Raw genomic sequence first — 57,671 nt, 5'->3', positions numbered from 1 at the left:
CTGGTCTTCGACACCTGCCGTGGCGATATCTGCCCCGCGCTCAAAGGCTGGAGCAACGCCACGCAAAAGACCGCCGTCGACGGTATCGCGCTCGAATACGGCTTCTTTGAGCCCAGCTTTAAGGCCGAGGACTCGGCATGCTTCAACCCCTTTGCGCCCGAGGCCACGGCCATGCCCCAAAAGGCACCGCTCGTGGTGTATCTGCACGGCGCCGGCGAGGGCAAGGGCGCCACGCAGGGCGAAGGCGCCACGCGCGCCTATATCGGCAACCGCGTGACGGCCATCAGCCAGGCGCAGATCCAGCGCTACTTTGGCGGCTTTGCCTGGGTGCTCGTGCCGCAGTCGCCCACGTTTTGGATGGACAACGGCGTCGAGCAGCTTGGTCACTCCAACCAGAGCATCTACTCCCCCGTGCTCAAGGCACTTATCGATGAGTTTGTCGCCGAGCATGCCGACCGCATCGACACCGACCGCATCGTGGTCGCCGGTCTTTCCAACGGCGGCTTTATGACCCTGCGCCTGTGCGCCGACTACCCCGATTTCTTCGCCGCGGGCCTTCCCTGCTGCGCCCCGTGGTACAACGCCACGGACGAGGACGTAGCCGCGCTCGCCAAGACGCCGCTGTGGTTTACGCACTCCAAGGGCGACGAGCTCGTGCACCCGCAACAGACCGTGCTGCCGCTGTTCGCGCGCCTGCGCGATGCCGGCGCCAACGTGCATCTCACCTACTTTAGCCATGTCGAGGACCTGACCGGCGTGTATCGCGAGGCCGACGGCTCGGCCAAGAAGACGTTCAACCACGGCGTGTGGATCCACCAATTCAACGACCTGTGTTATCAAGACTTCGACGGGGGCAACGTACTCATCGACGGCGAGCCGGTGGGCTGCTGGGAGTGGTCGGCCAGGGTCGACCGCTAAGCCCTCCCATCGCGGGGACCGGGGTTTAGTCTTGCAAACGTCCTCGGGCATGCATGGGCTGGCGCTTTGCGCTTCGCGCTGCGCCTGCCCATGCCCCCTGCGGAATGTTTGCAAGACTAAACCCCGGTCTCCGCTGCGTTGACGTTGCTGTGACCCTGGCCGGCCGCTTCTAGCGGGCCGCCGGGTCGGTGGCGATGGGGGTATGGGTCCCGTCTTGCCTTGCGCGTAACTGGCTGAATTGATTTTGATTGGAGCTGTTCCTATGTCCCAGAAGTTGACTCGGGTGATTGTTACCACTGATATGGAAGTCGATGATATGAACTCGCTTGTTCATTTGGCTCTGTATCTCAACTTGCTTGATGTTCAGGCTGTGGTGTATACGGCTTCGCAGTATCACTTTCTTGGGGATGGGGTTCATACGCTCGGCGAGGTGAATTCGCATTGGCGGACCAAAGGGCGGCGCTCTTATGAGTGGGCTGTTGTGCCTCATGAGCCCGATCCGCTAGCCGGCGAGCTTCGTGAGTATCGGCCGTTTCCCGAGCATTGGATTGAGAGTCTCTGGAGTAATGAATATGCCCAGGCTTGGCCGCAGTTGCAAGCAAATGCGGCCGCTGCCGGTGAGCCGCCGTTTCCCACGCCCGCCCAGATGATCGAGCGCACCTTTGTGGGAAATGTTGCCTTTGAAGGTGATGTGACTGAGGAAACTGAGGGGTCTCGCGTAATTGCGCAGGCGATTCTGGATGATGATCCGCGTACGTTATGGTTGCTCAGCTGGGGTGGTATGAATACGATCGTTCGCGCCCTCATGAGTATTGCCGAGCGCTATCGCGCCACGCCCGAGTGGCCCGCCGTGCAGCAGCAGGTCTATCAGAAGGTGCGCGTGATGGGCGTTGCCGATGGCGTGGGACAGGACAACTCGTGGCTCGACCATGGGCGCGAGCTCTTTCCCGAGCTCATCTTTTGGCGTACGCCCTATATGTATGGCAACTATTTCGACGCCAAAACAGCTCAGCCCGATACGCTGCCGCTGTTTAAGGCTCCCTGGCCCGAGCAGAATCTCACGCAGGGCAACGGCCCCCTCATGGCACGCTATATGCTCTATGGCGATGGTAAGGTCTACGAAAACGAACCCGAGCGCTTTCAGTTTGGCAAGCATGCCCGCCTGGATTGGGGCCTGGAAGGCATGCCCGCGGTGCAGTTTGAGCGCGGCGACTTTATGGCCGAAGGCGACAGCATGACCTATATTCCACTGCTGCCGTTTGGCCTGCGCGGCATCGACGACCGCGACTTCGATACGCTGCTGGGCCGCATGTTTCTTGATGGACACCCCGATGCGAGTGCGCCCGCCGGTTTTGCCTCCATCGGCACGCCCGCAGACGACAATCTCAATCCCTATCTGCGTGCCTATCAGGAAAACTTTGCCGCCCGCGCGCAATGGTGCGCCCATGATCCGGCCATCTGCTCGCATCCGGCACATGTTGTCGAGGTCACGGCCGACCGTAGCGCCGCAGCCGGCGAGCGCGTCGCCCTTGCGGCAACCATCGTCGACCCCGACGACAAGGGCTTCGATGCACATTGGGATGTGGCCGTAGACCCATCGAGCTATGCAGGCGTCCAGGATCTGTCGATGTGGCAAGAATGCACGGTGGACACCGCTTTCATCGTGCCCGCCGACGCGCAGCCCGGTGACCGCTTCGTACTCACGCTTACCGTGCAGACGCGCGCCGAGCGCCCCTGCACCCGCTACGCCCAGATCGCCGTGACCGTGGCATAGCAAGAACGGCGCCCACATTCGGCAGCCGCCGCATTCGACAAAGAGTGTCCCCAATGAGTAGGAAAAATGAGCCATGTGTCCCAGTTGTGGAGACTCGTTGAGCCGTCTGGGTATCGTGAAAGGCTGCGCACTCCCCCATCATCAAAAGTGACACACGCTACCAGTTGATGGGAGGCAGCCATGGGCTTCTTTGACAAGATGTTCGAGAAGAAAGAGTGCGCGATTTGCGGTACCGAGCTGGGACTTCTAGGTAAGACAAAAATCACTGAAGGCTACCTGTGCAAAGAGTGCGCCGGCAAGCTCTCCCCCTACTTTCACGGCTATCGCTCCAGCACCGCGGACGATATCCGCGAGCAGCTCGCCTACCGCGAGGCCAATGCCGAGCGCCTGGCGTCGTTCAACCCCACGCGCACGCTTTCTGCCGGGCGCACCAACATCATGCTCGACGAGGACGCGGGCCTGCTGATCATTACCTCGCAGAGCCGCTGGCGCGACGCCAATCCCGACATCATCGAGTTCTCGCAGGTACTCGGCTGCGATATGGATATCGACGAGCATCGCACCGAAATCTATCGCGAGACCAAGGACGGCGAGCGCGAGAGCTACAACCCGCCGCGCTACGACCTGGATTACGACTTTAATCTGACCATCCACGTCAACACGCCGTACTTTACCGAGATCAACCTGCGCGTGAACGACTCCACCATCGATCAGCGCGGCTCCATCGAATACCGCGAGGCCAAGCGCCAGGCAACCGAGGTCCGCGACGCGCTGGTGCAGCTGCGCCAGGAGACGCGCGACAGCGTCGCGGCCGCCAAGGCCCCCAAGACCGCGGTGACCTGCCCCTTCTGCGGAGCCACCACCATTCCCGATGCCAGTGGGCGCTGCGAATACTGCGGCGGCGCCATCGGCGCATAGCCTCCGGCACGGAAAGGACCGATCATGGCCTTCGAGAGCGTTAACTATCAGTGCCCTGCCTGCGGTGGTCCCCTGCATTTTGCCAGCGCCGAGCAAAAGCTTGTCTGCGACTACTGTGACTCACGCTTTGAAGTCGAAGAAGTCGAGGCCCTCTATCGCGAGCGCCAGGACAAGGCAGATGCCAAAGCCGATGCCGCAGCCGCAGCTCCCAAACCTGCTGCCGACGATGCCGTGCAGGAGCTCGCCCAAAACGCCGGCTACATCTGCTCGTCGTGCGGCGCCGAGCTCGTGTCCGACGGCACCGTCGCCGTCACCACCTGCCCGTACTGCGGCAACTCCGCCGTGGCGCCCGGCCAGCTCTCTGGCGACTTCTCGCCCGACCTGGTGATTCCGTTTAAGCTCGGGCGCGACGACGTCACGGCCGCACTCAAGGAACACTACAAGGGCAAGATCTTGCTGCCCAAGAGCTTTGTCACCGGCAACCACATCGACGAGGTCCAAGGTGTCTACGTGCCGTTTTGGCTCTACGGCGCCCGCGTGGACGGCGAAGTGTACTTTGACGCGACCAACGAGACCGTGACCGAGGAATCCGACCGCACCGTCACGACCACCGACCACTACGATGCCTATCGCAAGGGCAATATCTCGTTTAAGCGCGTGCCCGTCGACGGATCGTCCAAGATGCCCGACGGCCACATGGACGCCATCGAGCCGTTTGACTACGACGCGCTGCGTCCGTTCTCGGTCGCATATATGCCCGGCTACATCGCCAACCGTTACGACGAGGACTGCGAGACCTGCAAGGCGCGCGCCGAGCGCCGTATGGAAGAAAGCACGATCTCGGCCCTGCGCGAGACTGTCGTCGACGAATACGACGATGCCACGGTCGAAAGCAAGCAGCTCGACTACACCTGGGAAGACAGCGACTACGCCCTGTTCCCCGTCTGGATGCTCTCCACCTCGTGGAACGGCAAGAGCTACCTGTTTGCCATGAACGGCCAGACCGGCCGCTTGGTCGGCGAGCTCCCCTGCTCCAAGCCCAAGCTCGCTATTGCCTCGGTGCTGTTCTTTGTGATCGGATTTATCCTCTCCCAGATTCTCTTTATGGGTGAGAACGCCTTCGATCCGGATTACCTCGCCTTTGATATCGAGGGCATCCTCATCAACATCGTCGCGCCGCTGATCATCGTGATTATCGGAGACGTGCTACTGGTAGGCCAGCTCAAGACGGCCAACGAGGCCACCCACGCCGACGAGTACTGCGGCGAGCTCGACCTGACCGAGAAGCACGACACCTTCAACCACACCGAGACCACCGTTGTCATGAAAGACGACAAGGACGACTAAGCAATCCGACCAATACCACCCGGCCTTTGACGAGAAAGGAAGATCACCATGGGACTCTTGAAAGCTGGATTGGGAGCTGCCGGCGGCGTCATGGCCGACCAGTGGAAGGAATTTATCTACTGCGAATCGATGCCTGCTGACGTCTTGGCCTGCAAGGGCAGCAAACGCACCGGTGGCCGCAGCTCCAACACGCGCGGCGAGGACAACGTCATCTCCAACGGCTCGGTCATCGCCGTCAACGACGGCCAGGGCATGCTCGTGGTGCAAAACGGCAAGATCATCGAAGTCGCGCTGGAGCCCGGTGAGTTCGTCTTCGATACCGGCAGCGAGCCGAGCGTCTTTAGCGGCAACCTGGGCGATTCCATCAAGGAGACCTTCGCCAATATCGGCAGCCGCTTTACCTTTGGCGGCGACGCGGGCAAGGACCAGCGTGTCTACTTCATCAACACCAAGGAGATCATCGGCAACAAGTACGGCACCGCCTCGCCTGTGCCCTTCCGCGTGGTCGATAACAACATTGGCCTGGACGTCGACATCTCCGTGCGTTGCAACGGCGAGTATTCGTACCGCATCACCAACCCGCTGCTGTTCTACACCAACGTATGCGGCAACGTGACCGATAGCTACACGCGCGACAAGATCGACAGCCAGCTTAAGTCCGAGCTTCTCACCGCCCTGCAGCCCGCCTTCGCCAAGATCTCGGAGATGGGCATCCGCTACAGCGCCATCCCCGGCCACACCACCGAGCTCGCTCGTGCGCTCAACGAGGTCCTCTCTGCCGACTGGCGCGACCTGCGTGGTGTCGAGATCGTGAGCTTTGGCGTCAACTCCATCGCAGCCTCGCAAGAAGACGAGCAGATGATCAAGGACCTGCAGAAGGCCGCCGTCATGCGCGATCCCACTATGGCGGCAGCCAACATTGCCAGCGCCCAGAGCGACGCAATGCGCGCGGCAGCCGCCAATCCCAACGGCGCGATGGCAGGCTTTATGGGCATGGGCATGGCAGGTGGCATGGGCGGCATGAACGCCAGCCAGCTGTTCGCCGCCGGCCAGGCACAGCAGCAGGCCGTCCCGCAGCCGGCTCCGGCACCCGCTCCCGCACCGGCTCCTGCCGCTGCTCCCGCGGCCGGCACATGGACCTGCAGCTGCGGCGCCACCAACACCGGCAAGTTCTGCTCCGAGTGTGGCAGTCCCGCACCCGCCCCGGCACCGGCCAAGTGGTTCTGCCCCAACTGCGGCAGCGAAAACGGCGGCAAGTTCTGCAGCAACTGCGGAACGCCCAGGCCCTAGCCCCTCTATCTGGTAATTGGCGGGGGATCCGCCACCCCCGCATTTGCTTCTATGGGTTTCGTTCGATAAAGGAGGACACCATGAAGACAACGTTCAAAAAGTCCGTACTCGCATTTCTGACATGCGTCCTTGCGCTCGCCTTTGCCCTGACGGGCTGCAGCGGCGGCGGCAAAGACCCCAAGGCCAACTTCGTCGGCAGCTGGGAACTCTCGGGTGGAACCATGGAGGGCGAAGAGCTGACCGATGAGTACATGAAGATGCTCGAGGATTGGGGTGTGCACTGCGTCCTGATTCTCGATGAGGACGGTACAGGTGCCCTCGACCTGTTCCTTGAAGTCGTCGACCTTAAATGGGAGGCAAAAGACGCCACCACCGTAACCATCACCGCCGAAGACGAGTCGCATGACATGAAGCTCAAGGACGGCAAGCTCATCCTCGAAGAGGATGACGGCAATCTTGTCTTTACCAAGTCCGACAAGGACCTGTCCGGCACGGTGAAGAAGGATCGCGAGGCGGCCGAGAAGGAAGAAGAGATCGACGAGGCCGTCGAAGACGACGACGTCCAGAAGATTGAAATCTCCCCCGCCGTCACCGTTGCCGATGACGACCTGTGCACCATTACCATCACCGAGAAGTTCAAGGACGAGTGGGGCGACATCGGTTTTGTCGTCAACATCACCAACAAGAGCGACAAGGACCTGACCTTCTACGCCCCCAGCGGCAAGACCAACGTCAACGGCACCATGAAGGAACCCTGGTTCTCGGCTCACCTGATGCCCGGCACCAACGCCACTGAGGAATTCACGTTCTCGAACGGCACGCTCGATAGCCTTGACGACCTGGTCAACACGACCATCGGCATCGACGCCTACCTGACCGATTCCTACGAGGACGTCGCCTCCTACAGCGCAACCATCGCGTAGCGGTAGACCACGACAGCCGCGGATTGGCGGACACATCCGCGCACACCAGACGGGGCCGCAGGAGATGATCCTGCGGCCCCGTCGCTTTTATGCCGATGCGCAACGAGCGCTAGCGCTCTATGTTGGGAACGATGCTGCCCTCGGTCACCGCATGTACGGCCAGACGCATGATGTTGTCGTAGCCGGTCTTGCTCAGGATCTCCGAGATGCGGCGCTTGATGGTGCCCTCGCTCATAAACAGCTCGGCCGCAATCTCGCGGCGGCTTTTACCCTCGCAGGCAAGGCGCAAGATCGACAGCTCGACATCGTCGAGGGCCGCCGTGCCCGAGAAGATGCTCTCGGGCGGCTTGGGAAACGTGCAGTAACCCGCCAGCGTGGAGCGCATCACGGCGAACAGCTCGTCGATACCGACGTTCTTGTACACAAAGCTATCGACGCCCGCCTCGCGGGCCTGATCGACAAAGGTGATCTCGGGCATGCCTGTCATGATAATGATGCGACACTCGGGCAGCTGCTCCTTGATGCGTGCCGCCGCCACGATGCCGTTTGAATCGTGCTCGGTGCACACGTCCATCAGTATCATGTCCGGGCGCTCCTTGAGCGCGACACCCAAGGCCTCGGAGGCATCGGCGATCGCGGCAACGACGGTCATATCGGGCTGGTCGCCAACGGAGCGCGCCAGGCTCTCGCGCAGGATGGCCTGATCTTCGACAATTAACACGCGGATCATGAGTTTCTCCTTTGGGACGTGTCGCTAGCGTTAAGCGGAATGGATACCGTAAGCGTAAAGGGCGGGGTGGCGTGGACCTCTAGGCTGCCACCCAGATCTTGCGCGACATGCCTCATACCTGGGATACCCGTTCCCTCGCGATACGATACGGGGGCCGGGGACCCGTCGTTAGAAATCGTCATGTGCGCGACGGCGTCAGCATCCGTCCTCTCCTGCCACAAGCGCACATGGACCCGATGCGCCTGCGCATGCTTGGTGGCGTTGGTCGAGGCCTCGCGGATAATCTGCAAAAAGGCAGCGGCGACACGTGCGTCCTCAGGCAGCGCACCCTCAACATCGATCTGCACGCTCACCAGGCCAAAAGCATGGACGATATCGCCCAGTTGCTCTGCCGGTTCGGTGTCGCCCCCGCTGCGCAGATCGGCAGCGATTGAGCGCAGCAGCGGGTCGATCTGCTCGAGCGACTCGTCGTCCAAGCGCCCCTCCTCCAAATAGCGATGAAGGATTGATAGGCGCTGGCCGATCACATCGTGAACGCGGGTGCGCATGCGCAGATAGGCCGCATTGTCGGCAACTTTTTTGACTTCTTCGATCTGGGCCTGGAGCTCTTGGCCCGCAAGCTCAAGCAGGTGATTGGCCTGCGCCAGGCGGTCATGCGCATGCGCATACTCTGTCACGTCCAGACCGATTATGCGCTCGAACGAACGGCCCGAGACCATAACGTCATCGCACACAAACAGGCGAATCTCGGCGGGAGAAACCTCGACCACCGCACGCGCCTCACCAAAGCGGTCCAGGTTGATCCGCACGCGGTTCTTACCGCCTTCGGGCATTTGCATGCTGAGCTTGCGCAGGTCGTTCCATGTACCGCTCATATCGCCTAGGTCGGTGGGCATATGAAGCTCCGCCAGGTTTTTGCGCATGCAGCGGTTCATGAGCAGTGGACGGCCCCTCGAGTCCAGATACAGGATGCCCACGGGAATCACGTTGATGGTTTCAATCGTCGAGAACGCGGTGATATCCTCTTGGCGGTTACGGACGTCCATCAAGAGCGCCGCGACGGAACGGAACAGGAAGAACGCTCCCTCTGCGATAAGGACAACGGCCCACACCGAGCCCATGGCAAAAACCACCGGCGGTGTCACGGCGCCAACAAGCAGCAGCTCGGCCAGCATGACAGGGCGACGATAGCGCACCATAAGGACCACGCCATAGGCAAAGATCGCGGCATTGAGCCACAGCACTCCGCCCATTGCCCTGGCGCAAACGTCAAGCGACGCCACCAGATACGAGCCAGACGACGCGAATAAGATGAGCGCCGAAATCATCAGGTGAAGCACCAGGCTCGTCTCGTAGGCGCAAATCACCTTACGGTTATAGGACGAGCGGCGCGATGCGATGAGCGGGACGTGGATCATCTGCAGACACGCAGCCAGGGCAAAGACAACATCGAGCGCAACGATTTGGGGAAGGATGAACGAAATCTGCATCGTCACTCACCCGCCCTCGGCATCAAGACGATCATGCGCAGCTGGCCGGGCTCGCCCTCAAGGCGGTATGCCACGTTGCGCCCTTGCAGAGCGCTTTCGAGCTCTTGCGCAGCGGGCGTCTGCGAAAGATCTTCATCATCGTTGGAAAAAAGCGTGGCGCGCAGCTCGACACTGCACCGGTCATGGTCGCCCAAGTGATACATAAGCGCCGGATGGTCGGTGGTGTAGGCAAAAAACGCAAAGTCATACACGCAGTCGTACAGGGCGCTTACCGTACTGGCGTGCATCGGGCGCCGTATGGCGATAATCGAGGCGCAATCGACATCGATGGTGCGTAGGTCACTTGCAAGCTCGTTGGCGATGAGCTGAATGCGGTCGCGGTCAAAACCGCTCTCCCCGTGCTGTGCCAACGTGAGCGACCCCTTGCGTTTGCAATAGGCGACGAGCATCTTGGCGCGCTGCAGCATGCGGTAACGCTCGTGCGAAGATGCCTCATCGGTCAACGGCGGCAGCGAGCTCAGCAGGTCGTACATCCCTTCGAGCGCACGGGCAAGCGCTTGGTCCACGTCTTGGACCAGTAAGGTCTCGGCCTCTTGGTCTGCCAAATGTGTCTTAAGGTCGTAGTCGGCGGCAAGCAGCTCATTTTGGCGTTGCAGCTCCATGCGACGATGCGCCAGTTCGCGATTGAGTTCGTTGAGCTCCGAGACGTCCTGGGCAAGGAGAGCCGATCCACCCAGCAGCGGAAAGGCGCGATACATTACATCGGGATCGGACGCCACGGCAAAGGCGTGAGCGTGCCCGTGCTCTTGGACCCGCAACTCCTCACGCACGCCTACCGGCATTGGCTTTGACACCGGCGTGACATAGACTTCCTGCAGGTCACGCGTTAGAACTTTGAGGTCAAGCGGCAAGGTGCCGAAAATACCGGCGATATCGTGGTACGACGGGATGACACCGCAATCGAGACAGATTTCCATCGCCACCACGCACAGGACGCAGTAGACAAGTGAAAAATTAAGCCTCCATGCCCAGGGCACACGCAGCGCATATGAAATGGCAAAGAACGCGCCGCCCAATAGGACAAGCGCGGCCGTGCCCGAGAAACGCTGAATACGAAAAGACGAGGACCGTCCTACCAAGATAAAAAAGGCAACGAAGTTAAAGGCTGTCCATACCAGAACGGTACCGTAGCCCCAACCATATGTGTAATCGTTGCTCCAGGTTCCACTCGATCGATCGAAATGGAAGACCTGCTGATGAACATCGTTAGTAAGCACAAAGCCGATAAGCAGGACAGCCATGACCCACAAAACGGTGCGGTACCGACGCCCCATACGATGCTGTTCCAAACCCGCGAGGCGCAGACCGCACAGCTGGTAGACCAGCGGAATGAGCGTCATGGGCACGTAGTACAGGTACCACAGCACGGTGGCATAGAACGGCGTGAACGACTTATATTTGAGGATGACCTCGATCATCCACAGGGCACAAATGGCGGCGATGGCAACAAGGCGGCGGCGCAAGACGTAGTCCAAGCAGCGTAGGTACGCCAACACACCCCAGATTGAAAATGCAATTGCGGCGACAAGCAGCGGGAGAGAGCTCGAGTGGACGAGCGCATCCACGACCTCTTCGGACACCTCGCTATAGGCGGGCACGGTGTTGGAAAGCTTGGGGTCGGAGACGAACAGTGCCGGCAAGACTGCCAAAAGCATAAGGAACAGCGCGGTAATGGCGCCGGCGATAACAAAGACGCGGTGGCGATACACGCCATGCGATATGCCAACAAGGAATCGCGGCATGGCGAAGAGCCTGCCGCCCCTGGGATCCGCCACGGGTGCGGATCGGGCGGCCGCGTGGCCGATATGTCGCTCGCAGGTACCCATAGTGCTTTTAGTGTACCGACAGGCGGGCCCAAAAAGCGGGCCACATGTCCCAAAATCCGCCGACGGCGAGGGACGTCGCCAGCGACTAGTCGTTTAAGAACGTCCCCAATGACTAAGACAAAACGAGCGAGGATTTTTGGACGCCCAAATGGCGAGAGTGGATAATCTCCCACTTTGAGCCCACAAACAGGCTAAAAACGGGAGATTATCCACTCTCATTCTGCGGGCGCTCATTTAAGTACGTCCCCAATGAGTGCTTTCACTTCTTTTAACAAAACGCCCGGCGGGCATTAACTGCTCGCCGGGCGTTTTGGTTAGGAGGCTATGGTTGTTGGGAAGCCTTAGGCCAGGTCCTCGCCGTTCGTCTCGATGACGTGTTTGTACCAGTCGAAGCTCTTCTTTTTGGAACGCTTGAGGGTGCCGTTGCCCGCATCATCGCGGTCGACATAGATAAAGCCGTAGCGCTTGGACATCTCGCCCGTGCCGGCAGACACCAGGTCGATTGGGCCCCAGGTGGTGTAGCCCAGCAGGTCAACGCCGTCCTCGGTCACCGCATCGCGCATCGCGGCGATATGCTGGCGCAGGTAGTCGATACGGTAGTCGTCGTTGATGGAGCCATCCTCCTCGACAACATCCTTGGCGCCCAGGCCGTTCTCGACCACAAACAGCGGCTTCTGATAACGGTCGTACAGGTCGTTGAGGGTGATGCGGAAGCCCAGCGGATCGATGGCCCAGCCCCACTGGCTCTCCTGCAGGTAGGGGTTCTTGGCGCCGGCGAAGGCGTTGCCCTGGGTGCGCTCGACATCGGGGTTATCGGCACCGGCGGAGCAACGGGTGCTGTAATAGCTAAAGCTGATGAAGTCGACGGTGTTGGCGGCCAGGATCTCGCGGTCCTCATCCGTCATGCCCACATCGATGCCCAAACGCTCGAGCTTCTTGACGGCATAGGCCGGGTAGTAGCCGCGGCTCTGAACGTCGACGAAGAAATAGTTGCTCTGGTTGTCAATCTGCGCTTGGCGCACATCGCCCGGACGGCAGCTGTAGGGGTAGTAGCTACCTGCGGCAAGCATGCAACCGATCTTGACCTCAGGGTCGATCTCGTGAGCGATCTTGGTTGCCCAAGCGCTGGCGACGAGCTCGTTGTGGGCGGCCAGGTACTCGACGGCCTCCTTGTTCTCGCCCTCCTCAAAGACCAGACCGGCACCCATAAACGGCAGGTGCAAGATCATATTGATCTCGTTGAAGGTAAGCCAGTACTTCACCAGACCCTTGTAGCGGGTGAAGATCGTGGTCGCGAGGTTCTTGTAGAAGTCGATGAGCTTGCGGTTGCGCCAGCCGCCGTACTCCTTGATGAGGTGAATCGGGCAGTCGAAGTGCGTGATGGTCACGAGCGGCTCAATGCCGTGCGCCTGACACTCGCGGAACACGTCCTCGTAGAAGGCCAAGCCGGCCTCGTTGGGCTCAGTCTCGTCACCGTTGGGGAAGATGCGGGTCCACGCCAGGCTCATGCGGAAGGTCTTAAAGCCCATCTCGGCAAAGAGGGCGATGTCCTCCTTGTAATGGTGATAGAAATCGATGCCAGTCTGCGCGGGGTAGTAATAGCCGTCCTCGAAGTCGAGCATCTTGCGCTGGCCGGAGACCACCGCATAGCGCTCGGGGCCGTGCGGTGCCACATCCACGTTGGCTAGGCCGCGGCCATCCACGTCGTAAGCGCCCTCGCACTGGTTGGCAGCCGTCGCGCCGCCCCACAGGAAGTCTTTACGGAAAGCCATGCATCAATCCTTTCGCACGCTGTTGTCATAGGCTCAGTATCCCTGCAAACAACGCGTCGCTCAACGGCAACGGCGCAGGCCGACACTTCTTTTCGCACACGGCGGCCCGGCAGCCGCCCCTGCCTGACACTTTCTGATACCGCCGCCCCAAACCACCACAAAGGGGACAGGCACCTTTGTGGTGGTTTGGGGACGGTTTGTCTCGATCTGTAACAGGTAGGCAGCCAAAACCGGGCTTGGTGTTACAGATCGAGATTTTCGGGCAGCCCCCCGCAGTTTGTCTAAATCTGTAACAGGTAGAGACGATTTAGCCCGCTAGATGTTACAAATCGAGACGGAAGATGCTAGTCACAGGCGATGTCGAGGTTCTTGCCGACGAGGCCCACGTAGCCGCCCTCGGCAGCCTTGGGACTATCTGCGTGGCAGAGAACCCACTTGTCGGCCTTCCAGTAGCAGTAGCTGTCACCGGCGGCAGGCATGTCGGCTGCGGCCTCGGGGCGCGGGCCATTGGTGCCCGCCGGCAGCGCCACCATCACCTGGAAGCCGCCGTCGTCGACCATGCAGGGCGTGTAGTGGAGCGTGGTGTTGAAGACTTCGACGACCGTACCCGCCGGCACGCGGAACGCCTTGACGCACGCGGTGTCGAGCTTGCCGCCCTCAATCTCCCAGCGATGCGCCACGAGCAGGATAAAGTCGCGGGCGCCCAGGTTAAACTCGCTGGCGCGGTGATACTCCAGGCAGTTGAGGCGTGTGTTGTGCCCGTTGCACCAGCCGAGCTGGAAGGAGCGGCCGCCAAACATGAGAAAGCCCAGTTTATCGGCACCCTTGACGCTCTCGAGCTCCGGCGCGCTTGCTACGTACTTGCTGCCTTCGGGGATGGGCGTGGCAGAGAGCGCCTCGAGCACGAGCAACGTGAGCTCGGACGGAACGTCATCCCAAACGTTGCCATAGGATTTGAACTCGGGATCGTTGACAGAATAGATGTGCATGTTCGCTCCTGTTCGTAAATGTGACTATATGAACATTCTAGAACAAACATGAGCGATTTTGAACGCTCGTCCCGACCACTCAACAAAAAGGCGCCCCCGCATAAGCGAAGGCGCCCAATGCGCGCGCTTTGGGCGATAAAGCCCTTACGCCTGCTGATAATGCAGGTGCTTCTCATCGATATCGGCCAGGTCGCGGTCGAGATAGCGACGCGCGAGCCAGTTTGCCATGGGGAGGTTCTGGTCCAGATAGTTACCGCACTCCTCGGGAGCGGCACCGGGGACATCGCCCTCAAAGCCGGCGACAAACTCGAACAGCTCACGCATGAGCGGCAGGATCTCCTCGCTCGTCACCTCGCCAAACACGACGAGGTAAAAGCCCGTGCGGCAGCCCATGGGACCAAAGTAGACAATGCGGCTCGACCACTCGGCATGGTTGCGAAGGAACGTCGCGCCCAGGTGCTCGATGGTGTGGCACTCGGCCGTGTTCATGACCGGCTCCTTGTTGGGCGTGGTCAGGCGCAGATCAAAGGTGGTGACGGCGGCGCCGGTCGCCGGATCGCGGTCGATGCGGCTCACATACACGCCGGGCTCGAGCAGCAGATGGTCAACGGAAAAACTCGCGATACGCTCCATGGCAGTTCCTCTCGGTAGTCAATTTAGGACGGGGCTCTTTTAGCTGGTTCGAATGATCGCACCAATCATACCAGTCAAAAAAGCCCCGTCCCAAATGAGCTACCCGGGAATAGCCTGCGGGCGCCGCGCAGCCGCCTAGGCAGTGTAGGCGATGGTCGCGTCGACGGCGTGACGCCAGCCGGCGATCTTTTTGGCTCGCTCGTCGGCAGGCATGGCAGGCTCCACGATGCCGCGGGCGCCGTAGACGTCAACGACATCGCGCGTGTACATGCCCAGCGCAATGCCGCAGGCCCAAGCCGCACCCAGACCGCTCATCTCGTCGTTGCTCGCAATGCGGATGGGCGAGCCGACCAGGTCGCTCTCAAACTGCATCAGGTACGCGTCGCGCGTGGGACCGCCGTCAACACGAAGCTCGGCCAGTGCCGCGCCCGAATCCTCGACCATCGCATCGATCACGTCGAAGATCTGATAGGCGATCGACTCGTCGGCGGCCTTTACGAACTCCGCACGGCCCGTGGTGCGCGTCATGCCAAAGACGCAGCCCTCGGCATCGCTCGCCCAGTGCGGCGCGCCCAGGCCAGTGAACGCCGGCACAAAGTAGACGCGGCTCGCCGGATTGGCGGCGTAGCACAGGTCGGTGACTTCCTCGGGATTGTTGATGAGCTCCAGGTCGTCGCGCAGCCACGTCTTGACGGCGCCGGCGTAGCTCACGTTGCCCTCGAGAACATACTCGGTCACACCGTCCATACGCCACGCAAGCGAGCTCGAAAGCCCGTGCGAGCTGGCGACAAACTCGTCGCCGACGTTCATCATGACCGAGCTGCCGGTGCCATAGGTCGCCTTGGCCATGCCGCGGCTATGGCAGCCCTGGGCAAACAAGGCGGCATGGCTGTCGCCGAGCACGCCGTGGATGGGCACGGGCGCCGGCAAAAAGCCGCCCAGGTCCGTTGTACCGAACAGGCCATCGGAATCGGTCACCTGCGGCAGGCACGCCGGATTGACACCAAAGGCCTCGCACACCGGCTCGCTCCAGCAGCCACGGCGCAGGTCAAAAAGCTGCGTGCGGCTGGCATTGGACCAGTCGCAGCGGAACTCCGCGCCGCCCGTGAGCGTCCAGACCACCCAGGCATCGATGGTGCCCAGGCACAGCTCGCCCGCCGCCGCGGCCTCGGCAGCCGCGGGAACGTTCGCGAGGATCCAGGCCATCTTGCCCGCCGGATAGTAGGGCGAGAGCACCAGACCCGTCGTGTCACGCACCAGCTCGGCCACGCCTTCGCGCGCAGCCAGCTCGTCGCACAGCTCGCGGGCGCGGGCGCACTGCCACACCACGGCATCGCACAGCGGCTCGCCCGTCGTGCGGCTCCAGGCAACGGTGGTCTCGCGCTGGTTGGAAATGCCAACGCCGGCGATGTCTGCCGGATCGACCCCGGTCTCCTCCACCACGGTGCGTGCCACAGCCAGCACGTTGGCGGCGATCTCGGCCGGGTCGTGGCTCACCCAGCCGGCCTCGTTGACAATCTGGCGATGTGAGCGGTCGGCGCGATGGATCAGATGGCCGCCCTCGTCCACCAGCAGCGCCTTAGTACCCTGTGTGGACTGATCGATTCCGATGATGTATTTGCTCATGTACTCTCCTGTCTCCCCCGTCGATTCAAAACTAAAACCCGACGGACAAGGAGCGAGTGGCCGACCGGCTCATGAGAGCGCAGCCGGCCTGCTCAGAATTCAACCTAAAAGGATTGGTGCAAACCTGTCCCCGATGCACCAATTACTCTGCGGGAAGGACCTCGGCGACCGTCTTGGCGATTCCCTCGCCCGTCAGGCCGTAGTGCGCGAAGACCTCGGGGCTCGTGCCGGTGATGACCGGCGCATCGGGCAGGGAGAGGCACTTGACCGGACGCGGGCAGTGCTCACCCACGACCTGCGCGACCATGGAACCCAGGCCGCCGAAGGGACTGTGCTCCTCGACGGTCACGACGGCGCGCGTGGCACCGGCGGCCTCGATCACGGCCTCGGCATCGAGCGGTTTGACGCAGTACATATCGAGCACCGTCGCCGAGATGCCCTGCTCGGCCAGCAGATCGGCGGCGTCCACGGCGTGGCGGACCATCTCACCGGTAGCGACGATCGTCACATCGGTGCCGCGGCGCACCCAGGTGGCGCGATCCATCTGGAACGGGCACTCGTCCTCAGTGTACACGTCCTCCACCGGGTTGCGGCCCACGCGGATGTAGGCCGGCTTGTTGTCGGCGACCAGGGCACGCACGAGCTCGGCGGTCTGGAAGCGATCGCTCGGCAGATACACGCGCATGTTGGGAATCGCGCTCATGGCGGCGATATCCTGCACGGAGTGATGGCTCATGCCAAGAGCGCCGTAGGACACGCCACCCGAGATGCCGATGAGCTTGACGTTGGTGTTGGAGTACGAAACGTCGACCTTGCACTGCTCATACGAGCGCGTGGTCACAAAGGACGCCGGCGAGGCGGCCCAGGCCTTCTTGCCGCACGAGGCCATACCGGCGGCGATACTCACCAGGTCCTGCTCGGCGATGCCGACCTCAATAGACTGCTGGGGATACTGATCGAAGAACGGCGTGAGCGATGCGGAGCCGCGGGAGTCGGAGCACAGGACGACGATGTCTTTATCGGTTGCGGCGGCCTCGAGCAGCGCGTCGCAGATAGCCTTGCGGTTGGCGATCTTGTTAGCCATTGATAGCCTCCTTATGGGCAGCGAAATCGGCGATGATCTGGGCATATTCCTCATCGTTGGGCAGGTGATGATGCCAGGCGGCCTTGTCCTCCATAACGGGCGAGCCATAGCCCTTCACCGTGTTGAGGATGATGACCGTGGGCTTACCCTTGGTCTCGGCGGCCAGCGTCAGCGCGGCGTCGATGGCCTGAATGTCGTTGCCCGGAATGGAGAGCACGTTCCAACCGAAGGCGGCCCAGCGCTCCTCCTGCGAGTCCTGCTTCATGACGTCCTCGGTGCTGCCGCTGATCTGCAGGCGGTTGCGGTCCACGAGCGCGCACAGGTTATCGAGCTGGTAGTTGCCGCCGCTCATGGCGCCCTCCCAAACCGAGCCCTCGGCAAGCTCGCCGTCGCCCATGATGGTGTAGACGCGGTAGTCGCGGCCGTCCATCTTGCCGGCAAGCGCCATGCCGACGGCCACGGGCAGACCATGGCCCAGCGAACCGGAGTTCATCTCGATGCCCTTGAGCTTGTTGTTGGGGTGGCCGATGTAGGGGCTGCCGAACTTGGAGAAACGGGCCTTGACGTCGTCGAGGTCCAGATAGCCCTCGTGGCAGAGTACCGCGTAGTAGGCCTCCATGGCATGGCCCTTGGAGAGCACGAAGCGATCGCGGTTGGGATCGTCGACGGTCTCGGGCGAAATGTTGAGGTGGTTGGCGTAGAGCGTCATGAGGGCGTCGATCACCGACATGTCGCCGCCGATGTGGCCGCCGGCGCCGGCCATGATGATATCGACGCAATCGCGGCGAAGGTCCCAACGCAGGGATTCAAGCTCTTCGATAGTTGCCATTTCTACTCTCCTCGCAGGTAAGCTTTGACGTCTTCTTCGATGGGGTCGTACAGGTCGGGGACAATGCCGATGTACTTGCACGCCTCGTAGAGCACCGGCACCACGTTGGCGTGAATGGCGACGCAGTGGTGGATGTAGGGACCCTCAACGATCTTGGCCTCGAGGCGCTTGAGGTTTTCGACCTCGACCCACAGGTAGGTGCCCATGCCGGCCGGGCCGTCGATGCCGCGGGCGTTGCCCAGCAGCAGCGAGTACTCGCCGTTGTCGCCGTCAAAGCGGGCAAGGGTGAGGTCGCCGTGCTTGGCCTCGGCCGTCAGCGCGCCGGGGTGATCGAAGGCCAGCGGGTAGGTGAGCTTGGGCTTGACGGCCGCGCAGCTGCAGGGCCAGGGGCCGCAGTGCTGCAACAGCTCGCCGTTCTCGTTATCGGGATGGCGCACGGTCCAGTCGGCGAACATGCCGCGGTGACGGCCCAGGTCGGCGGCCTCGACCATCAGCGCGGTGATGGCACCATGGATGTCGGTCTCGCATACGATGGGGATACCCATCTCGTTGAGGATGGCATTGGCGGCGCAGGGCATAATGCCCAACTCGTCCTGCAGAGCGTTCCAGCACTGAATGGCGCCGGCGTTGCAGCCGTACTTCTTTACCAGGCGCTTCATGGCGATGGCAAGACCGGCGACCGCGGGGACCTTGTCCTCGGGGATGCAGATCTCAAAGCTGTCGGCAATGTGGGCGAGCATAGCTGCCATGGCTTGCTCGTCTGCCTGGGCGTCGCGCACGGCCTGGACAAGCTCGGTCATGGGGATGGGCGAAAGCTGGATGTTGAACTTCTCGAGCAGCTCGCCCTCGTTGCACATGGTCGACCAGAAGTCGAACGGGCGGGTGGCCATCTGCAGGATGCGGGTGTGCTTGAAGGTCTTGACCACGTTGCACACGGCCAAGAAGTCCCAAACGCCACGCTCGAACTCGGGATCGGTCAGGCGGCAGTTGGTCATGTAGGTGAAGGGAACCTGAAAGCGGCGCAGGACCTTGCCGGTCGCGAACAGACCGCACTGGCTGTCGCGCAGACGGGTGCCGTCGGGCTCGGGGCGCTCGTCGCGCGGGCCCCACAGCAGCACGGGCAAGCCGAGCTCGCGGGCAAGGCGGGCGCAGACATACTCGGTACCAAAGTTGGCGTGGCAGAGCATGATGCCGTCGACGCCCTCGGCGCGGAACTTCTCGACGATAGGCGCGATATGGCTGTCGTCGAACAGCAGGCCCTCGTCGTTGATGTCGTCGATATCCACGATCTCGACGCCGATCTCGCGCAGGCGATCAGCCGTAAGGCCGCGATACTTGATCGCGTCCGGCGCGCTAAAGATACTGCGGCGCGTGGGCACAAAGCCAAGCTTGATCTTATCCATGTACGTCCTCCCCTAGTCACATGTTCAGTAAACAGACGCATGTTTCGTTTTGTTCTGTTTACTAAATGTTTTACTCTTCTGTTTAGAAGTTTAGCGCGAAATACCCGTAGGCGGTAGAGAAATCAGCCTAAACGGTATGTAAACGAACTGAACATACAAGGGAAACAAAAAGAGGACCCCGAAGGATCCTCTTCTGAATGACGCTATGTTTACTGCCCTAGTGTGCTTTGGCACGCCGCAGACGATGCCGCCTTCGCCTAGATTTCGCGCACGCTCTGGCGCTCGACAAAATAGGTCGACACGGCGGTCTTGCAGGTGTAGCTCTTGGGGTTGCGGATGTTGCCCACCAGGCGGCGCACCGCGATCTCACCCACCTCGTGCTTGGGAACATGCACCGTGGTGAGCGGCGGGTTGGAGAAGGCGCCCAGAGATAGGTCGTCAAAGCCGATGATCGAGACATCCTCGGGCACGCGAATGCCGTGCTCGTTGAACGCGCGCATGGCACCCACGGCGAGCACGTCGTTCTCGGCAAAGAAAGCCGTCGGCAGGTCGTCGTGCGAGGCATTGTCGAGCCACGCGCCCATGTCGCGATAAGCGCCCTCGAGCGTGGTGCCCAGCGTGACGCGCCATGCCGGGTTTGCCTCGAGGTCCGCATCCTCAAGCGCTTGGCGATAGCCGCGCTCGCGGTCCTTAAAGTTGCGGATACGAAGGTCGCCCGCCAGATAGCCGATTTGCTTGTGACCTTTCTCGATAAGGTAGTCCACGGCACGCAGCACCGAATCGGTATTGGCAATGACCACGGCATCGAAGTACTGGCGGTCGCTCCAGCCATCGAGCACAATCAGGTGGGCGGCGGCGTTAGCGAACAGGGCGTAGTCTTCCTCGCCCAGTTCGGTACCCATCAGCACGATGGCGGCGGACGGGTCGGCGATCAGGCCCTCGACCTGCGGGCGCACGGCGTCCAGGTCGCTAAAGTCGAGCGAGACAAAGCTCGTGCTCATGCCGTGGCGACGCGCCTGGCGCTCCACGCCCTCGATGACTGCGGGATGAAAGGTGCTCTCGTCCAGGATGGCGCCTGTCTTGCGCGCGAGCACAAACTGAATGCTCTCGAGCTGCGTCGACTGCTGATAACCGAGCGATTGCGCGCACTCCAGGATGACCTTGGCGGTTTCCTCGCTCACGCTGCGCTTGCGGTTGAGCGCGTTGGACACGGTTGCGGGCGAAAAACCGGTGATGCGGCTGATCTCGCGGACACTTGCTTTGGCCATTGTTCCCCCTAGTAACGGTCGCGGTCGAGCATCGTGGCCTGACCGCCCCGTGACTCGACAACTAAACGACCGCAAATTCAATCTAAACAGAATAGTAAATGTTTAATAGCTAGTTTAGCCTGTTGTCAAGCGAAGCGGCGCGACTATTCCCCCAACGGGCGTATTTGTCCATCTTAACGTTATTACGCAAGGTCTTCGCCATTGCTTGCTATTACGCGTCGGTACCATTCGAAGCTTTTCTTTTTACGTCTCTCAAACGAGCCCGCACCGCTATCGTCTCGATCGACATAGATAAACCCGTAGCGCTTACGCATCTGTCCTGTGGCGACCGAAACCAAATCGATCGGGCCCCAACAGGTATATCCCATGAGTTCCACCCCGTCGAGCTCGACGGTCTCCCTCATCGCCTCGATGTGGGCCCGCAGGTATTCAACTCGATAGTCGTCTTCTATTTCACCCGAATCTTCCGGCACATCAGGAGCACCCAAACCGTTTTCGACGATGAACAGCGGCTTTTGATAGCGATCCCAGATTTCATTCATGGTGACGCGCAGCCCTTTGGGGTCGATAAACCTCCCCCAAGGCTCCTGTTTTAGATACGGATTAGGCGCCGAGCGAAGAAGGTTCGAATCGAACTGACCTTCCGCATGCGCTTTTGCGACGCGCGTCGAGTAATACGAAAACGAGACGAAATCGACCAGGTTTGCAGCCAGTACTTCGCGGTCATCATCCCGATAGGGCACCTCAAAACCATGGCGGGCGTATTCCTTGAGAACATAGCTCGGGTACGCACCGCGCACCTGGACGTCGGTAAACATGTAATGGCTGCGATTCTCAGCCTGCGCAGCCAGCACATCGTCCGGATCACATGTAGCCGGATAGAAGACACCTGCGTTGAGCATGCAACCGATCTTCGCCCCAGGGCACAGTTCATGACACGCCCCGACCGCACGGGCGCTCGCAACCAATACATGGTGCACGGCCGTGTGAACCGTTGCATAGCGATTCTCCCCTTGCTCGAAGATGATCCCCGCCGCCATAAAGCACGCCTGCGTCATGATGTTGATCTCGTTAAAGGTCAGCCAATAATTGACCAATCCCCGATAGCGCTCGAACACGGTACGCGAATATCGCTCGAACAGGTCGACCAACCTGCGATCGCGCCATCCGCCATACGCATCGACGAGATGCATGGGGACATCATAGTGGTTGAGCGTCACCAAAGGCTCAATGTCATGCGCGCGACACGTCCTAAAAACATCCTCGTAAAAGGCAAGGCCTTCTTCATTGGGCTCGGCTTCGTCTCCTTTGGGAAAAATGCGGCTCCAGGCGATTGATAAGCGCAGGCATTTAAAACCCATCTGGGCAAACAGTTCAATATCCTGCTTGTACCTATGGTAAAAATCAATGCCCTTGCGAGCGGGATAGAAGCTGTCGGGTGCCAACGCACGCGGATCAAGGTCTCCCCGCATGACGTCCATGCGTTGATCGCCAAACGGCAGCATGTCGGAATTGGCTAAACCGCGACCGCCTTCGTTCCATCCTCCCTCGCACTGGTTTGCAGCCAGAGCCCCGCCCCATAAAAAATCTTCTCTAAACATTATGGTGTCGTCCTTTCTATCAAATTCCCGGCCCACACTGTCGAACGCAACGGACTCGGCAAGTGCCGCGCAACAGCACAGTACCGTTGCGCGGCCAAGGGGTCGGACCGCGCAACGGCTGGGGAGCATATTTGTGTAGTAGCCTCTTATGCCTCGACGGATTCAACGGCCTCAGAATCGCCGCTCTTGGACTTCAACGGCATCTTCTCCTGTCCTTCAAATCCAAAAATCATCGCCAACGCAAACGTCACGGCACCGCCAGCAAGACACCCGATGGTGCCAGGGATGATATCCTGAGCAAACATGAGCACGTTCATCCATGGGAAACCAACGCCAGTGAAGATATAGACGTTGGCATGAAGAAGGCTTACCAGCAGACCACCGACAGCACCACCAATCATGTTCCAGGCAAGAGCCTTCTTGTCGCGAAACAGGATGCCGTAGATGATGGGCTCACTCACGCGACCGAAGGCATAGGTGATGAACAAGTTCCAGCCCGTGGCTCGACTCTCCTTGTCCTTAGTGCGCAGGCCATAGGCGAGCGCGATGGCAAGCGTGGTGTAGGCTACAACCGCGGTGCCGGGGTATAAGATGGCGTCGTAACCGTTCTGGAGCGCGGCGGGCAATATGGCGGTATAGATCGGCACGTGCATGCCGGTGGCGATGATCAGATTCCAGAATGCGCCGATAACCGCGGTCGCAGCGGGACCGGCAACAGAGGCGAGCCAAATGATGAAATCGGCCACAAGGCCCATGACAAATTGGACGGCAGGGCCGCAGAGGCACAGCGCGACCGGCAACATCACGAGCACCGTACCCACGGGTACGATCAGAATGCGCAACATATCAGGCGAGATCTTCTTAAAGAAGCGCTCAACATAGGACTGGGCCCAGGTGATCAAGATGACCGGAAGAACAGCCTGGGTGTAGTTGACGAGCTGCATGGGGATGCCGAAGACGCTGAAAGGCTTTCCGTCCTCAACAATAACGAGCATGTCGGGATAAATCATCACAACAGCGATGAGCAGTGCCAGCACAGGACTCGTTTTGAACTTCTTAGCCGAGCTATAGGCGGCAAACACCGGGAAGTAGTAATACGCCGCATCGCCCACCAGGGAAAGGATCCGATACAGGTCGCTCGTTTCGGACATAAAACCGGCGCCTTCGGGCCCAAACAGAATAACGAGCATCTTGAAGATACCGGCGACACAAAAGATCGGAAGGATCGGGGTGATAGCGCCGCTCACGGCATCGAGCAGCTGATTGAAGAGGTGCTTGGGCGCCAAGCGCTCCTTCCAGCTAAGCTGAGGGCCATCGAGTTCCTCGTCAATCGATACCGTGACCTCGAATCCGCCCTGCTTACAAACCTCGTCGTAGACCTTGTCGACCGTGGGCCCGACCACCAGCTGCACCTGCCCTCCGGCGTGCACGACGCTGATGATAGACGAGATGTCCTCAAGCTTCTCATCATTCGAGAGGCTTTCATCCTTGAGGTTGAAGCGCAGGCGCGTCATGCAATGCGTAACCGAAGCCACGTTTTCCGCCCCGCCCACAGTGGAGAGAATCTGCTCTGCCACCTTTTTGTAATTTGCCATCATTGGCTCCTTTGCACAATCTTGGCTTACTGTTCGAATCGGCAAAGGTCATGCCCCGAATGGCTACGGGTTACAATCCTTTTTTGGAGATGATCCGGTTGAGATGGATCATCAGATAGAGTTCCTCCTCCTCGGAGAGCGTGGCGTCCCACGTTTCACGACAATAGGAACCGATATGCTTCACGCACTCTGCCAACTGCGGAAACTCCTCACGAAAGTTCTTGTACATCTGCATGTTGGCGCTGTTCAGCGACTCGCCGGCTTGAATGCGCTTGAACAGGTACCGCAGATGCGTGGCATAGCGAGTGAAATCGTAGGAATCGCGGTCAACGATGATGCGAAAATCACTCTCGACGATCTCAGTGACATCTTCTAGCATATCGTCAAACTGCTTGGTGGGTTTGCTCGCGGTCTCGATGGCCTGAACAACCCGCGCATTGACGAGATTCATGGCAATGCTGGCAATCTCATCCTTGGGAAGCCGCTCTCCGAGCTCCTTCTCGAGTCGCATGACGATAAACTGGGCAGCCTTGTATTCCTTCGGATACGTCTCCCGCACTTCATAGGCAAGAGGCATCGCGATGCGGACCCCCTTTTGGGCTCGCGCAACGGCAAACGACAGGTGATCAGCCATGAACAGCGTCGCATTGGTCGAGAGGTCGTAGGGCAGTTCGTTGGCAACGATGTCCATAACTTTCGCCGCAAACATCACGATATCCGAGGGAAGATCCCTCATGACATCTTGTCCTTTAGGATCAATGTCGTAAAACGTATGCTCGATTTTAGAAAGAGGGAGCTCTCGAGGAAAATCTCCGCCGAAACCGACGCCCCTGCCCATGGCGATGACATCTCGCCCCTGTCCGTCACGGCAAAGAACCGCGTTGTTGTTAAGCTTTTTAATTGCAAGCATGGTGAACCTCCTTTCAAGAACACTCACAGAAAAAGGCATGATAGCCAATAGCAGTGCTATTGCGGTCATGCCTTACGTAACAATCCGTGTTGTATTGCTCTTGGGCATGCCTCCACACAGGAGTAACAATCCAAGATGCAGAATGCATTATAGCGCTCTCCCCGCCCCGGGGACCATCGGGCTGGCGAACGGTAGATGTCGGCCCGCCAGCGGCCACATCGAGCAGATGGGCGTGCTTCGATCCCGAGCCTAGCCTAGGATGCGGGCCATGCGCGCCTTGAACTCGGACAGAAAGCGCGGGGCGTCCACGGTGAGTGCCACAAGCGCGCTCTTGTCGGGATCGGACAGACAGTGCTCGTCGCAGATGGTGCGGCCGCGATACTCGCCCAGCAAGTCAACGCGCAGGTTACAGCCGAGCGCGCCCACGAGCGTGGGATCAATCGCCACGGCAACCGCCAGCGGATCGTGCAGCGCGCAGCCGCCCAGGTAGGGCGCGTTCATTTCGTACGAACCGATATAGTGCTCGACCATGCTCGCAAACGCGCAGCCAGCCATAGTGCCCGAGCCCGTCCAGCCGGCAACGTCGCGGCGCGTGAGCACCACGCGATGCGTCACATCCAGCCCCACCATAGTGAGCTTGCGGCCCGAACGCAGCACGGCATCGGCCGCCTCGGGGTCGCTCGCCATGTTGGCCTCGGCACCGGCGCTCACGTTTCCGGGCACGGTAAGCGCACCGCCCATCACGACCACGCGACCGATAGACATCATCTCCGCCGCATCGCGCTCCAGGGCAAGCGCCAGATTGGTGAGCGGGCCGGTCGCAACGTAGACCAGATCGGGACCATAGGTACGCGCGGCATCAATCAGGTAATCGACCGCCGCATTGCCGTCGGCCGACGTCGCGCCCACCGGCTCGTACGGCGAGGCGGGCACGCTTGCGCCGCCGATGCCGTTCTTGCCGTGGATAAGCGTGGTGGACGCCGGCGGCGTGTAGGGTTCGGTCGCCTTCATGGGACGATCGGCGCCCAGGTACACCGGCACCTCGGGACGACCCAACAGGTCGAGCACCGCCAAGCAGTTGTGCGCCGACTGCTCGACGCGCACGTTGCCAAAGCACGTGGTGATGCCGACGAGCTCCACCTCGGGGCTCGCGATGGCGTAGGCAAGCGCCATCGCATCATCCACACCCATATCCAGATCAAGGATCAGCTTCTTGGTTGCCATTGTTCTACTCCGCTTCTCCGTCTACATCCAAACCGTCTAAACCAAACTTGTGCTCGACTTCCGCACGCGTGGGAATTGATTGCTGAGCGCCCAGGCGCGACACCGTCACCGCCGAGGCGCGAGCACCCGCCGCCATGCACTCAAAGAGCGGCAGGCCCTCCAGACGAGCCGCCGCCAACGCGCCGATAAACGTATCGCCCGCGGCCGTCGTATCGACCACCGCGCTCGAAAGCGCCGGCATGCGCAGCGGCTCACCGCCATCGCCGAGCGTAACCGAGCCGGCGCCGCCCAACGTGATGACCGCAGCCCCGGCGCCCTTGTCGAGCAGCGCATTGAGCGCGGCGACGCAACTCGCATCATCCGTGGGCAGAATGCCCGTCAGTACCTGGCACTCGGTCTCGTTGGGGCAGACCAGGTCGACCGCTGGCCACGCTCCTGCCGGCAGGTCGCAGGCGGGCGCCGGGTTAAAGATCGTATAGAACCCCAGCTCGTGAGCGCAAGCAAGCGCCCCGGCCGTCGCCGCAAGGTCACATTCGCCCTGGGCGATAAAGACGCCGCCAGCAGCCGGGGCAATCTCGCTGGCATCGCCGTCGAGCTCGTCGGCCACCAAGCGCCTCAGTGCGCGGGCAACGTCCTCGCCCGCAAGCGCATGGTTGGCGCCCGGCGACAGCACGATGCGGTTGTCGCTCTCACAGCGAATGATAGTCGCAGTACCGGTCTCCACGTCGTCGAGACGTGTCACGGACTCAACGCCCACGCCGGCATCTTGGAGCCCTGCCACAAGCGCATCGCCAAAGGTATCGCGCCCAACAGCGCCGATCATGCACGTGCGCGCACCCATGCGCGCAGCGGCAACGGCCTGATTGGCTCCCTTACCGCCGGCGTTGGTGATAAAACCGCTGCCATCGACCGTCTCGCCCGCGCGCGGCATGCGCTCGCACGCCACCGAAAGGTCCATGTTCATGCTGCCGAACACCGCAACGATGCTGTGATCCGCCATGGAAACCTCCTCGTCTTCGGGCTTTGCGCCCACCATCGACCAACGATTGTGCACTCTCGCACCCCCTATAACTTTAGTCCACTTTGATGTGGACGCGCGCTTGAGCTTGCGCCAGCAGCAAGCATTCACAGGGGCAGGCAGCTACAATGAATACGTGCTGATTATTCTCGTCATTGGATGATGTTTTATGGAACAATTCTCGCAATCGGGCTCGCGCGGTCGACGCCGCACGGGCAACGAGCCGGCGCCGCACGAACGCGTGAAGGGCGAGCGCCGTGCCAACGAGCCGCGACGCACCGCGAGCCCCCATCGCGCTTCTGCCAACAACGCTGGCCGCGCCAACACTCCCGCCGCGGAGCAGACGCCTGCTCGCCCCAAGTCCCGCTACATCCCTGCGCTCGACGGCCTGCGCACGCTTGCCGTCGTCGCGGTGGTGCTCTATCACCTCAACCTCACGTGGGCTCAGGGCGGCCTGCTTGGCGTCACGATCTTCTTTGTGCTTTCGGGCTATCTGATCACACGCCTGCTACTCAACGAAGTCGCTAAGACCGGCCGCATCGACCTCAAGAGCTTCTGGATCCGCCGCATCCGTCGCCTGGTCCCCGCCGTGGTGACCGTTGTGGTTGTAACCTGTGCGCTGTGCACCGTCTTCAACCACGTGATGCTCACCAAGATGCGTCCCGACATTCTGCCGTCGCTGCTGTTCTTTAACAACTGGTGGCAGATTATGCAGGACGTTTCGTACTTCAACGCCCTGGGCGACCCCTCGCCGCTTACGCACTTTTGGTCGCTCGCCATCGAGGAACAATTCTACCTGGTTTGGCCACCGCTGCTGTTTGCCATGGTGTCCATGCATGTGAGCAAACCCAACACGCGCCGTATGGTCCTGGGACTCGCAGCGGTATCCGCCCTTGCCATGATGGTGCTCTACAACCCTGCCGCCGACCCCAGCCGCGTGTACTACGGCACCGACACCCGCGTCTTCTCGCTGCTGCTGGGCGCCTGGATGGCCTTTATCCCCGATCGCGACCTGGCGCCGGTGCGTCTCGCTCATCGTTTGGGGCTCAATCGCCTGGCTGGCGCCGCCAAGCACGGCAAGAACGCCGAGGGCAAGCCTGGCGAGAAGGCCGACAACGCAGCCGAGACCGTCCCGGCACAGCCGAGCGCCCTCGTGCGCTTTTGGTCCTCGCCCGCATCCATCGATGTGTTGGGCGTCGTGGGTCTGGTTGGCCTTGCCGCCATGGTCGCGCTCACCAACGGCTACACCGCGTTCCAGTATCGCGGCGGCACGCTGCTATGCTCCATCCTCACGCTCATGGTCATCGCGGCCTGCGTGCAGCCCCAGGGAATGGTTGCCCGCGCACTGTCCGCCGAGCCGCTCGTGTGGGTTGGCAAGCGCTCGTACAGCATCTACCTGTGGCACTATCCGCTACTGTTGCTCATGAACCCGGTCGCCAACATCAACGATACGCCGTGGTGGCAGTACATTTTGCAGGTGTTGTTGGTGGTCGCCGTAGCCGAATGTTCATATCGCTTTATCGAGACGCCGTTTAGAAAGGGCGCCTTTGGGCGCACCGTATCCGAGTTCCGCGACGGCACCACCGCGCCCGCCAACTGGGTGCGCGCGCACGTCCCTGTCTGCGCAGCCTGCGCTGTCGTGTTGGTCGTTGCACTGGGCGGCCTGATCTTTGTGCCGGAGACCTCCGCACTGAGCGGTGAGGGCGCCGAAGTCCTCAACAAGGAAGCCAAAAACACCGCGCCCACAGACCAACAGGCGGCCGACGACACCGACAAGGACAACGACGGCTTCCCCGATGGCTCCTACGACCTGTTGATGATCGGTGACTCCGTGTCGCTGCGCGCCGTTGATTCCTTTGACGGCGTGTTCCCGCACAGCCATATCGATGCCGAAAAGGGCCGCCAGTTTGATGCGGGCCGCGCGACATTTGAGGGCTATCTCCAACAGAACCTTGCCGGCAAGATCGTGGTCTTTGCACTGGGCACCAACGGCTTGGTAACCGACGACCAGATCGACGCCATCATGACCGATGCAGGAGATAAGCGTATTGTGGTGTTTGTGAACACGCGCAGCCCGCAGCCGTGGGTTGGCTCTACCAACCAGGCCATCGCCAACGCTGCTACGCGCTACAAGAACGTGCGCGTTATCGACTGGTACGGATACAGTGCCAATCGCAACGACCTGTTCGATGGCGATGGCACGCACCTGTCGACCACTGGCGTGACTGAGTACCTCAACTTGATCCACGATGCAGTCAAGAAGGACCTGCCCGTGCATCCCGAGGATCACGTCAACGATCTGCAGCCGGCGGCCGTCAAGTCTGCCACCGACGCGCTCGTCAATGCGCTCGCTCTCAAGCCGCACAAGCTGGGCACCGACAAGTAACCTGCAGCGCAAACTTCCCACATCCGGAGGGGTGCGCCACGGCAGGCACCCCCTCCGACAGTTAGGGACGTTCCTTATGTGCCGGCACCCAGGGACACTCCTGACACAGCCGAGGAACGCCCTCCTTGCGACCAAATTCTGGGCGCCTCGCCACCCCGAACGTTGTTTCCAAGCCCACACCCGCAGCAAACAACCCAAAATCACTCTTTTCGAGCCGGCTCCAAGGGGTCGTGGACAAAAAGGGGCAAATATGAGTACTGTTACCATTTTAGTAGCAGGCAAAACCACCCAAAATGACGTCCGAGCGACCCCTACAACCCCCTAAAGCAGCCAACCTGACTGGTTTAAGACATATTGGAGCCAATTTTAATGAACATACTATCGGCTATGTCCATTATCTTCTTGGATGTAAATGCTATTCACTTAGCAACAGTACTCATATTTGGCATTTTTTGTCCACTGCCATATAACTAATGCCCTATAGCGGGCAAAAAACAGGCCGCAGTCCATCGCTGCGGCCTGTTCGGAAGCAAAAGTGGGCGTTAAGCGCTGTAGCCCATCGCCTGCAGGACAAACATGACGACCGTGAGCACCGTAATCACGCCGATAGTCGCCCACGTGAGCACGTTCCATACGCGGCCGTTGCGGTTGGCGCCCATAATGTGACGGTCGGCGGCGATAACCACCTGGAACACCAGAACCACGGGCAGTAGCACGCCATTGATGACCTGCGAGGTCATCATAATCTGGAACAGATCGACGCCGGGCATAAGCACCAGCACGGCAGAGATACCGATGATGGCCGTAATGATGCCGCGATAGACCGGGGCCTCGTCCCAGCTGCGGTCGGCACCGCGCTCCCAGCCAAATGCCTCGCAGATAGCGCTCGACGTAACGCCCGGCAGCACGCAGGCAGCCAAGAAACTCGCCGCGACCAGGCCCGAGGCAAACAGTACCGTAGACCACTGACCCGCAATAGGCTCCAGCGCGCGGGCAGCATCGGCAGCATCGCTAATCTGAATACCCGCCGGGAACAACACCGTGCCGGTCGTGATGATAATAAAGCCGGCAATAACATCGGCGGCAAGCGAGCCGCTCACGGTATCAATACGCTGCAGCACGATGTCGTCCTCGCCCGCGTTCTTATCGACCACGTTGTTCTGCGCCAAGAAAATCATCCACGGCGCGATGGTGGTACCGATCGTTGCGACCACGAGCGACACGTAGCTGGGGTCATTTTGAATGTTAGGCACGACCAGGTCGACCGCGACCTCACCCCAGTTGGGGCCAGCCATAAACGCGGCGACGATGTAGGTCACGAACACGCAGCTCACCAGCAGCAGAATCTTCTCGATGCGCTGGAAACTCCCCGACATGGTAAGCATCCACACCAGCAGCGCCACCAACGGCACCGAGATGCTCGCCGGCACGCCAAAGAGGGCAAGGCCGCTCGCAATACCCGCAAACTCCGAAATGGTCACAGCCGTGTTGGCGATCAACAGCGCCGCCATAGCAAGTACACTCTTGCGCACGCCAAAGCGCTCGCGAATGAGCGATGCCAGGCCCTTGCCCGTCACGCAGCCGCAACGCGCCGCGGTCTCCTGCGTCACGATGAGCAGCACAGTCATGACGGGAAGCATCCAGAGCATCTTGTAGCCATAGCTGGCACCCGCACTGGAATACGTTGCAATGCCGCCGGCGTCATTGCCCGAAAGCGCCGCCAGCAGACCGGGACCCATAGCGCCAAAGATGGCCGCGATGGTCAGCTTTTGCTTGGTGCCCGACTTTTGCTTGGTATTTTGCACGCGACCACCTAGCCCATGACTGACATGGCGAGCAGCACCGCGGCGATGCAATACGCCACACACGAGATCATGACGGCAATAACGTTCATGGCGGTGCCCGACGTGTTGAGGTCATGCTCGTCACGCCAGAACAGCACCATCAGGTAAATCACAGCACTCATGTTGCCAACCAGGCAAATGATGGCGGCAATGTTAAAGCAGCCGGTAAAGAGCTGCTCCTCAAACATAGAGGCATCGGGGAATGCAGCGGTGCGCACCAGCTGGGCGCACAGGTAGGTCACGAGTGACAGAATCAGGCCCATGCCCGTGCTCTGGAAGAAGAATCCCAGATACGGCTTGGGCTCGTCGTCGTGACCGTCATACTCCAGGAAGTAGTTCTTGACGAACGACACCATGCGCGAGGCCGCCAGCAGCACGAGCGGCATGGCGCACATGGGGAACACCACCAGATGCGCGGAGCCGAGCGCCGTTCCCAGCACGGTCGCCATGATGCACGACGCGATGCCCCATACAACAACCCAGTACTGGCGATGCACGAACCAGCTGAGCACGTTCGTCGAGTCGTCCGACGCGCTATCGCCCGAGCCGACACCGGCGATCTGCAGGTCCTCCTGATGCTCCTCGGCGATAACGTCCATGGCGTCGTCGAAGGTCACGATACCAAGGATATGACGGTTCTCGTCGCAGACAGGGATGGCAACCAGGTCGTACTTGGTCATCTCGTCCGTCACGTCTTCCTGGTCCTCGTCGGGCGACACATAGACCAGGTCGCGATAGGCCAACTGACCCAGCGTGGCGTCGCGGTCGGCTACGATCAGCGTGCGCAGCGAAAGCACGCCGGTCAGCATGCCACTCGGATCCTCGGTATAGACGTAATAGACGCTCTCGAAGTCCTCGTCGAGCTCGCGAATCGCCTCGATGGCGTCACCGACCGTTGCCGTAGCGGGCAGGGAGACAAACTCCGAGGTCATGATGCGGCCGGCGGTGTTGTCCTCATACCCCAGCAGGTTACGAATCGCCTTCTCCTCCTTGACGCCCATCAGGCGCAGGAGTTTCTCGGCCTTCTCGTAATCAAGCTCGTCGATCAGGTCGGCAGCGTCGTCCGGGTCCATCATGGCCAGCATCGACGATGCGTCGGTGTCGGACAGGCCCTCGAGCATCTCGGTCATAAGCTCGTCGTCATCGAACTCCGAGATGGCCTCGGCGGCCTGGGCAGTATCGAGCTGCGCAAACACCTGCGCACGCAAGCGCGGGTCGAGCTGCTCGATAATGTCGGCGATGTCGGCAGGGTGCAGCTCGCCGAGCGTCTTGTGCGACACCGAGAGTTGAATGTTCTTGGTCGAGCGGTCGAGCAGGTCCATGTAGGACCAGGCGATAATGTCCTCGCTGAGCGGCTTGCCCAGGTGCTTCATAAAGCCCTCGACGACGTGCTCGAGCGCGGGGCTGATTGCACGCAGCAGACCGCGGGCGCCGACCTCGGCACCCAGCAGGCGCAGCTGATTTTCGCCCGACATGGAAAACTTGATGTCGTTGACGCGCACGACCTTCATGCCCTGCGTGTCGACGATCTGCTTATTGAGAACGTCGCGCGCCAGCAGGAGCTCGGTCGGCTGCAGGTACGAGAAGCGAATATTGGTGGCAGACGTATTGAGATACACGCCCGTCTCGTCGATGCGGTCGACCCATTTGCGCCAGCTGATCATGAACGGCGTCTTGCCGGGACCGCGGAACGCGAGCGACGTCACGTGCGGAAAAACTTCGCCGGTTGCAATGCCAAAATCGTTGACCACGCCGAGCTTTTCGCCGTCGACGTCCAAGACTGGCAATTTGAGCATCTCACTCAGATAATTCAATGGTGCTCCCCATCATTATTCCTCCGGACGCGGCCGCGCGTGCGGCGTCCGGGGGCTTCTGGATATGTATACGCATGCGCGGGCGGCACGCCGCTCGACGCTTACACCCCGTGCATGCGCAAAAAGCACCTGCATGGGGTCATCGACTGTATGGTCGAGGTTTGGATTTCACCTGTAACCTTTCTCTTGACCCTCATTAACCGCAGTAACTATAGCATCAGCATCGCCCTGCGGCATCGAATTTATGCGCTGCACATTGCAGGCATACCAAACGCTGACGTATCCGTGACATAGCCATTGGGGACGTTCTTAAACGACTACCCAATGACTACTCTGTGGTGTCATCGTCCTCGGCAAGTTGGGGGAACACGGCGTCCTTGGGCATGGTGACCTTCGTCAGCGAGGTGAGCTTTTTGCTCAGCGACGTGTCCGTCTTGACCAGGTCGCTGAGCGTCACGATCTTGTAGCCGTCGGCGACAAGGCCGTCGATGATCTGCGGCAGCGCCTCGAGCGTCTGCTCGGCGCATTCGTCCCTATCGGTGAGCAGCACGATATTGCCCGGCGTCACCGAATCGAGCACCGTTGAGACCTGCTCGTCGGCACCGTTGAGCAGCCAGTCGCCCGAGTCAATATTCCACGAGACCACGGCGGAGACCAGGTCCATCGCATCAATCCAGTTTTGCTCGTCAAAGGCAGCGTAGGGAGCACGCAGCAGCATCGTCTTCACGCCGGTCGCCGACTTAATCGCATCGGTGCCTTTCGTGATCTGTTCGCGTACCGTCTCACGGTCCTGACCCTTGAGCGAATCGTCGCTGTAGCTGTTGGATCCGATCTCGCACCCGGCATCGACAATCGCCTTGGCCGTGGCAGGCGAGGCCTCGGCCGCATCGCCCGAAAGGAAGAACGTCGCGGTAACGCCCTTTTCCTTGAGCACCTGCAAGATCTGTTTGGTGGCGCCGCTCGGACCCTCGTCAAACGTCAGCGCCACGTACTTTTTGTTGCCCTTGGGCGCCACGCTGGCGCACGCAACGACGCAATCGGTGGCGGGCACAACCTCGCCGCGGTCCTGCGTCTTTTCCGACTGCTCACCAACCCACACCTCGGAGCGGCCCTGGACACCCCATGTCTGCACATACTCGATAGCGCCCGTGCCCTCGACCTTGAGCTTGGGCTCGATAACCGTAGCCTGAACCTCGTGCTTCTCGTAGGTGTTACGGCCATCCTTGACCGTCACCTTCTCGCCGCCCTCAAGTTCGCGGCTATCCCATTTGCCCTGTTTTATGCGCTTGCCGTCCACCTTAACCGACAGCTTTTCGCCGCCATGGCGCTTGAGCACGCTGTCATCGACGGCCAGCAGGTCGCCTGCGTCGTAGGTATCGGTCAACTCCTGGTCGTCGATGAGATTCTGCAGCGTAGAGCCCACGCGCACCGCGGTCTTTTGCCCGTTGAGTTCCACGTCCACACTGCGGTTGACGTAGCCCACGACGGCAGCGATAAACAGCACGAGCGCACAGCCCACGGCAATGAGCGCATAGGGCAGACGGGACGGTCGGCGCGGCGAGCGCCCGTTGCCGATGCGCGCGCTGCGGTCGCTAAACCCGCGGCTATGGTTGAGGTACATCGCGCCGGGCTTACGGCGGCGACGGCGCTGACCGCTGGGCAGCTGCCCCAGGTCGCGGCGCGCCGTCGGACGCGCACCCGAACGCCCGTTTAAGTTGGATCCGTTTTGGCGCATGTGCCCTCCCCCATAAACACAGCAAGCCGGAGCAACAGGTCTCCGGCTTGCCTCCCATCATTTGGTACGTCGCTATTTTGTAGCTTTTGACGAGCCTCCGCTCGCCTTTTGGTATTCGTCCTTAAAGGCCTTGAACATGCCGCGCGTCTTGCCGAGCTGCTTGCCCAGTGCGCGACTGCCTTTGTCCACGGCGACCGATCCCTTGTCGTCGAGCACCTTGGCGCCCTTTTTGACCTTGTCGCCCACCACGACGCTGGCCTCGGCGGCCTTGGCAGCCGCACCGCCCGAATACCCGAGCGACTTGACCTCGTCCGAGACGACCATCGCGCCGTTCTCGTAGCCGCGCAGCATCGTCGGCGGCACCTGCGTGTCACCAACCAAAACACTCGAAGCAGCACCGGCGGTCACATAGAATGCCTGCACGATGCCCGAGCGCGGCTTGAACTCAACGTCCGAGCAATAGCCCACGACGTCGCCCGATTCCGTGCGCACGTCCATACCGACCCAGATGATGCAATCGTCCAGGTTGATGTCGAGGCGCTTGGCGGCGGCGGCATCGTACGTGTCCTTGACGTCATCGACCGCAATGGCGCCCTCGTAGACACCAATGGCGTCGAGCGCTACGAATCGGTCGGGACGCTCGATCATGCCCGCGATATCGGACTGGCGGACCATAAAGCCGACCACGCGCGTACCGCCCGGGGTAAAGACCGGAAAGTGAATCTTTCCGAGCTTTTTGGGGCTGCGCGGCGTGCCGTCCTTTTTGGTGCGCTTGTCCTCGGTAGGCTTGCGATAGATCTTGGCGCCGACAAAATCCCCAGCGCGCATTATGCCTCGGTCGAGGGTTCCGCAGCCCCGGCATCAGCCTCGACGGCGTTCTCGACCACGACGTCGGCGGCAGGCGTCACGTTGCCACCCGAAATGGCGTCGTTGAGCTGCTCGCGCAGCTGGTCCATGCGCTCGCGGGCCAGGTCGACCTTGGCGCGCAGGTCGTCGGTCTTGGCGTCGACCATCGGGCCAAAGTCATTCACCGCAGCACGGGCCTCCTCGGCGCCGTGCTCGTAGGTGTCGCGCATATTGTCCCAGGCGTCGTTGGCGATATCGGCAGCCATGGCGCGGGTTTCGGCGCCCGAGCGCGGGGCCAGAGCAACGCCGATAATAGCGCCAGCAGCAGCACCAAAAAGTGCGCCGGAGACAAAGCTGAAAGTCTTACCCATGATCATTCCTCTCCTGCGGGCACGTCGGTGCCCACCGTTTGAATGCTGTCCATTATACCCGCAGCGCATCACTTGCCGCTCCGCTCATCTGCGTACGGCAAAGGCGCAGGTACGTGATGGTGATAAACGCGTAGGCCTACTCCTGAGGCATAGCCGGCATGGCCACCGTGGCACCCGGGTCCTCGCCGGCGCCGTCCACGAGCGGCAGGCCGCCCTCATGCGCAGGTCCCGCCGGAACCGTCGCCGCACCGCCAAAGACGGCAGCGGAGGCCTCGTGGTTCTCGGCAACCGCGCCCTCGGTATCAATCGCCACCTGGGGCTCGTCGTCAAAGTTGGGGACGCCCTGGGGCTCGGTGGAAACGGGCTCGGCGGTCGCATCGGCAACGGGCTCGGCGTCAACCGGCACATCGCCCTCGTCAGCGCCCTCGTCCTCGGCAGTATCTTCGCCGTTCGCAGCGGCGACGGCCTCGTGAGGATCCTTGCCCTCGGCCTCGGCGCGCATGCCCAGCACCAGGTTGCGTAGGCCCGCGACCGTGCCTTCCACGTCGGGGGCAGGCTGGTCGGCGTGCAGGTACGCCCAGTCCATCATAAAGGTGGCCGACGACAGCGCACCGATGGCCAGTGCGTCATCGGGGCACGAAAGCTCGACCTCAAAGACACGCTCGTCATGCTCGCTTACGCGCGTGCGGCCGCACGAGATGCTACCGGCAAGACCGGTCTCGTTCATGAGCTCAACCGTCACATGCTCCAGCAGGTGGCATAGCTCGGTCTGACCCATGCAGTCCTGGAACTCGCGGCCGGAATCGCCCAGGCACAGGTGCTTGGCAATCGCCGGCACCAGGTAGTACACGCGCGCCGTGGCCTCGATATCCTCCGAGGTCATGAGCGGCATGCCGGGGTTCACCAGCACGTGCGCGCAGATCTTGTCCTCGCTGACGGTGACCTTAAGGATGTTGAACAGGCCTGCCATAACTCTCCCCTACTCTTCCTTGTCCTACTCGTCGCCGTCGTGCGGATTCGCGGAACCCGCACCCGACGTCGTCGGCTCGTCTACCGAAGACTCGGAATCCTTCTTATCGGTTTCGGCCGGAGCGATCACGCGAATGAGCGAGATGCGCTGGCCACGCATCGACTGCACTTTAAACTTGTACCCCGCGACCTCAAACACCTCTCCGATGTCGGGCACCGAGTCGCAAAGCTCCAAAATCCAGCCGGCGATGGTCTCATAATCATCGCTTTCCTCGAGCGGCCAACCAAGCTCAATCGCGTCATCGCACGAAAAACGCCCATCGACGAGCCACTCGCGGCGCGAAAGGCGCGTGAGGTACTTGTTGTCGGGGTCGAACTCGTCCTCGATCTCGCCCACGATCTCCTCGACGATGTCCTCGATGGTGATGATGCCGGCCGTGCCGCCGTACTCATCCACGACGACCACGATCTGGTCGTGCGAGGTCTGCATCTCGGACAGCAGCGGCAGGATGTCCTTGGTGTCGGGCACAAAGGTGGCGTCGCGCAAAAAGCCGGCGATGGGCTGGTCGCCCTTGCCGTCGAGCGCGGGCTGGATCAGGTCCTTGATGTGCGCAATGCCCGCGACGTTGTCGGGATCCTCGTGATAGACGGGGATGCGGCTAAAGCCGGTCTGGCGCATGGTAGACAGCACGTCGGCGACCGTCTCGTCGTCCTCGCACATGGTGGTGTCCACGCGCGGCACCATGACCTCGCGGGCAACGGTGTCGCCCAGGTCGAAGATCTCGTGGATCATACGCTTTTCCTCGTCGAGCAGGTCGTCCTGCTCCGAGACCATGTACTTGATCTCTTCTTCCGAGACGTTCTGCCGGTCGTCGGCGCTCTTGATGCGCAGAATGCGGGCCAGGCCATCGGAGCAAGCGCCAGTCAGCCACACGAGCGGACGGGCGATCTTTTGGAAAAACGACAACGGTCCCACGACCTGCTTGGACACGCCCTCGGCATTGGCCAGGCCGATGCGCTTGGGGACGAGCTCGCCGATCACGATGGACACGAAGGCGACCGCGACGGTGATGATGACCGGCGCCAGGCCGCGCGCGATGGCGGAGAGCGGCGCGATGCCAAAGCTCATGAGCCACGTGGCGAGCGGGTCGGACAGGCTCGTCGAGGCAACGGCGGACGAGGCGAAGCCCACGAGCGTGATGGCGACCTGGATGGTGGCGAGCAGCTGGTCGGAGTCGGCAGCCAGCTTAATGGCACGCTCGGCGCGCTTGTCGCCTTCCTCGGCCTCATGCTCCAGCACGGCGCGCTTGGCCGTGGTGAGCGCCATCTCGGACATAGAGAAGTAGCCGTTGATGAGGGTCAAAACGAGGGTGGTGATAAGGGAGATGGTTATGTCCATCGGGAGTTTCTCGAACCTCCAAGATTCGGGACGTTGGGTAGTAAGCGTAGGTGACGGATAGGGCAATTGCGCCGGTCGCCCGTGGAAGCGAGGGCATGGGCGCGGTCGCTAGATTACGAAGAGGATCACCGCCATGAACTGGAAGATGCTGCCGGCGAGCACCCACAAGTGGAAAATACTGTGCAGATAGCGCACGTTTTTGGCGATATAGAACGGCACGCCCGCGGTGTAGCACACGCCGCCGACGGCGAGCAGGGCAAGTGCCACGGGGTTGAGCAGTGCCACAAGTTCGGGCAGCTTAAAGACAACGAGCCAGCCCATCAGCAAGTAGACCAGGCCACTTACCCAGTGCGGTTGACGTTCGCGCATAAAGCACTCGAGGGCGATGCCGATAATGGCGATGGCCCATACGGCAAAGAACAGCGCAGGGCCGCCGTCGTTTGCGAGCGTGATGAGGCAAAACGGCGTATAGCTGCCGGCAATAAGCAAGTAGATGCAGCTGTGGTCGATGATGCGAAACACGCGCTTGGCGCGCGCGGGCTGAATCGCGTGGTAGAGCGTGGAGGCTAGGTATTCGAGGATAATGCTGACGCCATAGACAATTGCCGCAGCCATGTGGGCCGGGCCTCCGCCGCGCAGGGCAGCGAATACAATCAGGAGCACCAGGCCCGCGATACCCAGCAGACAGCCGACACCATGGGTGACGGAGTTCATGATCTCCTCACCCACCGTGTAGTGTGGAACGGCCGCGGTCTTGGGTCGCGGCTTAGAACTGTCGCTCGAATCGGACATGCCGGTTACATCCTCCAACGTAAAGAGTTCTCAACACTATATCAAAGCGTCTGGGTGCGTGCGAAATTTGCACCATACGTGACCCTTTGTTTACCCATTCTTTGCCTGTTGACGCATCAACGGTGAACGTCCATAATGCGCTTGCATTAAATGTTGATGTATTAACATCTTTAAGGAGAACCGTAAATGCCTCAAAGCGCACGCCCCCATCGAAAGTTCAAGATAGCCGGCATTGTTACGTTGGTAGTCGTTGTCGCGCTGCTGGGGTTTGCCGGCAACTTTCTGTTTGACTTCGCGCTGAATCCCCGCGCGCCATACACCATGAAGATGATGCAGGACGGCAAGGACGCCGAAAAGGGCGAGCAGATTGACGCCGAGGAGGGCGAGGCACGGGCGTGGTTTAAGGAAAACCGCGAGAGCAGCAGCCTCACCGCAGATGACGGGACCGAGCTTGCCGCCTGGTATTATGCTGCGTCGGAGAGCACGCACGACTACGCCGTCTGCCTGCATGGATATACCAACGAGCCCATCGGTATGGCCCGATACGTCAAGCGATTCCACGACCGCGGCATGAACGTACTCGCACCCGCCGCCCGCGCCCACGAGCGTTCCGGCGGTGACTACATCGGCATGGGCTGGCCCGAGCGACTCGATGTCGTCGCGTGGATCGGGCGGATTGTTGCGGCCGATCCCAAGGCGCGCATCCTGGTCTTTGGCGAGTCGATGGGCGCGGCGACTGCCATGAACGTAGCGGGGGAATCTCTGCCCGCAAATGTGAAATGCATTATCGAGGACTGCGGCTATACAAGCGTTTGGGACGAGTTTTCCCTGCAGCTCAAGGATGTATTTGGCCTGCCCAGTTTTCCCTTGCTCGATGTAGCAAACTTGGTGTGCAACGTGCGCGCGGGCTACGACTTTCATAAGGCGAGCAGTGTGGAGCAACTCAAACACGCGACGGTTCCCATGTTGTTCATCCACGGCGACCAGGACACCTTTGTGCCGTACGACATGCTCGACCAAAACTACGACGTGTGCGCCAGCAAGGTCAAGCAAAAGCTCACCATCCATGGCGCCACCCACGCCAAGAGCGCGCAAGTTGACCCCGAGCTCTACTGGAATACGGTCGACGAGTTCCTCGACAAGAATTTTTAAGCAAATAGTACGGTTTACTGGTCTATCTGGCCCCTAGCACTTCCAAAAAGCCGCCCGTGGGCGCTGTGCTCACGGGCGGTTTTTACTAACGTTGCGCTACAAAAGCGCTTGATATGTCCAATAGCTAGGCGCTATTTGACCTCGATGAGCTCGTACTCGCTCGTGCCCAGGCCAATCTTCTCGGCATGCGCGATGCACGCGCGCCAGTCGGTGTCGGGATGCGTGATGCAGAAGGGATCCTTGGCCTGCTCGCCCTCCAGATGCTCGTGATTATGCTCCATCTTGGCCGCGCTGTCGGTAAGCTCGGTGTTAGGCAGCGGCTCGGACGCCAGGACGGCGTCGGCGCAGGCCTGGTCGATGGCGACCGGGTCGAAGCTCGCGAACATGCCGATGTCGTTGACGATAGGCGTGTCATTCTCGGGATGGCAGTCGCAGTTGGGGCTGATGTCCATGGCGAGCGAGATGTGGAAGCTCGGGCGGCCGTCGACGATGGCCTTGGTGTACTCAGCGATCTTGTAGTTGAGTACGTCGGCCGCGGCATCATAGTCGGGCTTGATGCAGTCCTGGTTGCACGCCGCAATGCAGCGTCCGCAGCCCACGCAGCGATCGTGGTCGATGGCAGCCACATGAACCGTGCGAGTGCTGCCGTTGGCAAGCTCGCGCTCACGCGTACCGTCAAACGTGATGGCGCTGTGCGCGCATATCTTCTCGCAGGCACGGCAGCCAACGCAGTTGGTGGTATCGACGCTCGGCTTGCCAGCGGCGTGCTGCTCCATCTTGCCGGCACGGCTACCGCCGCCCATACCCAGGTTCTTCATGGCGCCGCCAAAGCCGGCCTGCTCATGGCCCTTAAAGTGGGTGAGGCTAATCACGATGTCGGCATCCATGAGTGCCTGGCCGATCTTTGCCTCGCGCACGTACTCGCCGCCCTCGACCGGGACGAGCGCCTCGTCGGTGCCCTTGAGGCCGTCGGCGATGATGATCTGGCAGCCCGTGGCGTACGGGGTAAAGCCGTTCTGGTAGGCGGTGTCGATGTGCTCGAGCGCATTTTTGCGGCTACCCACATAGAGCGTGTTGCAGTCGGTAAGGAAGGGCTTGCCGCCCAGCTCCTTCACGACGTCCGCGACGGCTCGGGCGTAGTTGGGGCGCAAAAAGCTCAGGTTGCCCAGCTCACCAAAGTGAATCTTGATGGCGACAAACTTGTTCTCAAAGTCGATCCGCTCGATACCAGCGCGGCGGATGAGGCGCTTGAGCTTGTCGAGCTGGCTCTCGCGAGCATGCGTGCGCAGGTTGGTGAAGTACACCTTTGCCGGTGCTGCGGGTGCGGTTGCGGTCATAGATCTATCCCCTCGGTCTATATGGCGTTACAGACATAGAGGATGGTACCCGTTGAAGTGGGGTTGAAGTCAAGCACAACGCCGAGTCGCTAGGCACTCATTGGGGACAGACTTAAATGAGTGCTTGCCGCCCGGCCAGCGAATCGGCAAAGACTGTCCCCGATGACTACTCCTGCACCTTGAGGGCTTCGGCCAGGCTGACGCGCTTGATGGAGCGCGTGTGTAGCAGCGCCACGACCAGGTAGGTCGCAAAGCCGATGCCGATGCATGCAGCCATGGACCAAGCGGGCACGTAGATCTCGATATTGCCGTTGTAGGCGAGCAGCATCGAGCGGAAAATCGCGGTCAGCGAGCCAATGATCACGGGCAGGCTCAGCACGAGTGACACCGCCACGCACAGCGTGATCGAGCGGATGTACAGATGCGAGATCTCGCTATCGCGATAGCCAAAGACTTTCATGTAGCTGATCGAACGGGCGCTGTGGTCGATCACCGCCTTGGTCAGCAGGTACATAAACAGCAGGAAGATAAACACCGCGAGCCCGACCATCATGCCGATCATTTTGCTCATCATGCCGATAAACTGGTCGCCCACGGCGCGCATGTCGTCGGGCGTGGTGTCGCCGGCAAAGTAGCGCGCGTCGAGGTCGAGCTTCTCGTTGCTCACATAGCCGTTGAAGTAGGCGGCATCGTTGTCGAACAGCTCGTTAAAGTCATCGATGCTCATATAGATATTCATGTCCGACTTTGAGCCCCAGGAGCAGCCCTTGCCCGCGTACTCAAGGGAATAATCCCGAGCCTCGTACTTGTCGCGAAGCTCGACCTTCTGGCCCTCGCTCCAGCCAAACTTGTCGAGCAGGCCGCCGCCAAAGACGACGTGCCCGTCGCCGATGTTGAGGCCCTTCCAGTAGCGCGAATCAGGCGAGATGCCGTAGACGGAAATCGTCTCCTCGCCATTACCATCGCCGCGGTCGTATTGCAGCTGGTAGACGGCATATTTCTCGGCCTGCGCGATTGCGCCCGCGCCGTTGTCGGTCGAATTGACCGGGTGGATGTCGTCGTTGTCAGTGTCGATCTTAGAGGCCTTGTCGATCAGGTCGATAGCCTCGTCGCGGTCGCAGCCGAGGGCATCGGCAAGGTCATCGAGGCGCGTATAAAGCGTATCTTTCTTGTCCTGGACCTTGGCGAGCGCATCCTGCGCTGCGGCCAGACTCTCGGCAGACGGAGATGCGGTCGCGGCATCGGCTGCCGTCTGCGCCGCATCGGCCGCGTCATCGAGCTCGTCGCTGGCATCCTGAGCGGCGGAGAGCAGCGCACCATCCACCGACTGCAAGCGCTCGAGCGCCGCCCACTGCCCGCGCTCCTCGGCAGTACCCTCAAGCTCTAGCGGAGCCTTGAGCGTGTACTGGTGCTCGGCGACCAGGCTTGTCTCGAGGTTGTCGGCGTAATGCGTCATCGTGGGCAGAATCGCCAGGCCAAAGAGCAGCAGCAGCGAGGCAAACGCAATGCCCACGAAGAGCGTGGCGAAGTTGCCCAGGTTGCGCAGGAAGATGCGCAGGCGAAAGCGCGAGACAAAGCCCATGCGCTCCGGCAGCTGCAGGCCGCGCTTGGTGCCCGATTTGCCGCTCGCCTCGTGACGAAGGAACTGCAACGGCGTCTTGCCCATCTTGCGAAGCAGGCCCACCAGCGTAATGAGGATGAGCGCGGCAGCGGGAACCACGGCGCACTTCACAAAAATCTCCCAGCTCCAGTACACCTGGAAGGGAGGCAGGCTGTACGAACCGTAATAGAGGCCGCGCATGGGCTCGGTAAAGAACGCGACGCCGAGCGCGGTGCCCAAAAGCGCCGCGACCACGCCCACGATGGCGGGAAGTGCCAGGTAGTGCAGCACGATCTCGCGGCGGCGATAGCCGCTGGCGAGCAGTGTGCCAATGATGGCGCTCTCCTCCTCGATGGTGGCGTCGGTGAGCACCACAAAGACAAACGCCATGATCACGATGATAATGTTGAGCAGCGTCATCCACATCATGGAGTCGCCGTCCACGTCGTCGCGCGCATAGCCAATGCCCTGATTGGAATCGGCATCGATCAGATCGTCCACGCGCGCATCGGCATCGGTCAGCGCCTCGACCATATCCTGCTCCGCATCGATGCGATCCGCGGTGGGGAGGTCGCGATCGGTAAAGGTAAAGGAGTAGGTGTAGGCAGGCGCGCCGCCGGCGTCCTCAAGCGCGGCAAAGCCGGCGTCGGTGACCTCGGCCACGCCGTACGTGATGGTGTTCACCGTAAAGTCCGAATTGTCGAGGAACAGCGCCTGGCTATCGGGCTGGGTCATGATGCCGCAGATGGTGTAGGTGCGGCCCTCAAGCTCGACCTTATCACCCACGGCGAGGTCGTTGTTGGTGGCGAAGACACGGTCGATTGCCACCTCATCGTCCGTCTTGGGCTGCCTGCCTTCGCAGTAGGACGCAATGTCAACCTTGGTGCGATGCGCGTAGGTGCGCAGGGTGCGCTTGGTGCCGTCGTCGCCAGCCGCCTTTTTGATGATGGCGTCGATGGAGAAATTCTTGTAGAACGTAACGCCGCCGACGTCCTCAGCCGCGTCTTCGGCAGCCTTGAGCTGATCTTTGGTGGCCTCGAAGGAGGTAGTCACGCGGCCGTCCTCAATCGTGTAGTCGTCGCGCATGTCGTCAATGAGGCAGCCGATGGAATGCGCCGCGAGCAAAAAGCCCGACGTGAGGGCGATGCTTCCGCACATAAGCAAAAAGATGCCCAGGTACTTGCCGATATTGCGGCGCAGCTCGCGCGGGAGACGTTTTGCGAGAGGTGTCATGGCGCCGCCTACCAATCGAGCTCGGCGGCCGCGACGGGCGACTCGTTGAGCTCGTCCTCGACGATGCGCCCGTCGCGCAGGCGCAGCACGCGATTTGCCATGCGCGCGATGGCGGCATTGTGGGTGACAATGATGATGGTGCAGCCGTAAGTGCGGTTGACGTCCTCCATGAGCTGCAAGATTTCCTTGGATGTCTTGTAGTCGAGCGCGCCCGTGGGCTCGTCGCACAGCAGCAGGCCCGGGTTTTTGACGAGCGCACGACCGATGGCGCAGCGCTGCTGCTGGCCGCCCGAGACCTGGCGCGGAAACTTGTTGCGGTGCTCGTAGAGGCCCAGCGAACGCAGCAGATCGTCGACATTGAGCGGGTTTTTGGACAGGTGCGCCGTGACCTCGATGTTTTCCTTGATGGTAAGGTCGGGCACCAGGTTGTAGAACTGGAAGACAAAGCCCAGCTCGCGGCGTCGGTACTCGCCCAGATCGGCGGGCTTGAGCGCCGTGAGATCGCAGCCGTCCACCATGATGGAGCCGCCGTCGGCATCCTCCAGGCCGCCGATCAGGTTGAGAAAGGTCGACTTGCCCGAGCCCGAGGGCCCCAGCATGACGCAGATCTCGCCGCGGTTGATGGACGTGTCGATGCCGTCGAGTACCGTCAGGCGCGCATCGCCGTCGCCGTAGTGTTTCTTGAGTCCGTTGACCTGGACGTAGGCACGCTTTGTCGCCATGCTATCCCCCGTTGTTAGCCTTCTGCTACTTTTCTAGGCTAATAGTAAACCCGGGCGAACTATTTTTAAGCGACGTGCGCGAACTATTTTCCAACCTACTCATTGGGGACAGACTTAAATGAGTGAAATCGCTCATTTAAGTCTGTCCCCAATGAGTGGTCCCCAAGTGCCGACATATTGGGACAGTCCCTGCCAGCCCTGCCGGCGGATCGGCAAAGATTGTCCCCAATGACTAGGTGGCTAGACGCTGGATTTGTTGTGGGCGAGGGCTAGGCCTACGGCGGCGATGGCGGCGGCGAAGAGCACCGTGACGCCCAGGTCGCAGGCGATGTCGTCCAGCGCGGCAGACGTCAGGTCAGAGGTAAGCGCCTTGCCGATCGCGTCGTTCACCCAATACGTCGGCACAAAGTGCGCCACCGTCTGCACGGCCGAACCCATCAGCGACAGCGGCATCCAGGCGCCACCCAAAAACGTCATGAGCATGCCGAGTAAGTTGCCCACACCGTTGAGCAGCTCCTCGCGCGCACCCAGGCTCGACAGCATAAAGCCAACAGCCAGCGGCGTGCACGCCAGGGCAAACGTTGCCGCCAGCGCTAGGCACACGCGACCCACGCCGACCTCGGCAACCGCGCTGGCAAAGCCCACGACGCCCATCATGCTCGACACGAGCCAGATGCAGACGGCGAGCACGGCGGCGGCCGCGAACACAGCGAGCGAACGCTGGCGCTCAGAGACCGGGCTGGCATCCATGCGGCGCACGCGCTCGGGCTCGTTCATGCCCGAAAACACCAGTCCCACCGACACGATGACCGACGAGATGATCGCGTACGCGCCAAAGTTGAAGTACGACTCGAGCGTGGTAGCAGCAGTCGAGTCGACCTTGACCTGCTCGATCTGGACCTCCGCGCGCTTTGCGGCCGCGTGCTCGGCGGCCCTTGCGACGTCACCGTTGGAGGCAGCGGGTTCAAGCGCCGCCGCAGCGCCCGCGAGCGAGATCCAGCGCGAGGCCTCGGCGGACGAAAGCGCCGCCGCCATGGTGCCGGAACCATAGGTCACGTCGAGCTTGGGCAGGGCCTCCCCCGCACGGGCGGCTGCAACAAGATCGTCCTCAAACCCCTCCGGGATAAAGAACACGCAATCGGCACTGCCCTTGGCGCTGTTGCTCTTGGAGAGCGCGTCGGCAAGGTCGTATGTGTCGTCGCCGACGCCCGTGACCAGGTCAAAGCGTGAGCCCAGGTGCTTGGTAAGCGCCCGCGAAAGGTCGCTATTGTCGCGGTCGACCACGATCACGTTGGTGTCGTAGGGCTTGTACTCGGTAAGCTGCGACGAGTTCCAGCTCACCGAAGCCGCGATGAATACGCCCATGAGCGAGATGAACACCGTATAGATGAGCAGGTAGAACGGGTGCGCCAGCGCCATGCGAAGCGCGGTCTTAAAGGTGCTCATAGCGGCTCCTTCCAAAGATCAGCGTAGCGGCGGCGACAAACACCAGGGCCATCAGGACGAGCGCGCCGGCGCGAACAGCGAAGGGCCCCAGGTCCTCAAAGAAATACAGGCGATTGAACATGTCGCAGATGAGCTTGACGGGGTTGAGCCAGCACTCGACCGGACAAGCGCGGGCGACGTCGTCGGCAAGCGCCATCGCCGGCTCGCCGTAGAGGCCGGCAAACAGGGCGCACGTGGTGGCAAAGCCCGTGAGGATGCCCGACTTGGATGCCTTGCCGCCCTTAACGGGAAGCGTGCCCACAAAAAGCCCCAGGCCCGTGGCGGCAAGCGCGGATGCAGCCCCGCCCAGCAGGCACAACCCCTCGCGCCCGCCAAAGTCGACGCCCACGACCAGGCGCACGTAGCCGATCGCAACCGCCATCGATGCAAAGGAAACCAGCCACGAGCCGACAAAAATGCCGGCCAGCGACGCCGTCTTGGAAAGACCGCCCACGCAGCGGCGCGCGCCAAGGCCCGACAGATTAGGCTGCAAATCGACGACGCTCAAGGCGGCAAACTCGGCAGACATCATCGCGACCAGGCCAAAAAGCGCGTAATAGTAGATGACCGTGCCATCGGGCGTGGCACGAGTCAGGCTCATGCGGCGGGTTCCGCCCTCGAGCGACAGGGCGTGCGCAACCGCCGCCGGATCGGCGAGCGCCGCCGGGTTGTCCTGGGCAATCTGGCGCATGAGCTCGACATTTTGCGTATACGAGCTTGCCACCGTTTCAAGGATGCTGCGGTCGGTGAGCACCGACGAGGCGCGCGAGCTGTCGTAACTCGACAGCAGCGTGAGCCTGGGCGTGCCCGCGGCATCAACCGTATAGATGCCCGCGACCTCGCCGGACTTGAGCGCACGGTTCGCGGCGTCCACATCCTCGCACTCGTGGATCTCGAGCAGCTGATCGTTGTCTTCCTTGGCAAGCGACGTCGCCACGCCCTTAAAGGTCGAAGCGTCCCAAGCCTCGTCCGCCACGACGGCAACCGGCACCGGGTCGATCTTGCCGTCGGAGCTGAGGTTAGCAAACATAAACATGAACATCGTGGAAAGTGCGACGGGAAAGAGAGCACCCCAGACCCACGTGCTCGGCCGGCGCAGCAGCGTCTTGACCGTAGTGATGATGGTGTTGAACATGGCTGCCCCCTAGTCGCGCAGCTCGCGGCCGGTGATCTCGAGGAACACGTCGTTGAGGGTCGGCGGTTCGCTCCACACGCGGCCGAGCGCCACGTCGGCAGCACGCAGCGTGTCGAGGATGTCGACCAGATTGTGCGGACTCGCCTCGCAGGTGCAGACGAGCTCGCCGCCGGACAGCTCGACCGAAAGCACGTGCTCGAGGGCGCGCAGTCGCTCGACCGTGGCGGCCTCGACGGCACCGACCTCAACAGTCACGCGCTCGCCCATCTGGATCATGCGCTTAAGCTCGTCGTTGGTGCCCTGCGCCAGCACGCGGCCGCCGTCCATGATCATGATGCGGCTGCAGATCTGCTCGACCTCCTCCATGTAATGGCTGGTATACACCACCGTAGCGCCCTCGTCGCGCAGGCGGCAGATGCCCTCCAGGATGGCGTTGCGGCTCTGGGGGTCGACCGCCACCGTGGGCTCGTCAAAGAAGATGAGCTCGGGCTTGTGTGCGATGCCGCAGGCAATGTTGAGGCGGCGCGCCAGTCCGCCCGAAAGCTTGCCGGGACGAAACTTGGTAAAGTCGCCCAGCCCGACAAAGTCGATCGCCTCGTCCACCAGCGCGCGGCGGCGCTTGCGGTCGTTAACGTAGAGGCTGCAGAAATAGTCGATGTTCTCGCGCACCGTGAGCTCGTCAAACACCGCCACCTGCTGCGGCACCACGCCGATGCGGCGCTTGAGGTCGTAGCGGGCGGGCGTCATGGGCTCGCCGAACAGCTCGATGGTGCCTTTGTCGTAGGCGAGCAGCTGCAGGATACAGTTGATGGACGTGGTCTTGCCCGAGCCGTTGGGGCCCAGCAGGCCAAAGATCTCGCCGGGGGCGATGCTCAGGTTAAAGTGGTCGAGCGCAATAAGATCGTCATAGCGCTTGACGAGGTTTTCGACATGGACGATGTCTGTCATGAGGCGGCCCTTCTGTTGGTCGTGGCCCGGTACGATTTCATCATCGCAGGAGCGGGCGGCGCGCACCAGTGAGCTTTGTCACGAGTGAGGGGGGCGGAGGCGAAACCCCCGCTCGCGCGAGCGATCGACGCCGATTTGCCGCGCGGGAGGAATGTCACGGTTGCCCCGGGCGGCCCCTCCACCACGCGCGGCTTCGCGTACAATACCCGTATGAACAGGCTTTTCGACAAATCGATTGTGCTGGCGTGCTGTATCGCAGCCGCTCTGGGCCTTGCTGTGGACGCTCGCCTGGTCGCGGCGTTTTGCCTTGGCGTTATTGCCACCTCGCTGGCTGAGCTCGCGCAGGGGAAAAGCGCCCGGCGCGCGAGCGAGACCGCGAGCTGCGCTTACATCATCGCGGCTGTCTTCGTGCCGCCGTTTGTGCCGTTTGCGCCTCTCGCCCTCTATGACATCGCGCGGCGGGTGCGCCGTGAGCACGCCTGGGCCGCGCTGGGCATTGGCGCCACCTTTGTCTTTGCGCTTGTCGCGGACCTTCGCACCGACGCGCTCACCGCCCGAACGCTCCTGCTGACTGCCATCCTTTCGGTTGCCGCTACCTTGCTATCGCTGCGCACCGCCCAGTTGGAACGCGAGCAGCAGCGCATGCGCCGCACCCGCGACGAGCTGCAGGAACGAGCCCTCGCGCTCGAAGCGCGCAACCGCGATCTTGCCGATCGCCAGGACTACGAAGTCGAGCTCGCGACGCTCGCCGAACGCGCCCGCATCGCGCGCGAGATCCACGATAACGTCGGGCACCAGCTCACGCGTACCTCGCTGCAGACCGAGGCCCTGTGCATAGTCCACGCCGATGAACCCGGCGTCGCCGCCGATTTCGCCGACGTCAAGCACACCGTTGACGAGGCGCTCCAGCTTGTGCGCACCAGCGTCCACGCGCTCAACGACAACGCCGTCGATCTTTCCGTGCAGCTCGAACGCATTGTTGAAGGCGCACGCTCGGACGGCGGCCCGCAGATTGAGCTTGAAGTTATGACCGAACATGCGCCCGCAAACGTCGCCAACTGCTTTGCGGCGGTCCTGCGCGAGGCGCTATCCAACACCATGCGCCACGCCCGCGCGCAAAACGTTGCTGTGCGATGCATGGAGCATCCATCGTTTTACCAGCTCATCGTTACCGACGATGGCATGGGCGGGACCCAGACGGGCGGTCGCGGCGCCGCCGAGGGCATGGGGCTCGGCTCCATGCGCGAGCGCGTCGAGGCGCTTGGCGGCACCTTCACCGCCGGCCCGCGCGCCGGCGTCGGCGGCTGGCGCGTGTTTGCCACCGTCCCCAAACAGCAAGGAGATGAGGCCCGATGAGGCTCATTGTTGTCGACGACGACCGCCTAGTGGTCGATTCGCTCAAGATTATCCTGGGCGCCCAGCCGCAGATCGAGGTAGTGGGCACCGGCGCCAACGGCAACGACGCGGTTTCGCTCTATGCCGAACACGCACCCGATATTGCACTGCTCGACATTCAGATGCCGGGACGCGACGGCCTATCGGCGGCGCGCGAGATCCTCGAGCGCGACCCTGCGGCGCGCGTGGTGTTTCTGACAACATTCTCGGATGACGAGTACATTGTGTCGGCGCTCAAGCTGGGCGCCCGCGGCTACCTGATCAAAACCGATGTCGCCGCTATTCCACCGGCGTTGGCGCAGGTCATGGACGGCAAACGCGTGCTCGAGGGCAAGGCGATCGAGGACATCGATTTTGACGGGACAGGCGCCGATGCCAGCACGCCTCGCCGACCCGCCGCCTTTGCCAGCCTGACCGACCGTGAGTTCGAAGTCGCCGAGCTCATCGCCCGCGGCCTCGATAACAAGGAGATTGCCGCCGCCGCTTACATGGGCGAAGGCACGGTGCGCAACCACATCAGCTCGATCCTTGCCAAAATGGGCCTACGCAACCGCACGCAGATCGCCATCGCCTACCTGCGAGGGTAATTACCCAACAACCGACCACCCCGGCATAGCAAAATGGCTGCTATCGATTTAATGCCATTTCAAAACTATGTCGGTTTACTACGATGAATCGCCCACCTTCGACCACGGCAAATTGCGCGCTTCCAAAACCGCAGGTAGAACGCTTGCGATATTTAGAAAAATGCAGTCATGGTCGGGAATGTCGAGTTCATCGTAGTAAACCGGCATAGTTTTGTTCGGGCGGCCCTGCACGAGCGCCTCCGCAAGCCTCGCGAGACCAAAATGATCCGTTTCCCTCCGTTCCCAAGGGATCAGCTGGAACCGCTCGCCACGAAACCTGCCCATCTACTACGTTTGACTCGATACCCCCGACCATACCCCCGTTTTCCGGAAAACCGCAGGCGTTCTACCTGCGGTTTTGTTTTCACATTTTTTGCCGTGGTTGGGGATTGGCGCCCAAAAGTAGTAAATGGGCCCATTTCGTGGCAGGCGGGTCATTTTCGGGCTGGACGGGTCGCGTGGCGGCCCGCACACGCGTTCACGCGCGGGGCCGGTGGGGCATTTTTGCCCCACCGGCCCCTATTCCAGTTCTATTCCAGCGCTATTCCGGTTTGGTTTCTACTGTGGGAGTCTTGTCCGCTGCGACTGGAGTGCGGGCGGTGTCCATAGTCAGGCAGTGCTTGGGGCAGCTCTCGATGCACTCACCGCACACCACGCAGGCATACGGGTCAATCGACCACGTTCCGCCCTTGCGATCGACCGCAAGTGCACCCGCCGGGCAACGGCGCGCGCACATGCCGCAGCAGATGCACACGTCCATATCGTTGACGATATGCCCGCGCAGGCGCTCGGGTGCCGCGAGCTTCTCCTGCGGATAGCGCACCGTTACCGGCTGCTTGACCATAGAACCCAAGGCCGTCTTGGCAAATGTCAGCAAACTCATGCCGTGCCTACCTTTCCGTGCAGCTAATGCAGGGGTCGATGGTCAGGATAATCATGGGCACGTTGGCAATGAGCACGCCCTGCAGCGCATGCGTCAGACCCGCCAGATTTTGCGACGTCGGCGTGCGCACGCGAAAACGGTCCAAGTTCTTGGTGCCGTTGCCGCGCACATAGTAATACGCCTCGCCGCGCGGCTGCTCAATCACAACCTCGCCGCGCGCGCCGTCGGCTGGCGTAAGCTTGGTGCGCCCACCGATACCGTCGTGCGGAATCTTGCCCACAAGCTCCTTGATGATGTCCATAGCCTGCGTGACCTCGGCGCAACGCACCTGGCAGCGGGCATAGCAGTCGCCATCGGTAGCGACAATTGGCTCAAACGCAGCCAGATCCGCATAGGCGCCGTCGCCAAACATGCGCACGTCATAGTCCACGCCCGAGGCGCGCCCAAACGGGCCGACCATCGAAAGCTCCAGCGCGTCCTTCTTGCTGATCACGCCCACGCCATGCAGACGCTCGCCGCAGCTGTCGTCGTCCAAAAACGTATGCACCAGGGCCTCGTAGTCGGGGCGCATGGCGTCGAGCGTCTGGACAATGCCCGCCAGCTCGGAGTCCTCGATATCGTGCTTAAGGCCGCCGATCTCGTTAATCGACAGAATCACACGCCCGCCGCACGTGCGCTCAAAGATCTTGAGAATCTGCTCGCGCAGGGTCCACGACCGATAGAACAGCGCCTCAAAACCAAAGGCGTCGGCGAGCAGGCCCAGCCACAGCAGATGCGAGTGGATGCGCGAAAGCTCGTGCAGAATGGTGCGAATATACTGCACGCGGCCGGGCACCTCGATGTCGAGCATGCGTTCGCAGGCGCTGGCATAGCCGCAGCTGTGGCCCACGGCGCAAATGCCGCAGATGCGCTCGGCGATGTAGCCAAACTGATGCATATCGCGCTTTTCGGTGAGCTTCTCGAGCCCGCGGTGCACAAAGCCGATCTGCGGAATTGCCTCGATGACGCGGTCGTCCTCGATCACCAGGTCCAGATGAAGCGGCTCGGGCAGCACCGGGTGCTGCGGGCCAAACGGAATAACGGAGCGATGTGCCATGGGCCTTACGCCTCCTCTTTCTGCTTGTCGCGGGCGGCCTTGGCGGCAAGCGCCGCGCGGACCTTGGCCGCTTTCTCGGGATCCATGGCGGCGAGCTTTGCCTCCATCTCGGCGGCCTTGAGCGCGGCCTTCGCAGCAGCCTCATCGTGCTGAGCATCGGAGCCGGTTGCCGCAGCGGGCTGAGCAGAGGCGCCCGCAGCATCGCCAGCGCCCACAACGCCCTCCCCCGCAGCGGCCGCAGCCGCGGCGGCCTTCTCGGCCGCGGCTTTGCGCGCCTTGGCCTCGGCAGCCGCGCGGACCTTCATGGCCTTCTCGCGCGCAGCCTTCACCTCGGGCGTGATAACGCTCATGGGCTCGGCAGTCGAAACCTGGTAGAAAAAGCCTTTAAAGTCGATCTGCATGTCGGTGATGGCAAGCCCAAACAGGTCGTGCGCTTCGTTCTCAAACGGAAATACCGCCGGATAGTACGAGCTGATGGACGGAATCTCCTGGTACTGATCGATGCCCTTGACCACCAGGCTCTCAATCGCATAGCTGCCGTCCTGCGCAATATGCTTCTGAGCAGCACGAACGTTGATAAACGTATAGACCAAGCGATACGAGCCGTCGTCGACGCTGCGCTCGGCGTGCATTTGCACAAAGCGTGCACCGACGCCCTTAAGCGCCTGGACATGCGACAGGAGCTCGTCGATCCCGACGGTGGTATAGATAGCCTTTTGCATTACTCGGCCTCCTTTGCAGCGGCGGGCGTGGCGGACTTCCCGGCGGTCGCGTCGCCGGCCCCCGCAGCTGCCACAAACCCGTCCTCGCCCAGCTCAACACCACCGTCCCAGGTAGCGGCACCGCCCACGGTAAGCGGATCGCCGCCGGCGCGCATCACGGCCTCCTTCTGGTCCAGGATGCCGCACGCCTCCACGATGGCATCGATCATGGTCTCGGGGCGAATGGCACACCCGGGCGCGTACACGTCCACGGGGATTGCGCGGTCCACGCCGCCGATCACGTTATAGGCATCGCGGAATACGCCGCCCGAACACGCGCAGATGCCGCAGGCCACCACGCACTTGGGCTCGAGCATCTGGTTGTAGATCTGGCGCACGACGGGCAGGTTCTGGGCATTGACCGACCCCGTCACCAAAAAGATATCCGCATGCTTGGGGTTGCCGGTGTTGACCACGCCAAAGCGCTCCGCGTCGAACAGTGGCGTGAGCGAAGCAAGCACCTCGATATCGCATCCGTTGCAGCTCGAGCCGTCGTAATGAATAACCCACGGCGAGCGCGACATTTTATGATCCATGGATGCCGCCTCCTAAATAAACACGTCGACGAGGATGGGCATAAGGTTGAGCAGGCCAAACACCAGCGCCACGCCCCAGCCGAGCTTAAAGCAGCTGCGCCAGGTGCTACGGGCGAAGGTGTTGTCGATCAGCACCTCGACAAAATACGTCGCGGCCATGACGACCAGGGCGACCACCCAGCTCACCGGGTTGTCCCAAACAAAGAACATGCCCACCCACATCAAAAACAGCACGGTCTCGCACCAGTGCATAAGGGTCATCTTGGCCAGCGTGCTGCCGCTCATCTCGGTGGCGACGCCCTGGACAATCTCCTGATGCGCGTGATGCGAGTACGAAAGGTCAAACGGCGACTTACGCAGCTTGATGGTGAGCACCGCGAGCAGCGCAAGGAAAATGGGCGCACTGTACACGATGATGGGCGCCGACTGCCCGGTCACGGCGATGGAATCAAAGCTATCGGTGGCGAGATACAGGCCCACGCTCATCAGCAGAACGGCGGGCTCGTAGCTCATAACCTGCAGCAACTCGCGATCGGCGCCGACCTGCGCAAACGGGCTTTGCGTCGAGGCGGATGCCAGCACCACAAAGATCGCGGCGAGCGTCACCATAAAAGCACACAGCAGCGTGTTGGAACCCGACACAAAGATGCCGCCGCCTACCACGGTAAAGATGAGCGCACATGCCATATAGGTATCGTCCATGGTGTTTACGCTGGCAGGAGCCTTGCGCAGCAGCTTGGCAACGTCGTAGAACGGTTGCAGCAGGCGCGGGCCCACACGGCCCTGCATGCGGGCCGAAAGCTTGCGGTCAAGGCCGTCGATCAGGCCACCCACAAGCGGCGCAATCAAGGCAAACGCCACGGTACCAATAAATATGCCCACGACACCCGAACCTTCAAAATACTTACCGCGCAGCACCGAGGGCGCACTCATGGCAAGTCTCTCGGGCCCAATCCACGCGCAACACAGCAGCGCAAACAAGATAATGCTGCAGCACACGACGCTACCCGCGGGGCCAATACGCTTCTCGCCAAGGGCGTCCTCCGAGTACCAATTGCGCTTTTCGGCCTTCACCTCGTGTCCCATCGAGCCGCGGAAATGGCGGTAATTGTCGGTTCCCACGCCCGAAAGATATACGTTTACGTGCGGTTTGTTGCTCACGCGGAATGAAGTCAGCAGCACCACGGCGATAAAAGCCACGATAACCACCATCAGATACATGGCATCCTTGCCAATAACGTACGGCACGCGGCCAAACACCATGGCCAAGTAAGGCGACACCAGACCGCTCGAGATAACCGGGAACGCCACGCAGCACAGAATCAGCAGCGCGGCGATGGTGTTGAGGGCCACCCATTCGGTCTTATGGACATTGACCTCAACGTTTTGAGCCGTGGGGTCGACGCCCGAAAGCTTGGCAAGCCACTTGCCCCAGAAGAAGAACGTCGCGGCCGAGCCAAAGGCAAGCACCATGATCATGAGCACGTTGCCGGTCTGCGCAAACGCCACCAGGGCGCCCCACTTGGACACGAGCATGCCAAACGGGGCCACGAACATGCCCATAATGCCCAGCATCATCAGACGCGTCAGGTGCGGCATGCGGCTGAACATGCCGTCCATGTCCTCGATATTGCGGCTGCCGATATGATGCTCGGCCGTGCCTACGCACAGGAACAGCAGCGACTTGGCCACCGTGTGGAACAGGATCAGGAAGATCGCGGCCCACACGGCCTCGGGCGCGCCGACGCCCAGGCAGGCGCTGATAAGGCCCAAGTTGGAGATGGTGGAGTACGCGAGCACGCGTTTGGCGTTGCTCTGCGAGATGGCCATGAGGGCAGCGAGCAAAAACGTGATGGCACCCACACTCGTGACCATAAAGCCGGTCACGGGATAGATGGCATAGAGCGGGCTCAGCTTGACCATCAGGAACACGCCGGCTTTGACCATGGTGGACGAGTGCAGCAGGGCGCTCGTGGGCGTGGGGGCAACCATGGCACCCAACAGCCAAGTGTGGAACGGCATCTGCGCGGCCTTGGTGAGCGCGGCAAGCGACAGCAACAGGACCGGCATGACCAGCAGCGCGGATTGCGCGGTTCCGGCGCCGGAAAGCTCGATCATGCCTGAGATGGTCAGCGGCATGCCGTTAACGTGCAGGTATATGAGTCCGGCCAAAAACGCGATGCCGCCCAGCATGTTGAGGATGATCTGGGTGAAAGCGTTTTTTATGGCCTCGGGCGTGCGCGTGTAGCCAATCATGAGGAACGAGCACACGGTGGTGATTTCCCAGCCACAGAACAGCCACTCAAGGTTGTCGCTTGTCACGATGACGAACATGGCCGAGAGGAACAGGAACATAAGCGCCAGGAACTGCGGGCGTCGGTCGGGCGCCGCCTGCCCGCGCAGCGCGGCCTCGTGCTCGTCGTGGGCCTGGAAGTCCTTCATGTAGCCCAGGGCGTACACGCAGATAAGGCTGCCGACAATGCCGACGGCAAGCACCATGATCACACTCATGTAATCCAGGTAGAGCGGCGTTGCCGTGACGGCTTCGGTCGCGGGCAGCGTCATAGCTGCAAAGGCGAGCGAGCCCACCAGCTGCACCACGCCGAGCACACCGGTAAGCGCGTTCCTATATTTGAACGCGTTGTACAGGATGACGGCGCACAGAATTACGTCGATGACGGAGCTGATGATCGAGAGCACATGCGAGGTGCCGGGGGCGACCTCAAAGCTCTGAGGACCCGTGCCAAAAAACATGACGGCGACTACAACTGTCACCGCCATAATAATGCCGGAGCCTACAAGCCCTACCGCATCGCGGGCGCGGTCACCGCGCGCGAGCAGCATGCCCAGCGCCGGTACCAGCGGAAACAGGGTAAGGAAATACAGTAGCGTCATACCATCACTCCCCCATGCAAAAACGCTGCAATTGTTTAACGTTATAGCTCAGTTGAGGAGTAGCGACGGCGGGTTTTCGGTCAACTGGGGAGTTTTAGGCGTACGGGGTAAGGAGTCTGTCCGCTTTGGAGCAGAGAGGCGACGCTCCCCCTATCGCGGCGGCGGGCGCACGGGCCACTGCGCGCGGTTTATTAACCACTTTGGAGGATGTTCCAGTAGGCTCACGACGGTCCAAAAAGTTGGCGCGGCAAGAAAAATGCGCCCCTGTGGGCGCACCATCCCGTTCGCTCATATGACCCAATCCGCTGTCAAGAGCCACAATGGCCCCGCCGACCGCTTGCAATCGGTCGGCGGGGCCTGCCGTTAACCCGTCCCGGTCCGCCCCCGGCATGTCGTCGACGCCTTCGGCTCAGTCTCATATCCGCGGATACCGTTCTGTCGGCCCGCACTCCATTCCTTCGGCGGGGTTCCCCAAGTCTGTCG

General features: G+C 61.3%; 45 protein-coding genes (1 of these 45 only partly in view). 10 read left to right on the top strand and 35 right to left on the bottom strand.

Annotated features, from left to right (window positions below; all coding sequences use genetic code 11):
• From DWY03_RS03725 to DWY03_RS03700, 6 genes are all read left to right on the top strand, one after another.
• A protein-coding gene (locus DWY03_RS03725; RefSeq protein WP_117839936.1) for a prolyl oligopeptidase family serine peptidase crosses the window boundary here: on the top strand, positions 1–918 show its 3' portion. The gene continues 420 nt to the left of window position 1, outside the view; only the last 918 of its 1,338 coding nucleotides appear in the window; its start codon lies beyond the left edge, outside the window; the stop codon is at positions 916–918.
• 262 nt (positions 919–1,180) lie between these two features.
• Positions 1,181–2,692 carry a nucleoside hydrolase-like domain-containing protein gene (locus DWY03_RS03720; protein ID WP_117839935.1) on the top strand — a complete coding sequence of 504 codons (1,512 nt, stop codon included), beginning with the start codon at positions 1,181–1,183 and terminating at the stop codon, positions 2,690–2,692.
• Between the two features lie 180 nt (positions 2,693–2,872).
• Positions 2,873–3,610, top strand: coding sequence for a DUF4428 domain-containing protein (locus DWY03_RS03715; RefSeq protein WP_117839934.1), 738 nt, complete (start codon positions 2,873–2,875; stop codon positions 3,608–3,610).
• A 24-nt stretch (positions 3,611–3,634) separates the two neighbouring features.
• Entirely contained in the window at positions 3,635–4,957 is a 1,323-nt protein-coding gene (locus DWY03_RS03710) for a hypothetical protein (RefSeq protein WP_117839933.1), read from the top strand.
• A 48-nt stretch (positions 4,958–5,005) separates the two neighbouring features.
• A complete protein-coding gene (locus DWY03_RS03705; protein ID WP_117839932.1) occupies positions 5,006–6,247 on the top strand; it encodes an SPFH domain-containing protein in 1,242 nt (413 codons plus the stop codon).
• A gap of 80 nt (positions 6,248–6,327) precedes the next feature.
• Positions 6,328–7,170, top strand: coding sequence for a hypothetical protein (locus DWY03_RS03700; protein ID WP_117770244.1), 843 nt, complete (start codon positions 6,328–6,330; stop codon positions 7,168–7,170).
• A gap of 109 nt (positions 7,171–7,279) precedes the next feature.
• Here DWY03_RS03700 and DWY03_RS03695 read toward each other — a convergent pair whose 3' ends face one another.
• From DWY03_RS03695 to DWY03_RS03620, 16 genes are all read right to left on the bottom strand, one after another.
• The gene (locus DWY03_RS03695; protein WP_117758600.1) at positions 7,280–7,900 is read right to left on the bottom strand and encodes a response regulator transcription factor; all 621 of its coding nucleotides are present in this window, start codon (positions 7,898–7,900) and stop codon (positions 7,280–7,282) included.
• A complete protein-coding gene (locus DWY03_RS03690; protein WP_147334499.1) occupies positions 7,897–9,390 on the bottom strand; it encodes a sensor histidine kinase in 1,494 nt (497 codons plus the stop codon). The genes DWY03_RS03695 and DWY03_RS03690 overlap by 4 nt, the downstream gene beginning before the upstream one ends.
• Before the next feature lie 2 nt (positions 9,391–9,392).
• Positions 9,393–11,192 (bottom strand): histidine kinase N-terminal 7TM domain-containing protein, encoded by a 1,800-nt coding sequence (locus tag DWY03_RS03685; protein ID WP_158558611.1) that lies wholly within the window; start codon positions 11,190–11,192, stop codon positions 9,393–9,395.
• Positions 11,193–11,617: 425 nt separating this feature from the next.
• Positions 11,618–13,048 (bottom strand): 6-phospho-beta-glucosidase, encoded by a 1,431-nt coding sequence (locus tag DWY03_RS03680; protein ID WP_117634553.1) that lies wholly within the window; start codon positions 13,046–13,048, stop codon positions 11,618–11,620.
• A gap of 344 nt (positions 13,049–13,392) precedes the next feature.
• The gene (locus tag DWY03_RS03675) at positions 13,393–14,037 is read right to left on the bottom strand and encodes a DUF4867 family protein (protein ID WP_117839929.1); all 645 of its coding nucleotides are present in this window, start codon (positions 14,035–14,037) and stop codon (positions 13,393–13,395) included.
• A 144-nt stretch (positions 14,038–14,181) separates the two neighbouring features.
• Entirely contained in the window at positions 14,182–14,670 is a 489-nt protein-coding gene (locus DWY03_RS03670) for an S-ribosylhomocysteine lyase (RefSeq protein WP_117839928.1), read from the bottom strand.
• 135 nt (positions 14,671–14,805) lie between these two features.
• Entirely contained in the window at positions 14,806–16,296 is a 1,491-nt protein-coding gene (locus tag DWY03_RS03665) for a glycerol kinase GlpK (protein ID WP_117839927.1), read from the bottom strand.
• Positions 16,297–16,438: 142 nt separating this feature from the next.
• Positions 16,439–17,380: a transketolase family protein gene (locus DWY03_RS03660; RefSeq protein ID WP_117839926.1), complete on the bottom strand. Its 942-nt coding sequence runs from the start codon at positions 17,378–17,380 to the stop codon at positions 16,439–16,441.
• Positions 17,373–18,209 (bottom strand): transketolase, encoded by an 837-nt coding sequence (locus tag DWY03_RS03655; protein ID WP_192934535.1) that lies wholly within the window; start codon positions 18,207–18,209, stop codon positions 17,373–17,375. The genes DWY03_RS03660 and DWY03_RS03655 overlap by 8 nt, the downstream gene beginning before the upstream one ends.
• A gap of 2 nt (positions 18,210–18,211) precedes the next feature.
• Positions 18,212–19,612, bottom strand: coding sequence for an L-fucose/L-arabinose isomerase family protein (locus tag DWY03_RS03650; protein WP_117839925.1), 1,401 nt, complete (start codon positions 19,610–19,612; stop codon positions 18,212–18,214).
• Between the two features lie 257 nt (positions 19,613–19,869).
• Entirely contained in the window at positions 19,870–20,880 is a 1,011-nt protein-coding gene (locus DWY03_RS03645) for a LacI family DNA-binding transcriptional regulator (RefSeq protein WP_117839924.1), read from the bottom strand.
• 182 nt (positions 20,881–21,062) lie between these two features.
• Positions 21,063–22,481, bottom strand: a complete 1,419-nt coding sequence (locus tag DWY03_RS03640; protein WP_164473267.1) for a 6-phospho-beta-glucosidase — start codon at positions 22,479–22,481, stop codon at positions 21,063–21,065.
• A 146-nt stretch (positions 22,482–22,627) separates the two neighbouring features.
• Positions 22,628–24,076: a PTS transporter subunit EIIC gene (locus DWY03_RS03635; RefSeq protein ID WP_164473266.1), complete on the bottom strand. Its 1,449-nt coding sequence runs from the start codon at positions 24,074–24,076 to the stop codon at positions 22,628–22,630.
• Between the two features lie 70 nt (positions 24,077–24,146).
• Positions 24,147–24,986, bottom strand: a complete 840-nt coding sequence (locus DWY03_RS03630) for a PRD domain-containing protein (RefSeq protein WP_231500758.1) — start codon at positions 24,984–24,986, stop codon at positions 24,147–24,149.
• Between the two features lie 249 nt (positions 24,987–25,235).
• Complete coding sequence (locus DWY03_RS03625) at positions 25,236–26,210, bottom strand: nucleoside hydrolase (RefSeq protein ID WP_117839921.1); 975 nt, start codon at positions 26,208–26,210, stop codon at positions 25,236–25,238.
• A gap of 4 nt (positions 26,211–26,214) precedes the next feature.
• Positions 26,215–27,210, bottom strand: coding sequence for a ribokinase (locus tag DWY03_RS03620; RefSeq protein WP_070097149.1), 996 nt, complete (start codon positions 27,208–27,210; stop codon positions 26,215–26,217).
• A 187-nt stretch (positions 27,211–27,397) separates the two neighbouring features.
• Between DWY03_RS03620 and DWY03_RS03615 the strand changes: the two genes are divergently transcribed.
• Positions 27,398–29,614: an acyltransferase family protein gene (locus DWY03_RS03615; RefSeq protein ID WP_055252160.1), complete on the top strand. Its 2,217-nt coding sequence runs from the start codon at positions 27,398–27,400 to the stop codon at positions 29,612–29,614.
• Between the two features lie 542 nt (positions 29,615–30,156).
• Here the strand turns inward: DWY03_RS03615 and DWY03_RS03610 are convergent.
• The 8 genes from DWY03_RS03610 to DWY03_RS03575 all read right to left on the bottom strand — a co-directional run bounded on the left by DWY03_RS03610 (position 30,157) and on the right by DWY03_RS03575 (position 39,384).
• Positions 30,157–31,353 carry an Nramp family divalent metal transporter gene (locus tag DWY03_RS03610; protein WP_006235731.1) on the bottom strand — a complete coding sequence of 399 codons (1,197 nt, stop codon included), beginning with the start codon at positions 31,351–31,353 and terminating at the stop codon, positions 30,157–30,159.
• Positions 31,354–31,427: 74 nt separating this feature from the next.
• A complete protein-coding gene (locus tag DWY03_RS03605) occupies positions 31,428–33,272 on the bottom strand; it encodes a magnesium transporter (protein WP_099432471.1) in 1,845 nt (614 codons plus the stop codon).
• Between the two features lie 328 nt (positions 33,273–33,600).
• The gene (locus tag DWY03_RS03600; protein WP_231500759.1) at positions 33,601–35,007 is read right to left on the bottom strand and encodes a polysaccharide deacetylase family protein; all 1,407 of its coding nucleotides are present in this window, start codon (positions 35,005–35,007) and stop codon (positions 33,601–33,603) included.
• A 72-nt stretch (positions 35,008–35,079) separates the two neighbouring features.
• The gene (locus DWY03_RS03595; RefSeq protein WP_055252569.1) at positions 35,080–35,835 is read right to left on the bottom strand and encodes a hypothetical protein; all 756 of its coding nucleotides are present in this window, start codon (positions 35,833–35,835) and stop codon (positions 35,080–35,082) included.
• Positions 35,835–36,224: a YtxH domain-containing protein gene (locus DWY03_RS03590; RefSeq protein WP_117583713.1), complete on the bottom strand. Its 390-nt coding sequence runs from the start codon at positions 36,222–36,224 to the stop codon at positions 35,835–35,837. The genes DWY03_RS03595 and DWY03_RS03590 overlap by 1 nt, the downstream gene beginning before the upstream one ends.
• Positions 36,225–36,360: 136 nt before the next feature.
• Positions 36,361–37,194: a hypothetical protein gene (locus DWY03_RS10200; protein ID WP_231500760.1), complete on the bottom strand. Its 834-nt coding sequence runs from the start codon at positions 37,192–37,194 to the stop codon at positions 36,361–36,363.
• 24 nt (positions 37,195–37,218) lie between these two features.
• Positions 37,219–38,592 carry a hemolysin family protein gene (locus DWY03_RS03580; RefSeq protein WP_055285343.1) on the bottom strand — a complete coding sequence of 458 codons (1,374 nt, stop codon included), beginning with the start codon at positions 38,590–38,592 and terminating at the stop codon, positions 37,219–37,221.
• A 108-nt stretch (positions 38,593–38,700) separates the two neighbouring features.
• Positions 38,701–39,384, bottom strand: a complete 684-nt coding sequence (locus tag DWY03_RS03575; protein WP_192934533.1) for a hemolysin III family protein — start codon at positions 39,382–39,384, stop codon at positions 38,701–38,703.
• 186 nt (positions 39,385–39,570) lie between these two features.
• Between DWY03_RS03575 and DWY03_RS03570 the strand changes: the two genes are divergently transcribed.
• The gene (locus DWY03_RS03570; protein WP_117839920.1) at positions 39,571–40,536 is read left to right on the top strand and encodes an alpha/beta hydrolase; all 966 of its coding nucleotides are present in this window, start codon (positions 39,571–39,573) and stop codon (positions 40,534–40,536) included.
• Between the two features lie 131 nt (positions 40,537–40,667).
• Here the strand turns inward: DWY03_RS03570 and DWY03_RS03565 are convergent, their stop codons facing one another.
• The 6 genes from DWY03_RS03565 to DWY03_RS03540 all read right to left on the bottom strand — a co-directional run bounded on the left by DWY03_RS03565 (position 40,668) and on the right by DWY03_RS03540 (position 48,996).
• A complete protein-coding gene (locus tag DWY03_RS03565) occupies positions 40,668–41,873 on the bottom strand; it encodes a DUF362 domain-containing protein (protein ID WP_117839919.1) in 1,206 nt (401 codons plus the stop codon).
• Positions 41,874–42,039: 166 nt separating this feature from the next.
• Positions 42,040–44,706: an ABC transporter permease gene (locus DWY03_RS03560; protein ID WP_117839918.1), complete on the bottom strand. Its 2,667-nt coding sequence runs from the start codon at positions 44,704–44,706 to the stop codon at positions 42,040–42,042.
• 8 nt (positions 44,707–44,714) lie between these two features.
• Positions 44,715–45,428 (bottom strand): ABC transporter ATP-binding protein, encoded by a 714-nt coding sequence (locus DWY03_RS03555; protein ID WP_117773681.1) that lies wholly within the window; start codon positions 45,426–45,428, stop codon positions 44,715–44,717.
• A 240-nt stretch (positions 45,429–45,668) separates the two neighbouring features.
• A complete protein-coding gene (locus DWY03_RS03550) occupies positions 45,669–46,874 on the bottom strand; it encodes an ABC transporter permease (RefSeq protein ID WP_117637170.1) in 1,206 nt (401 codons plus the stop codon).
• Positions 46,861–48,048, bottom strand: coding sequence for an ABC transporter permease (locus DWY03_RS03545; RefSeq protein WP_117766270.1), 1,188 nt, complete (start codon positions 48,046–48,048; stop codon positions 46,861–46,863). Before DWY03_RS03545 ends, DWY03_RS03550 begins: the two co-directional genes overlap by 14 nt.
• A 9-nt stretch (positions 48,049–48,057) precedes the next feature.
• Positions 48,058–48,996 (bottom strand): ABC transporter ATP-binding protein, encoded by a 939-nt coding sequence (locus DWY03_RS03540; RefSeq protein WP_117773693.1) that lies wholly within the window; start codon positions 48,994–48,996, stop codon positions 48,058–48,060.
• Between the two features lie 210 nt (positions 48,997–49,206).
• Here DWY03_RS03540 and DWY03_RS03535 point away from each other — a divergent pair, with 210 nt between their 5' ends.
• Positions 49,207–50,352, top strand: coding sequence for a sensor histidine kinase (locus DWY03_RS03535; RefSeq protein WP_117778699.1), 1,146 nt, complete (start codon positions 49,207–49,209; stop codon positions 50,350–50,352).
• Positions 50,349–50,978 carry a response regulator transcription factor gene (locus DWY03_RS03530; RefSeq protein ID WP_117766276.1) on the top strand — a complete coding sequence of 210 codons (630 nt, stop codon included), beginning with the start codon at positions 50,349–50,351 and terminating at the stop codon, positions 50,976–50,978. Before DWY03_RS03535 ends, DWY03_RS03530 begins: the two co-directional genes overlap by 4 nt.
• A gap of 580 nt (positions 50,979–51,558) precedes the next feature.
• Here the strand turns inward: DWY03_RS03530 and DWY03_RS03520 are convergent.
• The 5 genes from DWY03_RS03520 to DWY03_RS03500 are packed head-to-tail and all read right to left on the bottom strand — an operon-like array spanning position 51,559 to position 57,188.
• The gene (locus tag DWY03_RS03520; protein WP_117773679.1) at positions 51,559–51,900 is read right to left on the bottom strand and encodes a 4Fe-4S dicluster domain-containing protein; all 342 of its coding nucleotides are present in this window, start codon (positions 51,898–51,900) and stop codon (positions 51,559–51,561) included.
• A 7-nt stretch (positions 51,901–51,907) separates the two neighbouring features.
• A complete protein-coding gene (locus tag DWY03_RS03515; protein WP_117773678.1) occupies positions 51,908–52,996 on the bottom strand; it encodes a nickel-dependent hydrogenase large subunit in 1,089 nt (362 codons plus the stop codon).
• Between the two features lie 5 nt (positions 52,997–53,001).
• Positions 53,002–53,718 (bottom strand): NADH-quinone oxidoreductase subunit C, encoded by a 717-nt coding sequence (locus DWY03_RS03510; RefSeq protein WP_117773677.1) that lies wholly within the window; start codon positions 53,716–53,718, stop codon positions 53,002–53,004.
• Positions 53,718–54,293, bottom strand: coding sequence for an NADH-quinone oxidoreductase subunit B family protein (locus DWY03_RS03505; RefSeq protein ID WP_117773676.1), 576 nt, complete (start codon positions 54,291–54,293; stop codon positions 53,718–53,720). Before DWY03_RS03505 ends, DWY03_RS03510 begins: the two co-directional genes overlap by 1 nt.
• 12 nt (positions 54,294–54,305) lie before the next feature.
• Complete coding sequence (locus DWY03_RS03500; protein WP_117564059.1) at positions 54,306–57,188, bottom strand: proton-conducting transporter membrane subunit; 2,883 nt, start codon at positions 57,186–57,188, stop codon at positions 54,306–54,308.
• Positions 57,189–57,671 lie beyond the last annotated feature (483 nt).

It is taken from the genome of Collinsella sp. AF23-2 (genome assembly GCF_003459245.1).
In the GTDB taxonomy this organism is placed as follows: Bacteria; Actinomycetota; Coriobacteriia; order Coriobacteriales; family Coriobacteriaceae; genus Collinsella.
This window is presented reverse-complemented; position numbering and strand designations above follow the sequence as displayed.

What these genes read in the sequence shown, in the direction of transcription:
- DWY03_RS03720 (WP_117839935.1), top strand. Translation starts at nt 1,181, where the DNA reads ATGTCCCAGAAGTTGACTCGGGTGATTGTTACCACTGATATGGAAGTC.
- DWY03_RS03715 (WP_117839934.1), top strand. Translation starts at nt 2,873, where the DNA reads ATGGGCTTCTTTGACAAGATGTTCGAGAAGAAAGAGTGCGCGATTTGC.
- DWY03_RS03710 (WP_117839933.1), top strand. Translation starts at nt 3,635, where the DNA reads ATGGCCTTCGAGAGCGTTAACTATCAGTGCCCTGCCTGCGGTGGTCCC.
- DWY03_RS03705 (WP_117839932.1), top strand. Translation starts at nt 5,006, where the DNA reads ATGGGACTCTTGAAAGCTGGATTGGGAGCTGCCGGCGGCGTCATGGCC.
- DWY03_RS03700 (WP_117770244.1), top strand. Translation starts at nt 6,328, where the DNA reads ATGAAGACAACGTTCAAAAAGTCCGTACTCGCATTTCTGACATGCGTC.
- DWY03_RS03695 (WP_117758600.1), bottom strand. Translation starts at nt 7,900, where the DNA reads ATGATCCGCGTGTTAATTGTCGAAGATCAGGCCATCCTGCGCGAGAGC.
- DWY03_RS03690 (WP_147334499.1), bottom strand. Translation starts at nt 9,390, where the DNA reads ATGCAGATTTCGTTCATCCTTCCCCAAATCGTTGCGCTCGATGTTGTC.
- DWY03_RS03685 (WP_158558611.1), bottom strand. Translation starts at nt 11,192, where the DNA reads ATGCCGCGATTCCTTGTTGGCATATCGCATGGCGTGTATCGCCACCGC.
- DWY03_RS03680 (WP_117634553.1), bottom strand. Translation starts at nt 13,048, where the DNA reads ATGGCTTTCCGTAAAGACTTCCTGTGGGGCGGCGCGACGGCTGCCAAC.
- DWY03_RS03675 (WP_117839929.1), bottom strand. Translation starts at nt 14,037, where the DNA reads ATGCACATCTATTCTGTCAACGATCCCGAGTTCAAATCCTATGGCAAC.
- DWY03_RS03670 (WP_117839928.1), bottom strand. Translation starts at nt 14,670, where the DNA reads ATGGAGCGTATCGCGAGTTTTTCCGTTGACCATCTGCTGCTCGAGCCC.
- DWY03_RS03665 (WP_117839927.1), bottom strand. Translation starts at nt 16,296, where the DNA reads ATGAGCAAATACATCATCGGAATCGATCAGTCCACACAGGGTACTAAG.
- DWY03_RS03660 (WP_117839926.1), bottom strand. Translation starts at nt 17,380, where the DNA reads ATGGCTAACAAGATCGCCAACCGCAAGGCTATCTGCGACGCGCTGCTC.
- DWY03_RS03655 (WP_192934535.1), bottom strand. Translation starts at nt 18,209, where the DNA reads ATGGCAACTATCGAAGAGCTTGAATCCCTGCGTTGGGACCTTCGCCGC.
- DWY03_RS03650 (WP_117839925.1), bottom strand. Translation starts at nt 19,612, where the DNA reads ATGGATAAGATCAAGCTTGGCTTTGTGCCCACGCGCCGCAGTATCTTT.
- DWY03_RS03645 (WP_117839924.1), bottom strand. Translation starts at nt 20,880, where the DNA reads ATGGCCAAAGCAAGTGTCCGCGAGATCAGCCGCATCACCGGTTTTTCG.
- DWY03_RS03640 (WP_164473267.1), bottom strand. Translation starts at nt 22,481, where the DNA reads ATGTTTAGAGAAGATTTTTTATGGGGCGGGGCTCTGGCTGCAAACCAG.
- DWY03_RS03635 (WP_164473266.1), bottom strand. Translation starts at nt 24,076, where the DNA reads ATGGCAAATTACAAAAAGGTGGCAGAGCAGATTCTCTCCACTGTGGGC.
- DWY03_RS03630 (WP_231500758.1), bottom strand. Translation starts at nt 24,986, where the DNA reads ATGCTTGCAATTAAAAAGCTTAACAACAACGCGGTTCTTTGCCGTGAC.
- DWY03_RS03625 (WP_117839921.1), bottom strand. Translation starts at nt 26,210, where the DNA reads ATGGCAACCAAGAAGCTGATCCTTGATCTGGATATGGGTGTGGATGAT.
- DWY03_RS03620 (WP_070097149.1), bottom strand. Translation starts at nt 27,210, where the DNA reads ATGGCGGATCACAGCATCGTTGCGGTGTTCGGCAGCATGAACATGGAC.
- DWY03_RS03615 (WP_055252160.1), top strand. Translation starts at nt 27,398, where the DNA reads ATGGAACAATTCTCGCAATCGGGCTCGCGCGGTCGACGCCGCACGGGC.
- DWY03_RS03610 (WP_006235731.1), bottom strand. Translation starts at nt 31,353, where the DNA reads ATGGGTCCCGGTCTGCTGGCGGCGCTTTCGGGCAATGACGCCGGCGGC.
- DWY03_RS03600 (WP_231500759.1), bottom strand. Translation starts at nt 35,007, where the DNA reads ATGCGCCAAAACGGATCCAACTTAAACGGGCGTTCGGGTGCGCGTCCG.
- DWY03_RS03595 (WP_055252569.1), bottom strand. Translation starts at nt 35,835, where the DNA reads ATGCGCGCTGGGGATTTTGTCGGCGCCAAGATCTATCGCAAGCCTACC.
- DWY03_RS03590 (WP_117583713.1), bottom strand. Translation starts at nt 36,224, where the DNA reads ATGGGTAAGACTTTCAGCTTTGTCTCCGGCGCACTTTTTGGTGCTGCT.
- DWY03_RS10200 (WP_231500760.1), bottom strand. Translation starts at nt 37,194, where the DNA reads ATGGCAGGCCTGTTCAACATCCTTAAGGTCACCGTCAGCGAGGACAAG.
- DWY03_RS03580 (WP_055285343.1), bottom strand. Translation starts at nt 38,592, where the DNA reads ATGGACATAACCATCTCCCTTATCACCACCCTCGTTTTGACCCTCATC.
- DWY03_RS03575 (WP_192934533.1), bottom strand. Translation starts at nt 39,384, where the DNA reads ATGTCCGATTCGAGCGACAGTTCTAAGCCGCGACCCAAGACCGCGGCC.
- DWY03_RS03570 (WP_117839920.1), top strand. Translation starts at nt 39,571, where the DNA reads ATGCCTCAAAGCGCACGCCCCCATCGAAAGTTCAAGATAGCCGGCATT.
- DWY03_RS03565 (WP_117839919.1), bottom strand. Translation starts at nt 41,873, where the DNA reads ATGACCGCAACCGCACCCGCAGCACCGGCAAAGGTGTACTTCACCAAC.
- DWY03_RS03560 (WP_117839918.1), bottom strand. Translation starts at nt 44,706, where the DNA reads ATGACACCTCTCGCAAAACGTCTCCCGCGCGAGCTGCGCCGCAATATC.
- DWY03_RS03555 (WP_117773681.1), bottom strand. Translation starts at nt 45,428, where the DNA reads ATGGCGACAAAGCGTGCCTACGTCCAGGTCAACGGACTCAAGAAACAC.
- DWY03_RS03550 (WP_117637170.1), bottom strand. Translation starts at nt 46,874, where the DNA reads ATGAGCACCTTTAAGACCGCGCTTCGCATGGCGCTGGCGCACCCGTTC.
- DWY03_RS03545 (WP_117766270.1), bottom strand. Translation starts at nt 48,048, where the DNA reads ATGTTCAACACCATCATCACTACGGTCAAGACGCTGCTGCGCCGGCCG.
- DWY03_RS03540 (WP_117773693.1), bottom strand. Translation starts at nt 48,996, where the DNA reads ATGACAGACATCGTCCATGTCGAAAACCTCGTCAAGCGCTATGACGAT.
- DWY03_RS03535 (WP_117778699.1), top strand. Translation starts at nt 49,207, where the DNA reads ATGAACAGGCTTTTCGACAAATCGATTGTGCTGGCGTGCTGTATCGCA.
- DWY03_RS03530 (WP_117766276.1), top strand. Translation starts at nt 50,349, where the DNA reads ATGAGGCTCATTGTTGTCGACGACGACCGCCTAGTGGTCGATTCGCTC.
- DWY03_RS03520 (WP_117773679.1), bottom strand. Translation starts at nt 51,900, where the DNA reads ATGAGTTTGCTGACATTTGCCAAGACGGCCTTGGGTTCTATGGTCAAG.
- DWY03_RS03515 (WP_117773678.1), bottom strand. Translation starts at nt 52,996, where the DNA reads ATGGCACATCGCTCCGTTATTCCGTTTGGCCCGCAGCACCCGGTGCTG.
- DWY03_RS03510 (WP_117773677.1), bottom strand. Translation starts at nt 53,718, where the DNA reads ATGCAAAAGGCTATCTATACCACCGTCGGGATCGACGAGCTCCTGTCG.
- DWY03_RS03505 (WP_117773676.1), bottom strand. Translation starts at nt 54,293, where the DNA reads ATGGATCATAAAATGTCGCGCTCGCCGTGGGTTATTCATTACGACGGC.
- DWY03_RS03500 (WP_117564059.1), bottom strand. Translation starts at nt 57,188, where the DNA reads ATGACGCTACTGTATTTCCTTACCCTGTTTCCGCTGGTACCGGCGCTG.